Annotated in this window: 41 protein-coding genes and 1 riboswitch (1 of these 42 cut by a window edge); of the genes, 34 read left to right on the top strand and 7 right to left on the bottom strand. The window is 66.7% G+C overall.

Annotated features, from left to right (window positions below):
- Nucleotides 1-894 (top strand): carbon-nitrogen hydrolase family protein (locus tag HF877_RS19355; RefSeq protein ID WP_240952751.1); only part of this gene is annotated, 894 nt, incomplete at its 5' end.
- Between the two features lie 20 nt (nucleotides 895-914).
- Here the strand turns inward: HF877_RS19355 and HF877_RS19350 are convergent.
- Nucleotides 915-2180, bottom strand: a complete 1266-nt coding sequence (locus HF877_RS19350; RefSeq protein WP_169622822.1) for a cytochrome P450 — start codon at nucleotides 2178-2180, stop codon at nucleotides 915-917.
- A 204-nt stretch (nucleotides 2181-2384) separates the two neighbouring features.
- On the opposite strand from HF877_RS19350, the gene HF877_RS19345 reads away from it, so the two are divergent.
- The 10 genes from HF877_RS19345 to HF877_RS19300 all read left to right on the top strand — a co-directional run bounded on the left by HF877_RS19345 (nucleotide 2385) and on the right by HF877_RS19300 (nucleotide 12630).
- A complete protein-coding gene (locus tag HF877_RS19345) occupies nucleotides 2385-3014 on the top strand; it encodes a TetR family transcriptional regulator (protein WP_169622821.1) in 630 nt (209 codons plus the stop codon).
- A gap of 400 nt (nucleotides 3015-3414) precedes the next feature.
- The gene (locus HF877_RS19340) at nucleotides 3415-4248 is read left to right on the top strand and encodes an ABC transporter permease (protein ID WP_169622820.1); all 834 of its coding nucleotides are present in this window, start codon (nucleotides 3415-3417) and stop codon (nucleotides 4246-4248) included.
- Nucleotides 4249-4263: 15 nt separating this feature from the next.
- A complete protein-coding gene (locus tag HF877_RS19335; RefSeq protein WP_296550058.1) occupies nucleotides 4264-5103 on the top strand; it encodes an ABC transporter permease in 840 nt (279 codons plus the stop codon).
- 3 nt (nucleotides 5104-5106) lie between these two features.
- Nucleotides 5107-6411, top strand: a complete 1305-nt coding sequence (locus HF877_RS19330; RefSeq protein ID WP_169622818.1) for an MCE family protein — start codon at nucleotides 5107-5109, stop codon at nucleotides 6409-6411.
- Nucleotides 6408-7445 (top strand): MlaD family protein, encoded by a 1038-nt coding sequence (locus tag HF877_RS19325; protein ID WP_169622817.1) that lies wholly within the window; start codon nucleotides 6408-6410, stop codon nucleotides 7443-7445. The genes HF877_RS19330 and HF877_RS19325 overlap by 4 nt, the downstream gene beginning before the upstream one ends.
- Before the next feature lie 5 nt (nucleotides 7446-7450).
- Nucleotides 7451-8500, top strand: a complete 1050-nt coding sequence (locus tag HF877_RS19320; protein WP_240952750.1) for an MCE family protein — start codon at nucleotides 7451-7453, stop codon at nucleotides 8498-8500.
- Nucleotides 8497-9603 carry an MCE family protein gene (locus HF877_RS19315; protein WP_169622816.1) on the top strand — a complete coding sequence of 369 codons (1107 nt, stop codon included), beginning with the start codon at nucleotides 8497-8499 and terminating at the stop codon, nucleotides 9601-9603. The genes HF877_RS19320 and HF877_RS19315 overlap by 4 nt, the downstream gene beginning before the upstream one ends.
- A gap of 20 nt (nucleotides 9604-9623) precedes the next feature.
- Nucleotides 9624-10703 carry an MlaD family protein gene (locus HF877_RS19310; RefSeq protein ID WP_240952749.1) on the top strand — a complete coding sequence of 360 codons (1080 nt, stop codon included), beginning with the start codon at nucleotides 9624-9626 and terminating at the stop codon, nucleotides 10701-10703.
- Nucleotides 10700-11986 (top strand): MlaD family protein, encoded by a 1287-nt coding sequence (locus HF877_RS19305; protein ID WP_169622815.1) that lies wholly within the window; start codon nucleotides 10700-10702, stop codon nucleotides 11984-11986. The genes HF877_RS19310 and HF877_RS19305 overlap by 4 nt, the downstream gene beginning before the upstream one ends.
- Before the next feature lie 32 nt (nucleotides 11987-12018).
- Nucleotides 12019-12630 carry a hypothetical protein gene (locus HF877_RS19300; protein WP_240952742.1) on the top strand — a complete coding sequence of 204 codons (612 nt, stop codon included), beginning with the start codon at nucleotides 12019-12021 and terminating at the stop codon, nucleotides 12628-12630.
- A 19-nt stretch (nucleotides 12631-12649) separates the two neighbouring features.
- Here the strand turns inward: HF877_RS19300 and HF877_RS19295 are convergent, their stop codons facing one another.
- Together HF877_RS19295 and HF877_RS19290 are read right to left on the bottom strand one after the other, a co-directional pair.
- Nucleotides 12650-13999, bottom strand: coding sequence for a M1 family metallopeptidase (locus tag HF877_RS19295; RefSeq protein WP_296551680.1), 1350 nt, complete (start codon nucleotides 13997-13999; stop codon nucleotides 12650-12652).
- Entirely contained in the window at nucleotides 13996-17901 is a 3906-nt protein-coding gene (locus HF877_RS19290) for a Pls/PosA family non-ribosomal peptide synthetase (RefSeq protein ID WP_169622812.1), read from the bottom strand. Before HF877_RS19290 ends, HF877_RS19295 begins: the two co-directional genes overlap by 4 nt.
- Before the next feature lie 217 nt (nucleotides 17902-18118).
- Nucleotides 18119-18235, top strand: a riboswitch (SAM riboswitch).
- A gap of 69 nt (nucleotides 18236-18304) precedes the next feature.
- On the opposite strand from HF877_RS19290, the gene HF877_RS19285 reads away from it, so the two are divergent.
- Nucleotides 18305-19618 (top strand): aminotransferase class V-fold PLP-dependent enzyme, encoded by a 1314-nt coding sequence (locus tag HF877_RS19285; protein WP_169622811.1) that lies wholly within the window; start codon nucleotides 18305-18307, stop codon nucleotides 19616-19618.
- A gap of 196 nt (nucleotides 19619-19814) precedes the next feature.
- Nucleotides 19815-20408 (top strand): hypothetical protein, encoded by a 594-nt coding sequence (locus HF877_RS19280; RefSeq protein ID WP_169622810.1) that lies wholly within the window; start codon nucleotides 19815-19817, stop codon nucleotides 20406-20408.
- A gap of 56 nt (nucleotides 20409-20464) precedes the next feature.
- On the opposite strand, the gene HF877_RS19275 is transcribed toward HF877_RS19280, so the two are convergent.
- A complete protein-coding gene (locus tag HF877_RS19275) occupies nucleotides 20465-20983 on the bottom strand; it encodes a winged helix-turn-helix domain-containing protein (RefSeq protein WP_169622809.1) in 519 nt (172 codons plus the stop codon).
- 227 nt (nucleotides 20984-21210) lie between these two features.
- Nucleotides 21211-21684: a YbaK/EbsC family protein gene (locus tag HF877_RS19270; protein ID WP_169622808.1), complete on the bottom strand. Its 474-nt coding sequence runs from the start codon at nucleotides 21682-21684 to the stop codon at nucleotides 21211-21213.
- A 103-nt stretch (nucleotides 21685-21787) separates the two neighbouring features.
- Here HF877_RS19270 and HF877_RS19265 point away from each other — a divergent pair, with 103 nt between their 5' ends.
- Nucleotides 21788-22618 (top strand): crotonase/enoyl-CoA hydratase family protein, encoded by an 831-nt coding sequence (locus tag HF877_RS19265; protein WP_169622807.1) that lies wholly within the window; start codon nucleotides 21788-21790, stop codon nucleotides 22616-22618.
- 108 nt (nucleotides 22619-22726) lie between these two features.
- Here the strand turns inward: HF877_RS19265 and HF877_RS19260 are convergent, their stop codons facing one another.
- A complete protein-coding gene (locus HF877_RS19260; RefSeq protein WP_169622806.1) occupies nucleotides 22727-23218 on the bottom strand; it encodes an inorganic diphosphatase in 492 nt (163 codons plus the stop codon).
- Between the two features lie 167 nt (nucleotides 23219-23385).
- Here HF877_RS19260 and dacB point away from each other — a divergent pair, with 167 nt between their 5' ends.
- From dacB to HF877_RS19160, 20 genes are all read left to right on the top strand, one after another.
- Nucleotides 23386-24789 carry a D-alanyl-D-alanine carboxypeptidase/D-alanyl-D-alanine-endopeptidase gene (dacB, locus tag HF877_RS19255; RefSeq protein ID WP_240952739.1) on the top strand — a complete coding sequence of 468 codons (1404 nt, stop codon included), beginning with the start codon at nucleotides 23386-23388 and terminating at the stop codon, nucleotides 24787-24789.
- On the top strand, nucleotides 24774-25817 hold the full coding sequence (locus tag HF877_RS19250) for a zinc-dependent metalloprotease (protein ID WP_169622804.1): 1044 nt from the start codon (nucleotides 24774-24776) through the stop codon (nucleotides 25815-25817). Before dacB ends, HF877_RS19250 begins: the two co-directional genes overlap by 16 nt.
- Entirely contained in the window at nucleotides 25814-26836 is a 1023-nt protein-coding gene (tilS, locus tag HF877_RS19245) for a tRNA lysidine(34) synthetase TilS (protein WP_240952781.1), read from the top strand. Before HF877_RS19250 ends, tilS begins: the two co-directional genes overlap by 4 nt.
- 20 nt (nucleotides 26837-26856) lie before the next feature.
- Nucleotides 26857-27411 carry a hypoxanthine phosphoribosyltransferase gene (gene hpt / locus HF877_RS19240; protein WP_169622803.1) on the top strand — a complete coding sequence of 185 codons (555 nt, stop codon included), beginning with the start codon at nucleotides 26857-26859 and terminating at the stop codon, nucleotides 27409-27411.
- Nucleotides 27412-27668: 257 nt separating this feature from the next.
- A complete protein-coding gene (gene ftsH / locus HF877_RS19235; RefSeq protein WP_169622802.1) occupies nucleotides 27669-30155 on the top strand; it encodes an ATP-dependent zinc metalloprotease FtsH in 2487 nt (828 codons plus the stop codon).
- 74 nt (nucleotides 30156-30229) lie between these two features.
- The gene (gene folE, locus HF877_RS19230) at nucleotides 30230-30847 is read left to right on the top strand and encodes a GTP cyclohydrolase I FolE (RefSeq protein ID WP_206037364.1); all 618 of its coding nucleotides are present in this window, start codon (nucleotides 30230-30232) and stop codon (nucleotides 30845-30847) included.
- The gene (folP, locus tag HF877_RS19225) at nucleotides 30844-31701 is read left to right on the top strand and encodes a dihydropteroate synthase (RefSeq protein ID WP_169622800.1); all 858 of its coding nucleotides are present in this window, start codon (nucleotides 30844-30846) and stop codon (nucleotides 31699-31701) included. The genes folE and folP overlap by 4 nt, the downstream gene beginning before the upstream one ends.
- Nucleotides 31698-32066: a dihydroneopterin aldolase gene (gene folB / locus HF877_RS19220; RefSeq protein ID WP_169622799.1), complete on the top strand. Its 369-nt coding sequence runs from the start codon at nucleotides 31698-31700 to the stop codon at nucleotides 32064-32066. The genes folP and folB overlap by 4 nt, the downstream gene beginning before the upstream one ends.
- Nucleotides 32063-32602, top strand: coding sequence for a 2-amino-4-hydroxy-6-hydroxymethyldihydropteridine diphosphokinase (gene folK, locus HF877_RS19215; protein ID WP_169622798.1), 540 nt, complete (start codon nucleotides 32063-32065; stop codon nucleotides 32600-32602). Before folB ends, folK begins: the two co-directional genes overlap by 4 nt.
- Nucleotides 32599-33072, top strand: coding sequence for a DUF3180 domain-containing protein (locus HF877_RS19210; protein WP_169622797.1), 474 nt, complete (start codon nucleotides 32599-32601; stop codon nucleotides 33070-33072). The genes folK and HF877_RS19210 overlap by 4 nt, the downstream gene beginning before the upstream one ends.
- A 98-nt stretch (nucleotides 33073-33170) precedes the next feature.
- On the top strand, nucleotides 33171-34016 hold the full coding sequence (locus HF877_RS19205) for a DUF6779 domain-containing protein (protein ID WP_206037363.1): 846 nt from the start codon (nucleotides 33171-33173) through the stop codon (nucleotides 34014-34016).
- Nucleotides 34017-34172: 156 nt separating this feature from the next.
- Nucleotides 34173-35108, top strand: a complete 936-nt coding sequence (locus tag HF877_RS19200; RefSeq protein WP_169622796.1) for a DUF2520 domain-containing protein — start codon at nucleotides 34173-34175, stop codon at nucleotides 35106-35108.
- The gene (panC, locus tag HF877_RS19195; protein WP_169622795.1) at nucleotides 35101-36039 is read left to right on the top strand and encodes a pantoate--beta-alanine ligase; all 939 of its coding nucleotides are present in this window, start codon (nucleotides 35101-35103) and stop codon (nucleotides 36037-36039) included. The genes HF877_RS19200 and panC overlap by 8 nt, the downstream gene beginning before the upstream one ends.
- A 37-nt stretch (nucleotides 36040-36076) precedes the next feature.
- Nucleotides 36077-36514: an aspartate 1-decarboxylase gene (gene panD / locus HF877_RS19190; RefSeq protein ID WP_169622794.1), complete on the top strand. Its 438-nt coding sequence runs from the start codon at nucleotides 36077-36079 to the stop codon at nucleotides 36512-36514.
- 2 nt (nucleotides 36515-36516) lie between these two features.
- Complete coding sequence (locus tag HF877_RS19185) at nucleotides 36517-37347, top strand: type III pantothenate kinase (protein WP_169622793.1); 831 nt, start codon at nucleotides 36517-36519, stop codon at nucleotides 37345-37347.
- Between the two features lie 91 nt (nucleotides 37348-37438).
- Entirely contained in the window at nucleotides 37439-37888 is a 450-nt protein-coding gene (locus tag HF877_RS19180) for a rhodanese-like domain-containing protein (RefSeq protein WP_169622792.1), read from the top strand.
- Nucleotides 37889-37954: 66 nt separating this feature from the next.
- Nucleotides 37955-39466 carry a lysine--tRNA ligase gene (lysS, locus tag HF877_RS19175; protein WP_169622791.1) on the top strand — a complete coding sequence of 504 codons (1512 nt, stop codon included), beginning with the start codon at nucleotides 37955-37957 and terminating at the stop codon, nucleotides 39464-39466.
- A 99-nt stretch (nucleotides 39467-39565) separates the two neighbouring features.
- Nucleotides 39566-39925: an Lsr2 family protein gene (locus HF877_RS19170; protein ID WP_169622790.1), complete on the top strand. Its 360-nt coding sequence runs from the start codon at nucleotides 39566-39568 to the stop codon at nucleotides 39923-39925.
- Between the two features lie 152 nt (nucleotides 39926-40077).
- Nucleotides 40078-41508 (top strand): phospholipase D-like domain-containing protein, encoded by a 1431-nt coding sequence (locus HF877_RS19165; protein WP_169622789.1) that lies wholly within the window; start codon nucleotides 40078-40080, stop codon nucleotides 41506-41508.
- A gap of 259 nt (nucleotides 41509-41767) precedes the next feature.
- Nucleotides 41768-44308 (top strand): ATP-dependent Clp protease ATP-binding subunit, encoded by a 2541-nt coding sequence (locus tag HF877_RS19160; protein ID WP_169622788.1) that lies wholly within the window; start codon nucleotides 41768-41770, stop codon nucleotides 44306-44308.
- A 78-nt stretch (nucleotides 44309-44386) separates the two neighbouring features.
- On the opposite strand, the gene HF877_RS19155 is transcribed toward HF877_RS19160, so the two are convergent.
- Nucleotides 44387-44514 carry the 3' portion of a TIGR03086 family metal-binding protein gene (locus HF877_RS19155; protein ID WP_169622787.1) on the bottom strand. The gene runs 478 nt beyond the window's last position, so the window shows 128 of its 606 coding nt (coding positions 479-606); its start codon lies off the right edge, out of view — the gene reads right to left on this strand; the stop codon is at nucleotides 44387-44389.

Below are 44514 nucleotides of genomic sequence, written 5' to 3'. Positions count from 1 at the left end.
AGGGTGTGGGAGAGTAGGACACCGCCGAACACCCGTTTGCTGGAGGCCCCCAACTGTGTTGGGGGCCTTCAGTGTTTTCTGGTGACAAGTGTTTCTCGAATTGTTTTTAACGAAGGGACCCACAAGTGGGTCCCTTTTTCGCATTTATTGATCATTGTCCGGCCATTGGGCAGGATGCACGTTGTGACGACGAAGGCCGAGTTGCTGCGTGTGGCTGTCGGGCAGCCGGCGGTGATCGACGGTGACCACGTTTCGTCGGCACTGGCACATGCGGATCTGATCCGGTCGGCTCGTGCCGACCTCATGGTGTTTCCAGAGATGTCCTTGACCGGGTATCACCTGGACGCTGCGGACGTCGAGGTGGATGGGGACGCCGTGGCGTTGCTTGTCGATGCCTGCCGATCGGCGGATGGTTGCGCGCTGGTCGGTGCACCGGTGACGGAAAATGGTGCGCGTTTCATCGCAATCCTGCGTATCGACGGTAATGGTGTCGAGATCGCCTACCGGAAAACGCATCTGCACGGTGACGAGAACAAGTGGTTCGTACCGGGGCCCGGCGCGTCCGCGATCGAGGTCCTCGGGTGGCGTATCGGTCTGGGTATCTGCAAGGACACCGGCACAGCAGAACACGTCCACGCGACCGCAGCTCTCGATATCGATGTGTACGCGTGCGGGGTGGTGCATCACCGATGGGAGTTGGCGGAACAGCAACGGCGCGCCGCCCATATCAGTGCGGCATGCGGGGCGTATGTAGCGATGGCGAGCTTCGCCGGTGCGACCGGGGAAGGTTTTCGGGCCACGGCAGGACGTTCCGCGATTGTCTCGCCTGGTCAGCGGATGCTGGCAGCGGCCGGTTCCCTGCCCGGCGACTACGTGACAGCGGTGCTCGTATGAGTCGGCCTCCCGGTGCCGAACTAGACGGGTGTGAATTCGAGATGGATCGAAGCCAGCCCGCGGAGGATATACGTCGGCTCATAGGTGAAGTGACGATCGTCGGCCGGCCCGTGCTTCTCCTCGGAGATCTTGATGTCCGCCATGCGGTCGAGGAGGCGTTCGACGGTGACGCGAGCCTCGACCCTGGCGAGAGGCCCGCCGGGGCAGGAATGCACTCCTCGTCCGAAAGCGATGTGTTCGCGGGCATTGGCGCGGTCGAGCTGGAGCTCATGGGGTTCGGGGAATCGCCGGGGATCGCGGTTGCCGGCGGGCAGCGACACCATGACCGGAGTGCCCGCGGGAATGTCGACGCCGCCGAGTGTGGTCGTCTTCTTCGCGAGCCGGAAGTCGCTCTTGACCGGGCCTTCGAGGCGCAGGGCTTCTTCCACGAACTGCGGGATGAGACTGCGGTCTTCGCGAAGTTGCTTCTGGAGATCGGGATTTTCGGCGATCAGCCTGAACGATGCGGTGATCAGTCGGGCGGTGGTGTCCTGCCCCGGACCGAACAGGAACGTGGCGAGGCGTACGAGTTCGACCACGTCGGGGGTCTCGCCGTCGGAGTACGTCGACTCGGCGAGTATCGACAGGACGTCGCCGGCAGGTTCCTCTCGTCGGGACTCGATGTAGCGGGAGAACTTGGAATCGAGAAATTCCAGAGGATTGGCGCCGAGTGCGCCGTCTTCGGCCATCGCGCCCGGAGTTTGGGTGGACAGGTGCGCGACGAATGCGGCGTGATCGGCCTCGGGCACACCGAGGAGATCTGCGATGGTCAACAGCGCGAAGGGTTGCGCGTATTCGTTGAGCAGTTCGACCTTGCCGGCGCCGTGGAACGTGTCGATCAGGCGGTCGGCGAGCCGCCACATGAACTCTTCGTTCTCCTCGAGTCGCCTCGGGCTGAACAGACCACCGAGCAACCTGCGGATCCGGGTGTGCTTCGGCGGGTCCATGGTGACGAGGTGCTCGTTGAGCGGAATCTCGGGCCGGTGCTGCTCGATCTGATCGGTGATGTCATCACCGTCTGCTTCGAAGGGCATACCGGGAAAAGGGCCGGTCGCGGCGTTGATGTTCGAGTACGTCGACGTATCGCGCAGAACCGCAAGGCATTCGTCGAAGCCGGTGACCGCCACAACGCCGCGCGGTTCGATGAACTGCACGGGGCACCTGGACCGGAGATGGTCGAAGTAGGGGTGTGGATCGGGAATGAAGGACGGGTCGGTGAAGAAGTCCTTCGAGTCGAAGTCGTTCAATCGGGTCTCCTGACGTCGTGCGCACGGGAACGTGCACAACTGCGGTAGTACCGATCAACGTCAGCCTCGCCCGATGCTGAGCGCCTGCCTAGCAGTGCTGGATACATGGATAGCATGGGACAGCAGATGTGGTCAAGGACACATGTATTGCGCGGCTACCATGGCCCGAACCGGCGACCCGCCGCGACGAAACGGAGGTGGGGCATGACGTCGTCCAGGCGGATAGGTGCACCGGACGCGAAGAATCGTTCGGTGCTACTCGACGCAGCGGAGCAGCTGATGGTGGAAAGCGGTTACGCCGCAGTCACTTCGCGCCGGGTTGCAGACAAGGCTGCCCTCAAACCGCAGTTGGTCCACTATTACTTCCGCACCATGGACGACCTCTTCATGGAGGTCTTTCGGCGTCGTGCGGAAGAGGGCTTGCAGATCCAGGCAGCGATCCTGGACGCGCCCCACCCTCTGCGGGCGCTGTGGAACTTCAGTACCGACTCGACCGGCGTTGCGGTGACCATGGAGTTCATCGCGCTGGCCCGCCATCGTCCCGCCTTGCGTGCGGAAATCGCGCGTTACTCGGAACTGTTCCGCGTGGGTCAGCTGGCCGCGGCCGAGCAGGTTCTCGCACGCACCGAGTACGACGTATCGAGGATTCCGGCCGTGGTGGTGTCGGTCCTGATGACGAGCATTTCCCGTGTCGTCGTCATGGAGGAGGCATTGGGCGTCACCGCGGGGCATGCCGAAACCATCGAGCTCATCGACTGGTGCCTGGGAGTCCTCGAGAACGAGGCCGCCGACCGGGCGATCGGCAACGTGCGCGGTCGCTCCGACCTGCGATAACGCCGACGGCGCGCCCACCGCCGGCAAGCAATTCGAAAACATCCATTGCATGAATGAGAATTGTCTTCTACCTTGATGAGCGGGAAGATCTCGTCTCGACGTCCGGTCGCCCGCGGGTCGTCGAGCCTGCCCCTGGATGCGCGCCGTCGTGTCGGTGACCCGACGGTTGTCGCCCGAATCGATATGCCCGAGAATTGCTTCGGTTTCCGAGTTTCTCCGATATGCCTACGCGTGCAGCGCTTTTCGATGATGCTTTCGGTGTGCCGGCGAATGCCGCACACGCGCTTTCTCACTGTCGAGGGGGAACGGCCGTGGCACAGACCATTTCGAGATCGGCGTCGCGCTGCCGGTTCCCGCTGAGCTCTGGTCCGGTCGGCGCCGGAACGCAAGGTGAGCGGTGATGGCGACGCCCGCGGTCAACGAGATCGGTGGTTGGGCACGGGGATACCTTCGTCGTCACCCGATTGCCGCACTCGAGACCGTGGGCGGCCAATTCGTCCTGGGTTTCCGCGCTGTCCAGTATCTGTTCATCGATGTCTTCACTCTGCGGTTTCCGTTCGTGGAGTTCGTTCGGCAGGCCGCGTTCATGGCTTCGGCCTCGGCATTGCCGACGATGTTCGTCGCAGTGCCGATCGGCGTGACTCTGTCGATCCAGTTCGGTTTGCTGGCCGGTCAGGTAGGCGCGACCTCTCTTGCCGGTGCGGCGAGCGGCCTGGCAGTCATCAAACAGGGAGCGCCCATGGTCGCGGCCCTGCTCATGGCGTCCGCGGCCGGTTCAGCGGTGTGCGCGGACCTCGGGTCCCGAAAGATCCGAGACGAGATCGACGCAATGGAAGTCATGGGCTTGTCGGTGATCCGCCGACTCGTCGTTCCACGCCTCGTCGCTGCCGTCGTGGTCGGGCTCGCCCTGACCGGGCTGGTGTGCTTCGTAGGATTTCTCTCGGGCTATCTCTTCAACACGTTCGTCATGAACGGCACCCCCGGTAGTTTCGTGTCGACTTTCGCCTCGTTCGCGACCATCGGGGACTTCGTGCTGACGATGATCAAAGCGACAGTGTTCGGCGCCATCGTCGCCATCGTCGCGTGCCAGAAGGGTCTGTCGACCCGGGGCGGGCCCGCGGGAGTGGCCAACTCCGTCAATGCGACCGTCGTTGCCTCGATCCTTCTGCTCATGATCGTGAACGTCGTCTTCACGCAGGTGTATGTGCTGCTGTTCCCGCGGACGGGGTTCTGAGTGGCCTCCCGGTACGTGCCTCGCGGCACGCGCCCGTTCGTCGTCGCAGGCAGGGCACAGGCCAGATCGATTCAGCGTCTCGGGCACATGGTCGTGTTCCTGCTCCGCGCGGTCGCGGCCGTCCCTGTGACGCTGCGTCACTACAGAAAAGAGTTCTTGCGCATCCTGTCCGATGTCACGTGGGGAAACGGATCGCTCGTCGTCGGCGGCGGCACCGCAGGCGTGATCATCGTCCTGGGAGCGTCCGCCGGAGCGATCGTGGCGATCGAAGGCTACAACGCACTGCATCTGCTGGGCCTCGAGCCTGCGACCGGAATGGTGGCGTCGACTGCGACCACCCGGGAACTCGCACCGATCATGGCGTCGCTCGCATTCGCGGCGCAGGCTGGTTGCCGGTTCACCGCGCAATTGGGTGCGATGCGGATCTCGGAGGAGATCGACGCGATGGAATCACTGGCGATCCGCTCGATCCCGTACCTGGTCACCACCCGGCTACTCGCATCGGTCGTGGCGGTCGTTCCGTTGTACCTCGTGTGTCTCACGGTGAACTACGTTGCGGTGCAAGCCGTCATCGGTTTCACCGGAGGTGTCTCGTCGGGGACGTACGAGCACTATTTCGCCTTGGTGCTCAGCGGCACGGACATCTTCTATTCGCTGCTCAAAACGATTGTCTTCGTCATCATCACGACGACGATCCAGTGCTACTACGGGTTCTATGCCTCCGGGGGGCCGCAGGGCGTAGGCACCGCGGCCGGTCGCGCGATGCGCGCCAGTATCTCGGCGATGATCGTGGTCAATCTCCTCATGACGGTCGCGCTGTGGGGCATCGGGTCGGGTGCGAGGCTGGGGGGATAGCGGATGGCGATCATCCTGGAAAGCGATACCGGGCAGATGACCCCCGCCAGGCTGTTCGCTGCCGGCGCCGTCGCGTTGCTCGTCGCTGTGACGCTGGTGGTCCTCGTCGGCGTGAAGGTCGACGGCAGATTCACGGAGACGGTCGACGTCGAGGCGGCATTGTCCGACATCGGGGACGGTCTGCCTGCCCGTTCGGACGTGAAGTTCCGCGGGGTCCTCGTGGGGGAGGTCAGCGACGTTCGCCGGCCCGAGGGAGAGCGTGCCGGGGTCGTACTGATGTCGTTGAAACCCGAGTACGCACAGAGTATTCCGGGCAGTGTGACGGCCCGCGTCGTGCCGAGCAATGTCTTCGCCGTGTCGTCGGTCCAACTTGTCGACAACGGTGCGGCGCCACCGCTGCACGACGGGTCGACGATCCTCCAGGACACCAGCTTGTCGACCGTGCAGTTGCAGACCGCACTGACGAAGCTTCGCGAGATCACAGCCGCGACAGCGAGAGCCGAAATGCAGCACACTCTCGGTGTTCTCGCCGCCGTGGCCGAGGCCACCGACCGGCGTGGAGACGACATCGTCACCGCCGGGGCGCAACTCGACCGAATTGTGTGGGAGGTCGGAGCCGTTCTCACGCCGGACGGAGGACCGTCGACACTGGTTGCCCTGTCGGACGCCGTGCGGGGGCTCAGCGAGTCGGCGCCGGACCTGCTCGACGCCGTCCATCACGCTGTCGTTCCGATGCGCACGATCACCGAGCAGCGGGCCGAACTGGACACCTTCCTCGCTGCCGGCGCCGACACCCTGTCCTCGCTGGCAACGGGCATGGAGAAACACGCGGACACGGTGATGGGGGTTACGGCGGCGTTGACGCCCGTACTGGGCGTAGTGGCGGACGGGTCGTCCGCGTTCACGCCGATCACCGTGAGGATGCGCCGTATCTCCGACAAATGGTTCGAGAGTTTCTGGCCGGAAGGCGAGGAGCGGGGGATGGGCAAGTTCATCTTCCAGTTCACACCGCACCGCATGTACACACGAGCCGACTGTCCTCGCTACGGTGACCTCGCAGGTGCGAGCTGCGCCACCGCACCGGACACGGGAGCGCCGCCGATCTCGTCCCTGGACAGGGAGCCGCCGATCGTCAGCACCGTGCCGGTCGGTGGAAACGTCGGTCCGGTCGGCGGCGAGCAGGAGAAGGACCTCCTCGGCAAGATTCTCGGAGGCGATGCGTCGGCCGCAGCCGAGTTGCTTCTCGGCCCTGTGGCGCGTGGAGCCGTCGTGAGCATCATCCCCGACGCGGACGGAGCGCCGAGATGAGCTACCGCACACCGTTGATAGGCCTGGGCCTGTTCCTGATCGTGTCCATCGCGCTGACCTGGCCGGTGCTCGTTACCCTCCAGCGCGGCGTGAACGGCTCGACGACACCGTACAGCGCGGTCTTCAGCGACGTGTCCGGGCTCAGGGTGGGAGACGACGTGCGGATGGCCGGTGTCCGGGTGGGCCGCATCGATTCGATCGAACTCGACGACACGGTTGCGCGGGTTGCCTTCCGCATCGAGTCGGATCAGGTCGTGTACGACAACACCGAAGCCGCGATCACCTATCAGAACATCATCGGCCAGCGGTATCTCGGTCTGTCGCTCGGCGACGGCGGGTCCGCGACCCCGCTTCCCGCGCACACCGAGATACCGCTCGAGCGAACCGAGCCGTCCTTCGATATCAGTGTGCTGCTCAACGGTTTCGAACCCCTCTTCAGCGTTCTCGATCCGGAGCAGGTGGACGAGATCACCGGAGCGATCATCGCTGCGTTGCAGGGCGACGCCGGATCCGTGACCACGCTCGTGGCCGAAACATCCCGTCTGGCAGAGTCCCTGGCCGAGCCGGACAGGATTCTCGGCGACATCATCGTCGATCTCGACGGAGTGATCAACGATCTGGCGACGCATAGCGGGGACGTCGACTCCGTCATCGGCAGCGCGCGGGCGATCTTGGCGGAACTGTCGGCGAGGCGCACCGAGACGATCGAGTCGATGGACTCGATCGCCACGACCGTCGACCGCCTTGCCACTCTGACTGCGGAGATACAGCCCGATCTGCACGATATGCTTGCCAGGGAGCCTGGATTCACCGAGCACTACATGGACAACCTGGAGGAGTTCGAGTATTTCGGGAGGAACCTGCCGGCGCTGCTCAAGGGCCTCGCCCGGGTGAGCCAGGACGGCAGCTATCTCAGCACGTACCTGTGCAACTTCAACGTCACGCTGATACCCGCTCTGAGCAACGTCATTCCGACGCTCGTCGCGCAGGCCACGCCCGAGGGCCGTGCCACGTACTCCCCGGTGTGCGGGTGATGCGCATGATGCCGGAGAAGACGGCAACCACGCGAGCGCGGAAGCCCACGCTCGAGGACCGAAGTCCGCTCCTGCTGGGCACCCTCACGGTCCTCGCCATCATCGTGGCACTGGCGGCCACCGTGGTCGTCTCCGGTGCCGGGTTCGGCTCGGTGCGGTACGAAGCCGAGTTCGCGCAGGCCGCGCGGATCACACCCGGTGACGGTGTGACGATCGCAGGTATCCAGGTCGGGACGGTCGAAGCCACCCGGCTCGACGGAGAACACGTGCTCGTCGAGATGGACATCGATCGGGGTGTGCATCTGGGCGTCGACACGATCGCCTCGATCAAGCTCACCACACTGCTCGGATCCCGTTACGTGGAACTTCGTCCGGCCGGTGCAACACCCTTACCGGACAACCGGATTCCACTCTCGAACACCGTGGTCCCCTACGACCTGCAGGCCGTCCTGGCCGACGCAACCACGACGTTCGAGCAGGTGGACGCGGAACGGCTGGGCACGACACTCGACACGCTCTCCGCCGAACTCGACGGGGTTCCCGCGCTGTTGCCTCAGGTGATGGCGAATATCGAGAGCCTGTCGGGCACCGTCGCCGATCGACGCGATCAGATCGGGTCGATCCTGGAAGCCACCGCGTCGATGACGAGCATCGTGCGCGCACAGCAACACAGTCTGGGTTCCCTCGTGCGGGACGGTCGGGATCTGATGCACGAACTCGAGTCCCGGCAGAACCTGATCCAGCGGTTGCTGACCTCGACGGCGGAACTGGTCGAGGTCCTTCACTCGGTCGTCGTCGACGACCGTACGGAGATCGACTCGCTCATATCGAGCCTCAGCGGGCTGCTGCACACGTTGAGCAACAACGACGCATTGTTCCGCAACATCCTTCAGATCCTTCCGGTACCGATCAGGAACTTCGCGAACGCGTCGGGGACGGCCAACGAGGTCGATTTCACCGCACCGGCAGGGCCGATGATCGATTCGTGGATGTGCGCTCTGGCCGGTCACACCGGCGACCCCAGCCTGACCGCCTACCTCGGGGAGTGCGAATGAGATCGAGGACCGTTCTGGTCACAGTCGCGATCGCCGCGATGGTCGTCGCCGTAGCTGCTGTCGTTGCCGGCCGCGTATCGGCCGAACCGGACTCGATCACCGTCACCGCGCGCTTCGACAGTGCAGCAGGACTCTACGAGGGAAATGAGGTCGCGGTACTCGGCATTGCGGTCGGCCGGGTCACCACCGTCGAGGCCCGGGGTACTCACGTGGCCGTCACGATGGAGATCGACGGCGGTACCGACATCCCGGCGGACGTCCAGGCGGTCGCCGTGTCCACCTCGGTGCTGACAGACCGGCATGTCGAACTCACGCCCGTCTACGCGGGCGGGGAAGTGCTGCAGGACAACGACACCATCGAACTCGACCGCACCCGGACTCCCATCGAGTTCGACAGACTGCTGGCGATGGCCGACACGATGGCGTTGGAACTCGAGGGTGACGGTGAGGGCAACGGTCCGGTATCGAGTTTGCTCGACCTCGGCGTCGGCATGACCGCGGGGAACGGAGTCGGGATCAGAAGTGCACTCGGGAGGCTGTCCGAAGCGATGAAGCTGAGTTCGGACCAGGGTGCCGCAACCGGAAACCAACTGACCGCGATCGTCGACAACCTCTCCGTCCTGAGCAGCACCGCCGCCGCGAACGACGCGGATATCCGAGAGTTCGGAGAGGCGACCCGAAGGCTGAGCGAGGTGCTTGCCGAGTCGAATCTCGGGTGGGGGGATACCGGCACGCACATCAACGAGGTTCTCGCGCAGGCGACCTCTCTGTTGCAGGACAACCGTGAACCCATTCGCTCCACGATGACGAATGCGGAGACCGTCACCCGTGCGCTCGCCGAGTACCGCAACGAGGTCGGCGAGTTTCTCGATCTTGCGCCGCTGCTGATGGACAACGCGTACAACGCGATCGATCAGGAGACCGGGGCCGCCCGGGTACACGCGCAGCTCGAGAAGGTCTTTTTCGACGGAGAACTCGTGTCCCAGGTATGCACTCTTCTCGAGATGCGCGAGCTCGGGTGCAGCACAGGCACCCTGAAGGACTTCGGTCCGGGATTCGGGATCGCCTCGATGCTCGAGGGAATCGCGGGGCTTCCGAGATGATGTGCTCGTGGTGGCGCCGGATGGCGGTCGTGGGTACGGGGGCGGCGGTGCTCGCCACGACGGCATGCTCCGTCGGATTGGAAGATCTTCCGCTGCCCGAACCGGGAGTGGGCGGCGAGTCGTATTCGCTGCACGCGACTTTCGAGAACGCGTTGAACCTGCCGACGAAGGCAAAGGTGAAGTTGTCGGGAGCCGACATCGGTGAAGTCGCGTCGATGGTGGTGCAGGATTACGCAGCGGTGGTCACCATGCGCATCGCGAGCGGCGTGACCGTCGAGGCAGGTACGACCGCCGAACTTCGTTCGGCCACCCCCCTCGGCGATGTGTTCGTGGCCTTGCGGCCGCCGCCCGAGGCCACCGGCGCCACGCCACTCCGGGAAGGCGACACCATTCCGCTGTCTTCGACCTCGGCGGCAGCGACCATCGAGGAATTGCTCTCCACTGCATCGGTTCTCGTCAACGGCGGTGCCCTCCGCAATTTCACGAAGATCGTCAACGGTCTGGGGGAGGCGGTCGGGGGACGTGGCGACAACCTCGCGAATCTCGTGAACGAATCGACGCGACTGCTCGGACTGATCGCACGACGTACCGACGAGATCGAGGAGACGCTCGTCCGTACGGACCAACTGATCACGACGATCTCGGAGCGCCGGTCGACGATCGACGACGTCGTACTCGCGGCGCGGCCCGCACTGGACGTGGTGGCCGCCGAGACGTCGCAGGTGCTCGATCTGGTCTCGCAAGTCGACCGCATCAGCCAGCAGATCCAGCGATTTCCGGCGGTGCAGGACACCGATACCCGCAGCATGATCGCAGACATCAACCGCATTGCGGCAGAGCTGAATGCGGCGGCGACCGATCCGGAGGCCGAGCTCTCCGCCGTCAACAGATTGCTGGCACCGATCATGAAAGTCACGAGCAGCACGGCGGCGAACACCGACGCGGACCTCGAGCAGTTGGTGATCGGATCCGAGCCGATTCCGGGGCACCCGGGCGATCCGGGAAGCCGGTTGCCCGACGACACGGATTGGCAAGCCTTCGTGGGAACGCTGACGTACACACTGACACGTCTGCAAGGCCGGCTGGAGGCGGGAGGATGACCCACCGGCCAGGAGTGCGGCGAGTACCGGACGTGGTTGCAGGCGGGGTGGTGTCCGGGGTCCGCATCGGAAACGCCCATCGGTTGGGGTTGTCGCTCGCGGCACTCGTGATGACCGGAGTCCTGGGTGTCGGCTATCTGGTGTTCGGTGTCTTCGAAATGGGGCTGTCGGGCGGAACGATCCGCGTACGAGTCCATTTCGACGATTCCGGCGGCATCCTTCCGGGGCGCGACGTGGCCCTCCGTGGTGTACCCGTCGGACGTGTGACCTCCGTGGACCTGACCGGCGACGGCGTTGTCGTGCTGGCCGAGATCGATTCCCGGACCCGGATTCCGATCGGTGGTGAGGTGCGGGTGGCGGGACTGTCGCTCGCGGGCGAACAGTATCTCGACTTCCGGCCCGCTACCGATGACGGTCCGTATCTCGAAGACGGAGCGGAGATCTCGTCGGACGACACCACCACACCTGTCCCGTTGTCGGCGCTCATGCACGACATGGACGGCATGCTCGCGCAAATCGATCCGGCGTCGTTGCAGACCATCGTGGACGAACTCGGTGTCGGACCGGAAGGACCCCGGAAACTGTCCGACATCGTCGACGGCGGCACGTTTCTCATTTCGGCACTCGACGGAGTGCTGCCGCAGACGGGCACGCTCCTGCGCACCGGGAAGGTCGTGCTCGGGACGCTTGCCGACGCCGCGCCCGGCCTGCAGGCCGTGTCGGCAGAAATGGAGCACACGCTCGGTGGAATCGAATCGATGGATGAGGGATTCCGGTCGTTCGTGCAGACGGCTCCCGACACGATGGCGGCGGCCGACGCGATCATCGCCGAGAATTCGCCCACGATGGTGCAGCTGCTGGGCAATCTCACCACCGTCGCGCAGATGGCGTACGTGAGGGTGCCCGCGCTCGAAGAGTTCTTCTTCCCGAGCGAGCGGGACGGGTCCACGCTGGAGGCGCTCATGACGGCGTTCCGTGACGACGGCGTCTGGGCTCTCGTCAACATCTACCCTCGATATTCGTGCGACTACGACCTGCCGCGTGAGTCGCCGACGATTCCGAGTTTCCCCGAGCCGTTTCTGTACACGTACTGCAACAACCCCGATCCGTCGACTCTCGTTCGGGGCGCGCGCAATGCGCCGCGCCCTGTGGGAGAGGAAGGTGCGGCCGGATTGCCGCCGGGTGCAGATCCGCTTCGGCGCGCAGATCCGACTCCCATCGGGCCTCGGACGGTTCCGCTCGAATACGGCGGTCCGACCATGCACTGGGAAAGCGTCAACTGAGCGGTTACCGAAAAGCCCGAATGGAGAACGCAATGAGTACCGAGAGCGCGACAGTCGGAGAAGACGCGGTCGACACCGAAAAGGCCGCCGCCAAAGAAACACCGGATACGCAGGCGGACGGCACGACACCGGCGAACCCCGCTGGGGGAGGGCGGCCGTCGGTATCCCGGACGTTCCGCCGGGCCGGGTTTGCGGTGCTGGTGGTTCTGGCACTCGGAGCAACGGCGACAGCCGCGGTGTTCGGTCTGCAATTGCGCGACGCGAAGGCCGTCGAGAGCGCAGCCCGTGAGGCCTCCGACGTCGCACGGCAGTACGCCGTCACCCTCACCTCGGTCGGTGCCGACCTCGAGAGTGATTTCGCCGCAGTCCTCGACGGGGCAACCGGCGAGTTCGAGAAGATGTACGCGGAGTCGAGTGAGCAACTCCGGCAGTTGCTGATCGACAATCAGGCGCAGGCCGAGGGTGTCGTCGTGGAGTCGGGTATCAAGTCCGCGACACCGACGAAGGTCGAGGTGCTGTTGTTCATCGACCAGTCCGTGACCAATGCACTCGTTCCCGAGCCGCGGCTCGACCGCAGCCGCGTCGTGATGACCATGGAACTGGTCGACGGTCGCTGGCTCGCGTCGCAGGCCGATCTGCCCTGAGCCGTCCCGTCGCCGCCGATCAGATTCTCGGGGGTGCCGGGAGTTCTTTCTGGCCCAGCCACGCATCCCAGAGGGGGCGCAGCGAGGTGTCGGAGAAGCGAGCAGCGAGATCTTTGAATTGTGTCGTCGTGACGTTGGAATGGCGATGCTCCGACGTCCATGTCCGGAGAAGCGTGAAAAACGAGTCGTCGCCCAGAGTCAGGCGCAACGCATGCAGGGTGAGCGCTCCGCGCTTGTAGATCCGGTCGTCGAACATGTCCTTCGCGCCGGGATCCTCGAGGAGGATGTCCTGGGGCTTGCGGGAAAGGCCGCGATACGCGTCGGCCGCGAGGGCCTGGGCAGACGGCCCACCGGAGTTCTCGGACCACAGCCACTCGGCGTAACACGCGAAACCTTCGTGGAGCCAGATGTCGCACCAGCGAGACAGAGTCAGGCTGTTGCCGAACCACTGGTGAGCCAATTCGTGTGCCACGAGCCGTTCTTCGGTCCTGTGCCCGTCGCAGAAATTGGCCCCGAACGTGGACAGACCCTGCGCCTCGATGGGGATCTCGAGGTCGTCGTCGGTCACCAGGGCCGTGTAGTGCGCGAAGGGGTACGGGCCGAACAGGCGCGTGAACAACTCGAGCATCTCCTGTTGCCGCCCGAAGTCCTTGTCGAACGCGTCGCGCAGGCGTGACGGGTGTACCGCGTACTGCGGCACCGGCGACGACGCGATCGCGCGCATCTCGTAGTGCCCGATCTGCACGGTCGCCAGGTACGTCGCCATCGGCTCGGGTTGCTCGTAGACCCACGTGGTCCGGCTGGATTTGGTCGTCTTGTGGACGAGCGTTCCGTTCGCGATCGCCTGGAACGGCGCGTCCGTGGTGATCGAGATGCGGTAGGTCGCTTTCGATCCGGGATGGTCGTCGCACGGAAACCACGACGGAGCGCCGTTGGGCTGGCTCGCGACGAGCGAGCCCTCCTCGAGTTCCTCCCACCCGACATCACCCCACATGGTGTGGAGCGGTGTGGGGGTGCCGGCGTACTGGACGGAGAGGGTCAGCACCGCGCCCGCGGGGATGGCGTCCGCGGGGGTGACGGTGAGCTTGCCGCCGCGGTGCACGAACTTGGCGGGTCGTCGCCCGTTGACCGTCACCTTGGACACGCGCATCGACGGTGCGAGGTCGAGTGCGAACTTTCCCCGCACATCGGTGGTCGTCGCGATGATGACGGCCCGGCCCTCCAACCGGTTCGCCATGATCTTGTAGGCGAGATCGAGTTCGTACCGCGACACGCGGTAGCCGCGGTTGCCGCTGGTCGGAAGGTACGGGTCGAGGGGACGGTCGGCGGTCACGGGCGGCACCGGCTTCGCGGCCTTGATCGGTTTCACCGCGGTGACCAGTCGCCCGAGGACGTCCACGCCGAGATCGGGTTGCCCTGCCAGCGGGTCGACGGTGGCACGACGTCGCCGCGCATCACCAGAGATGCGGGTCCGACAGTGGCGCCGTCACCGATCCCCGATGCGGGTAGCGCGACGCACTGGGGGCCGAGGGTCGCGCCGGCGCCGAGAGTCACGGTGTCCATGGCCATGATCCGATCATGGAACAAGTGTGTCTGTACAACGCACCCGCGTTCCACTGTCGCGCCGTCGCCCAGCGTCACGAGGTCCGCTTCGGGCAGCCAGTAGCTTTCGCACCACACTCCGCGTCCGATCGTGGAACCGAGTGCGCGCAGCCACAGGTTCGTGGCCGCGGTGCCCGTCGCCGCGCGGGCGAACCACGGCGCGGCGACGGTCTCGACGAAGGTGTCCGATACTTCGTTGCGCCACACGAATGAACTCCACAGCGGATGTTCTTCTCGGCCGATGCGCCCCACGATCAGCCATTTCGCCGCGATCGTCACCAGGCACGCGACCGCGCCGGCGGCCATCAGCACCACACCGCCGAGCAGGACGGCGATCCGGTACCCGAAGTGCGACGCGAGCGTGTTGAGCGTGAAGAGGACTCCCAGCCCGATCCCGAACGTGACGATCATCGGAACGAGCCGGCAGGTCTCCACGAGACCGCGGGCGATCCGCAGCTTCGGCGACGGTGCGAAGGTGCGGCTCGCATCGCTGTCACCCGCAGCGCGGCGCAGTCGCACCGGGGGACTGCCGAGCCAGGACGACCCCGATTTCGCTTTCTGGGGCGCGGCCGAGAGGACCGCGACGAGACCGTGCTTCGGGACACGACGGCCGGGCGCCGCCATACCGGAATTACCGAGGAACGCCCGCTTTCCGACTTTGGCGTGCGAGATGTAGAGCCAGCCGCCCCCGAGTTCGTACGACGCGACCATCGTGTCGTCGGCCAGGAAGGCTCCGTCGGCGACCTTCGTGAACTTGGGCACCATGAGCACCGTCGACGCCTCGACGTCCTTGCCGATGTCTGCGCCGAGGAGCCGGAGCCAGCCCGGCGTGAGCATCGACGCGTACAGCGGGAAGAGGAAGGTGCGCGACGAATCCATCAGACGCTCGGTGGCCCACACCTGCCAGCCGATGCGGCTCCGGACCGGATGCCAGCCCTCCGTCATACGAATCGACAACAGTCGCACGGCGATCAGCGTGGTGAGTGCGAAGACGAACATGGTCAGCAACGCCGCGACCGGAAGCATCGCCAGGGACCGGGGAACGGCGTCTGCGACGGTCGCGGTGTCGCGCACCCACCACACGAGTAACGCGACACCTGCCGCGATCGACGCGATCGGCAGGCCGCCGAGGAGGACGGAGGTCAAGGCGTAGACGGGAATCCAGCGGGCTCCGCGGGGTGGTGCCTCCGAGGGCCAGGGACGGTCGGCCTTGCCGATCTTCTTGGCCGGCGACCCAGCCCAGTGCTGCCCGGACTTCACGCGCCCGAACACCGCGGAGCCGGCCTCGACTTCGGCATTCTTGCCGATGCGCGCACCGGGGGCGAGGAACGAGCGGGCACCGACGGCCGCGCCGGCACCCACCCGGATGGTGCCGATGTGGACGAGGTCGCCGTCGACCCAGTGACCCGACAGATCGACCTCGGGTTCGATCGAGCAGCCGTCGCCGAGTTCGAGGAGCCCGGTGATCGGGGGAAGGCTGTGGAGGTCGACATCTCGTCCCACCTTCGCTCCCAGGGCACGAGCGTAGTTCCGCATCCACGGGGCGCCCGAAATGTTGGTTGCTCCGACGGCGTCGGACAGGCGTAGCGCCGTCCACAGTCGCAGGTGCACCGAGCCGCCCCGCGGGTAACTTCCGGGAACCACATCGCGGAGCAGCAGCCGCGCTCCCACGACGGCAAGCGCCATGCGCCCGGGAGGGGTAAGGAACAGGGCGGCACCGAACGCGGTCCACCACCACGACAGGGTAACCGTCCACGGCACGTCGACGACCAGGCTGACGACGTTGTTGAGGATCGCGAGCCAGACGACCCACTGCAGTCCGGTGAGCGTCATGAGCGGCACGGTCGCGACGATCTGCGCGAACTGTGCGCGACGGGACACCGGAGCGACCACGCGGTGCGTGGCAGCGGTCGTCGGAGCCAGTTCGTCCAGGTAGACGGCGAGGGACCCGAGGCGTGGCCGGTCGTACAGCTGTGCGACGGTCATTTCCGGGTAGCGGGCACGAATGGCGGTGACGAGCTGGGCGGCTGCGAGCGAACCCCCGCCGAGTTCGAAGAAATCGTCGTCCAGGCCGTCGATGGGAGCGCCGAGGATGTCCGTCCACAACCCCGCCAGCCACGCGGCGGTGGGGTCGAGACCGAGGGCGTCGATCGAGTCGGCGTCTGCGCCGGGGAGCGGCCACGGCAAGGCGTTGCGGTCCACTTTCCCCGAGGTTCGGGTGGGGAGTTCGTCGACCCGGGCGAGCCGGGGCACGAGGGCGGCAGGAAGCTGCTCGGACAGGAGGTCGTGCGCGGCCGCCAGATCGAAGTCGGGGTCCGTCGAGGCGAGGTAGCCGACGAGAACCGAGTGTCCCGTCGCCGTCGTACGGACGGCGCAGGCGGCGCCGGCGACGCCCGGCAGGTTCTGCAAGGCATTGTCGACCTCACCGAGTTCGATGCGGCGTCCGCCGATCTTCACCTGATCGTCGGCACGCCCCTGGAACAGCAGTCCTTGCCGGTCGAGCACGACGAGGTCACCGCTGCGGTAGGCGCGCGACCATCCGAGACTCGGCATGGGCGCGTACTTTTCGGCGTCTTTCGCCGGGTCGAGGTATCGCGCCAGTCCCACGCCGCCGATGACGAGTTCACCGGCTTCTCCCTCGGCGACGGGGTTGCCCTCGGCGTCGACGACAGCGAGATCCCAGCCGTCGAGGGGCAGCCCGATGCGGACCGGCCCGGAGCCGTCCATGAGTGAGGCGCACGCGACGACGGTGGCTTCCGTCGGACCGTAGGTGTTCCACAACTCTCGTCCCGGAACGGCAAGCCGTTCGACGAGGTCCGGCGGGCAGGACTCGCCGCCGAAAATGAGCAGCCGCACCGCTTCGAGAGATTCGGCCGGCCACATCGCGGCGAGGGTCGGCACGGTGGAGACGACACTGATGTCACGCGAGATCAGCCACGGGCCGAGGTCCATGCCGGACCGGACCAATGAGCGCGGAGCGGGCACCAGGCACGCGCCGTGGCGCCACGCGAGCCACATCTCCTCACACGAGGCGTCGAATGCGACCGACAAGCCGGCCAGTACCCGGTCTCCCGGCCCGATCGGAGCGTCTCGGCAGAACAATCGCGCTTCGGCGTCGACGAACGCGGCGGCGTTGAGGTGGGTCACCGCCACACCCTTCGGAGTGCCGGTCGACCCCGACGTGAAGATGATCCACGCATCGTCCTCGAGCCGTGGACCGCGCAGCGGCGGGTCGGCCCGTACGGGAGCGGTACCGGGACCGATGCCGTCGTCGGTGACGACGGCGGTCACCCGGGCCTCGGAGAACACCAGGTCGGCGCGTTCGTCCGGGTCGTCGGCGTCCACGGGAACGTAGGCCGCGCCCGCGGCCAGGATCGCCAGGATGGTCACATACAGTTCGGCTCTGCCCGAGGTCATCCGAACCCCGACCCGATCGCCCGCACCGACCCCGGCGTCGAGGAGGGCGTACGCGCCTACCCGGACTTTCTCGAGCAGTTCCGCGTAGCCGATGACGCCGGTGCCGTCGTCGATCGCCGGTGCGTCGGGATGCGCCTCGGCGGTCGCGCGCAGGATGTCGACGAGGGTGCGGGCCGGCGGTGCGTGTGACGCGCGAAGAAACTCTGCGGGGATCACAGAGCTGCGGGGTTCAGCGGGGAGTGGGGCAGGCAAGTCCGCGGCGTCCTTCTACTCGATGGTGCTCCGGTTATCTCACGTTCAAGTGGACACGAGGTGAACGTCGGGGCACATCGCAGGGCCCGGGTGTGTCGCGCCCCGGCCGACTCGGAGGCGGTATTTCGGCAGGTCCGCGGCGTTCGTCCGCACTGTCGCGGTCGGCGCACCACATCCGGTTTGACACGGGACCGCCCGACTGCAATCCTCTTCGGCAGGTCATGAGTACCAGCATCGAGCCCCGGCTTGCTGGTCGGCAACCCTCCTCCGCGGTGGGGTGCTCCGGGTGACGACCTGGCTGTGATTCCAATACCGGACACGGCAAGCGCGGACTCCGCCGGCGATCGTTTCCCTTCGTCGTGGCGATTACCGACGGGTCCCTGGATCGACGAGGGATTTGGTCATGACTGCTGCATCTGCCACCGCCTGCATCGCGCCGTTCGCACACGTCTCCGGATGTGATGTGCAGGTGCCGCTCGTGCAGGGCGGCACCTGCACCTACGCCAACTTCGATTACGCGGCGAGTGCGCCCGCTCTCGCCACAGTCACCGAACGCATCGCCGAGTTGCTGCCGTACTACGCGAGCGTCCATCGCGGCGCCGGATACGCCTCGCGGGTGAGCACCGCGAGTTACGAGGATTCGCGAGAGTCGGTGGCGCGCTTCGTCGGTGCCGACACCGATCAGGTCGTCGTTTTCACCCGCAACACGACCGATTCGCTGAACCTGCTGGCGGGTGCGGTGCCCGGTGACGTCGTGGTGCTCGATATCGAGCATCACGCGAATCTCCTCCCGTGGAAGAACTCCCGGGTTGTCGTGGCGGCCGACTCGATCGCGGAGACCGTGCAGCGTATCGCCGAGGAGCTGAACCGGGCGCCGGCCGCGCTGCTCGCCGTCACGGGTGCCTCCAACGTGACCGGTGAAGTGCTGCCGATCTCCGAGCTCGCCGCCCTCGCTCATTCGTGCGGTGCGCGGATTCTCGTCGACGGTGCGCAGTTGGTGCCCCACCGCAGCGTGGATCTCACCGCCGACGGAATCGATTACCTCGCCTTCTCCGGTCACAAGCTCTACGCCCCGTTCGGCGCCGGAGTGCTCGTGGGACGCCGCGACTGGCTCGACACCGCCGAGCCGTACCTCGCCGGTGGCGGCGCGGTGCGCGAGGTGACTCTCGACGGTGCCGAATGGGCTTGTGCCCCTGCGCGACACGAGGCCGGAACACCGAACGTACTCGGGGTTGCCGCCCTGGCCGCGGCATGCGACACCCTCGGCGGTTTCGACACCGAGGCCGCGGCGCGGCACGAGGAAGAACTGTGCCGCCTGCTCGTCGACGGATTGAGCGGCATCGAGGGCGTCGAGATCCTGAAGTTGTGGGACGACTCGCAAGACTGCGTCGGCATCGTGACCTTCACCGTGGATGGATACGAACCGGGTGAGGTGGCGTCGTACCTTTCGGCCGAGCACGGAATCGGAGTGCGCGACGGGCGTTTCTGCGCGCACCCGCTGCTCGCACGCGTGGGACGCCCGGGTGGGGCGGTGCGCGCGTCGCTGGGGCTGGGCAGCTCGTCGGCAGACGTGGACCGGTTGCTCGCCGCGCTGCGCACTCTGGTCGCGCAAGGACCTGCGTGGACGCACGCGAAGACCGGCGGCGTGTGGAGCCCGGCACCGGAAACCCGGCCCGGACTCGCGCAGTCGGGAGAGGGTGCGTCGCAATGCATCTGAGTGTGAGTGTTGTGGTCGACAATTCCCCATGGGGTAGGTAGGGTTCTCGCCATGACCTCGGAGGCGACTGCAACGGCGCACTGGTGCCGCCGGCATGTCGATCTGTGCCGCACCGCCTCCGGTACCTGTCCGGACTGAGTTCTCTCCGCACGCTTTTCAGCTGCTGCCGCATCGCGGCTCATTCGAGAGGTTACTCATGTCCGATACCGATTCCACGTACCGGGACCGGACGCGGCGGTTGCTGCGCGTCGCGGTCGAACTCTCCGGGCAATCCGGACCCGACTACTGGGCTGATCTCACCGTCGGCCGTCCCGCCGATCCTCCGCTCGACCCTGCCGCGCCGTCCGGCAACGTAATCCGGGTTCGCGCCGCCGACCTGCGGGAAACAGCGAAGATTCGCGACCGGATCCGTACCGAGGCCGTCGCGGAGGGCCGCGACCCCGATGCGGTGACGGTGCTCGTCGACCTCGAGGTGGTCGTCGATCCCGATGCACGTGCCGCGCGGATCCGCCACGCTCGGACCGACGGGATTGCCCGTCGGGGTCCGAGCACGTTGTCCTATGTGGGAACGCCGCACGGGCTCGCGAGCCTGATCGCCGACATCCATTCCGTCGGGGTGGCAGACGGCGTCACGCTGATTCCGTCGACGGCGCCGTTCACGGTGGAACATCTCGTCGACGGCACCCTCCCGTGGCTCGAGGCCCGCGGACTGCTGACGGTGTCACCGACTGTTGTGGAGGTTCTGCGACGGTTCGGTGAAGGGGCAGGTCCCGCGGCACGCGCGTCGTAGGCCGAACTGGGACGAGCGAAGGGGCAGGAGATTTCTCCTGCCCCTTCGCTTGTGCTCTAGGCGCTTCGTCGGTGGAGAGGGGTGACGACGTGGACGCGCGCGTCGGGGTCGAAGCGGTAGCCGGCGCCTCGGACAGTGGTGACGATGTCGCCGAACCTGCCGAGTTTCGACCGGATACGGGAGACGTGCACATCGACGCCCCGGTTGCCGCGTTCGGGATCGATGTAGCCGGCACCGAGGGTACGCAGAGTCGATCGGGGAACCGCTGTGTGAGGGCGATCGACGAGATACGAAAAAATCTCGAATTCGGTGTGGCTCAGCTCTACTCGGCTGCCGTCGAGCACCAGGCCGCGAGCGGGCAGGTCCACCACGAGCGGTGCGGGCCCCGGGCTGAGGAGCGTGTGGGTGCGTGCGCCGGGAAGAAGGCCGGTCGCTGTTTCGCGGAGCGCGTCGGCGAGTGCCGCGAGGTCGCCGGGGTGGACAGCGCCCGTGTCCGAAACTTGGACGATGAGAACGAGTTCCGGCTCATCGACTGAGGAGGTGCCGGTTGCGCGTTCGAGGTGGTCGGTGGTCATTCGAAGACTCCGCTCGGAGAATGGACATCGGCGCGCCGCATGACGCATATGCCGCGGGTGACTATCGCGGTTGCCGGGAAAGGAGAAGGGCTGGTGCGTATCTCAGCGCGCACACAGGCTCGAGCGGGTGCGGCACAGGTCGACGTGCCTGCGGCTCCACGCTCGGTCGGTCATGAGTCGAAGTGTACCGCGCGTGGCACTTCGGGTGGTAGCCGAGCGGTACCCCTTCAGTCCACGTCCACGTCGATTCCCGCCGTGACGCGCATCAGTTCGCGGTACGTGGTTCGAAACAGCGTGTTGGCGCATCCACCCGCCGCCCACAGTTCCGCGTGGTCCTTCAGTGACCGATCGATGTAGGTCGGGAGGTTGGTGGGGTGTCCGAGCGGGGCGACACCACCGACAGGCTGGCCGGTGACCTCGACGACCACCGAGCGGGGTGCCGGCGCCAGGGTGCCGCCGAGGCGCTCGCCGGTGCGGTCGAGTGCGACCCGGTGTGCGCCCGACACCAGGAGCAGGATCGGTTCGTCGTCGAGAAGGAACACCAGGGACTTCACGATGGAGCCCACGTCGGCTCCCACCGCCGCCGCGGCCTGTTCCGCGGTGGTCACGGAGTCGGGTTGCCTGGTGATGAGCCCGTGGTGTCCACGAGCGATGAGCGTGTCGGCGACACGGGCCACGTTCGGGTGCCAGAACCTGCTCATGAGTCAAGAGTAGGACCTGCTCATCGGGGACGAATACGCGAAACGCCCGAGGAGTTTCGGGGCGGTGGCAGTGCTCGCCGACGAGGGACATTACTCTCGAGTAATGACCGATCACACCAGTTGGAAAGCGTTCACCGTCGAGCACAAGGACCACGTCGCCCAGGTGACGCTCATCGGTCCCGGCAAAGGCAACGCGATGGGCCCGGACCTGTGGTCCGAGCTGCCCGTCCTGTTCGCCCAACTCGACGCAGATCCGGACGTGCGTGCCGTCGTGCTGGCCGGCGCCGGCAAACACTTCACGTTCGGCCTCGACCTCGTCGCGATGGGTGGTGACCTCGCGGCGGTCCTCGCAGACGGTGCCCGCGCGAAGGCGCGCACCGAGTTCCACGGGATGGTCAAGCGTATGCAGGCAGCCATCACGGCCGTCGCCGACTGCCGCAAGCCGGTCGTCGCGGCGATCCAGGGCTGGTGCATCGGCGGCGGTGTCGACCTCATCACCGCGGCCGACATCCGCTACGCGAGCGCCGACGCCAAGTTCAGCGTCCGCGAAGTGAAGGTGGGCATGGTCGCGGATGTCGGCACCCTCGCGCGCCTGCCGTACATCATCGGTGACGGGCACGTCCGGGAACTCGCCCTCACCGGCAAGGACATCGACGCTGCGCGCGCCGAGAAGATCGGTCTCGTCAACGACGTCTTCGCCGACGCCGACGACGTCCTCGCCGCGGCCCACCGGACCGCTGCGGAAATCGCGGCGAACCCGCCGCTGGTCGTGCACGGGATCAAGGACGTCCTCGACCACAGCCGCTCGGCGCAGGTCGACGACAGCCTTCGCTACGTCGCGGCATGGAATGCGGCGTTCCTGCCCTCGGAGGATCTCGGCGAGGCGATCAAGGCGATCTTCGAGAAGCGCCCGCCCGAGTTCAAGGGACAGTGACGACGGCCGGTACCCCGGCACACCCCCGACACGACGAATCTCCCGGCCGATCCGTGGATCATCCGGGAGATTCGTCGTTGCAGGACACTCAGGTGTTCTGCGGCAGGCTCAGTGGCCGCCGTTGTCCTTCAAGCGCGCGATGGAGGCAGTGACCTCGGCCTCTGCGTCGGCGCGGCCCGTCCAGTCCGCGGCTTCGACGTGCTTGCCCGGCTCGAGATCCTTGTAGTGCACGAAGAAGTGCTTGATCGCGTCGAGTTCGAACTGCGGCACGTCGCCGATGTCCTGGATGTGATCCCACCGCGGGTCACCTGCGGGGACCGCGAGAACCTTGTCGTCGCCACCGGCCTCGTCGACCATCTTGAACATGCCGACCGGACGGGCATCGACGATGACGCCGGGGTACACCGACTCGGGGAGCAGTACGAGGCAGTCGAGCGGATCGCCGTCTTCACCGAGAGTGTTCTCGATGTACCCGTAGTCGGCGGGGTACCCGAACGCGGTGTAGAGGTAGCGGTCGAGCTTGACGCGGCCGGTCTCGTGATCGACCTCGTACTTGTTCCGCTGCCCCTTGGGGATCTCGATGGTGACCTCGAACTCCACGCGCTTGCCTCACTTCGTCGGTGTTTTCGCTCGCCGATACGACATCCGTATCTGCGGTGATGGTCCGGAGAAAGGATAACGGGCGCGGCGCTAGTCTGGACGACGCAGGTACCGGACCACGAAGGCGGCCACCAGGGCGCGAGTGTGCAGGACACAGCGGAGGCGTGTTGGCGGGGCAGGAAAAGATCAAGAAGCAGGGTTCGTTGGTCACACGTCGGCGCCGGAACATCCGGATCCTGTTCGGTATCTGGGCCGCCGGTTTTCTCGCACTCGTCGTGGGCGGCGCATTTGCCGTCTACGACGTGCGCACCACTGCCAGCGCGACGATCGCGCCCGCTCCCGCACCGGTCGTCGCGGACCCCGCGGTCGCGCCGGTGGCGGACGATGCCCCGGCTCCGGTCCCCGCGGCCCTGGCCGCCGCGCTCGACGCAGCCGTGAAGAACCCGGCGCTCGGATCGTTCACCGGATCGGTCACCGATGCGGCCACCGGGACCGTCCTGTGGTCCCAGGACCCGGACCGGCCGATGACACCCGCATCCACGACGAAGATCCTCACCACCGCGGCCGCGTTGCTCGGCCTGCCCAGCGATCACCGCATCACGACGCGGGTGGTCGAGGGCTCCCGTCCCGGCGAGATCGTCCTCGTCGCGGGTGGCGACCCCACCCTCACCGCTCAGCCCGTCGGCGAAGACGGTTTCTACCCCGGTGGTCCCCGCATCGCCGATCTCGCGCAGCAAATCCAGCGCAGCGGAGCCGTCGTCGACACCGTGGTCGTCGATGTCGGGATCTTCAGCGGAGACCCGCTCGCGGTCGGATGGGACGCCACCGATGTCGGGGACGGGTTCGTCGCACCCATCGAACCGGTGATGCTCGACGGGGGACGCCTGCGGCCGCTCGAAGACGAGTCGCCGCGTTCGGCTACTCCTGCGCTCGACGCCGGGCGAGCGCTCGCCGCCGCACTCGGCGCCGATCCCGAGAAGGTCACGATCGGGACGGCCTCACCGGGTACAGCGCCCATGGCATCGGTTCAGTCCGCACCGCTGCGGACACGACTGGAACAAATGGTGCAGCATTCCGACAACGTGCTCGCCGAAACCATCGGACGGGAAATCGCGATCTCGTCGGGTAGCGCGCCCACGTTCACCGGTGCCGTCGAAGCTGTGACCCGCACTCTTCAGGGCGCCGGGATCGACACCTCCGGAGTCACGCTTCAGGACCTCAGCGGCCTGTCCCTCGACAACCGCATCCCGGCGCGGGTCCTCGACTCGATCGTCGCGCGCGCCGCCGGCCCGGACGCTCCGGCCCTGCGTCCGATGCTCGATTACCTGCCGGTCGCGGGTGCCACCGGCACGCTCAGCGACCGCTACGGCACCACTGCCCGTGCCGGAGCCGGGTGGGTCCGCGCGAAAACAGGCACACTGAGTCTTGTGAGCGGGCTTACGGGATACGTCGTGGACGTCGATGGCCGGGTACTGACGTTCGCACTCATGTCGAACGATCGGTTCCCCAACGAAGCACGACCCGCGCTGGACGACGTCGCGGCCGTACTCCGGGGATGCGGCTGCCGATGAGCGAACAGGAGCGGGGCATCGGCGACGCGATCGACTGGGAGTTCGCGGCGGGTGTCGGTGCCCGGCTCACGCGCTCCGGCCCCGCGATGTCGGGGTACACCCGTGACGCCGCCATCGAGGAGCTGTACGCGGCGGCGGAGCGCGCCGAAGGCCCGGTGCGTGAGCAGACCGGGATGGGCGACGGGACGGTGCCGCCGCCCGCGCGCGTCGTGGATCGCCCCGACTGGGTGCGGGCCGCGGCGGAGTCGATGGCGGACCTCACCGGGTCCGACCGGAGCGGGAGCTGGCTCGGTAAGCCCGCGGGCGCGCAGGCAGGCGCGATGCTCGCGTACCTCGCGTCGGCCGTCCTCGGTCAGTACGACCCGTTCTCGCGCACGCTGCTGCTCGTCGCACCCAACGTCGTCGCCGTCGAGCGCGCACTGAAGGTGCCGACCTCGGACTTCCGCCTGTGGGTGTGTCTGCACGAGGTCACCCACCGCGTGCAGTTCGAGCAGGCTCCCTGGATGGCGGACATCATGCGCGAGTCCACCGCCGAACTCACGGCAGCGGTCGACGAGCCGATGGGTGAGGTCGTGAGCAGGTTCGTGGCCGCCGCCCGCGATCTGCGCACTCCGGGCGAGAAGCCGATGTCGCAACGCGGCATGGTCGGACTGCTGCGTGCCACGCAGGCGGAACCGCAACGCGAATCGCTCGACCGGATGCTGGCGCTCGGAACGCTGCTCGAAGGCCACGCCGATCACGTCATGGACGGGGTGGGGCCGTCCGTCGTTCCGTCGGTGGCACGGATCCGCCGTGCGTTCGACAGCCGGCGTCGCCGCAACGGAAACCCGATCCACCGCGTGATCCGCGTCGTTCTCGGCGTGGACGCGAAGATGGCGCAGTACGTGCACGGCAAGAGGTTCGTCGACGCCGTCGTCGCGAAGGCCGGCATGGCGCAGTTCAACGCGGTGTGGTCCGGCCCCGACGCGCTCCCGACCCTCACGGAGATCGATCACCCGGACGCCTGGATCGCACGGGTGCTGGGCTGACCGTGCCGCCCGCTCCGCGACTGCCCGAACTGCCCGCAATCCACGAGGTCCGGCTGGCGGTGCGCGCCTGGCTGTCCACGCACGACGTGCGCGCGGTGGCCGTCGCGCTGTCCGGTGGCGCCGACTCCGCAGCGCTGATAGCGGCGGCCGTGGCCGAGGCCGACGAGGTGCACGCCGTCGTCGTCGACCATCGTCTGCAGGAGGGCTCGTCGGACGTCGCCGCGCGCGCCGCCGATTTCGCGCGTGCGCGTGGGTGCGCCTCCGTCCGGGTGGTGGCCGTGGACGTTACCGGCCCCGGAGGGCTGGAGGCGGCTGCTCGTACCGCCCGGTACAGGGCCCTCGACGAGGCGCGCGGCGGAATGCCGGTCCTGCTCGGCCACACTCTCGACGACCAAGCCGAGACGGTCCTCCTCGGTCTCGGCCGCGGTTCGGGGCTTCGCTCGATCTGCGGAATGGCGCCGTTCGACGCCCCGTGGGGGAGACCCCTGCTCGGCGTACGGAGAAGCGTCACCCGGCGCGCATGCGGCGAACTCGGTTACCTCCCGTACGAGGATCCCCACAACGCGGACCCGCGATTCACTCGCGTCCGATTGCGGACCGAGGCCCTCCCGATGCTCGAGGAGATCCTCGGTGGCGGAGTCGCCGCGGCGCTCGCTCGCACCGCCGCGCAACTTCGGGACGACGGGGAGGCGCTCGACGAAGCGGCTGCCGGCCTGCTGGCCCGTGCCGCGACCCCGCGCGAGCCCGCGGCCGACTGCTCACTCGATGTGACGGTGCTCACCGATGCACCCGCCGCGGTCCGCCGCCGGGCGGTTCGCTTGTGGCTGCTCGGACGCGGTGCACCCGCGCCGAACGACAAGTCGCTGCGCGCAATCGACGATCTGGTGGTGCTCTGGCACGGGCAGGGGCCCGTCGCGGTGGGCCGGGGTCCGGGAGCGGGGACCAGGTTGGTGGTGCTGCGTCGGCGTGGCAGGCTGAGTATGGAGTTCGTCGACCAGCAGCGGTGCGCGGACGACTGACGGAAGGTGGGTAGAACCCGGTGTACGAAGGTGACATTGCCTCGGTGCTGATCTCCGAGGAGCAGATCGCAGAGCGGACGGCCGAACTGGCAGCCTCGATTGCGGAGCGATACCCCGAGGGCGCCCCGGAGGGTGATCTCCTGCTCATCGGTGTGCTCAAAGGCGCGATCTTCTTCATGACCGACTTCGCCCGAGCTCTGCCGATCCCGGCCCAGATGGAATTCATGGCGGTGAGCTCGTACGGTTCCTCGACCTCGTCCTCCGGTGTGGTCCGGATTCTCAAGGACCTCGACAAGGACATCGCCGGCCGCAACGTCCTGATCGTCGAGGACATCATCGACTCGGGTCTGACGCTGTCCTGGCTGATCCGCAACCTGTCGACGCGCAACCCGGCGTCGCTCGAGGTCGTCACCCTGCTGCGCAAGCCCGACGCCCAGAAGATCGACGTCGAGGTCAAGGACGTCGGCTTCGACATCCCCAACGAGTTCGTCGTCGGGTACGGACTCGACTACGACGAGCGGTACCGGGACCTGCCCTACATCGGCACTCTCCACCCGAAGGTCTACAGCAGCTGACACCTGCGCGGTGGGAGTGCAGACGCCGCAGATGAACCGTCCGCAGCCTCGCTGTGGGTGGGAACAAGGGACACCGCCGGTTCGTTGTCTGTTCGAACGACCTGCTGCGACTCCGCGGCGGTTCGTCGTCACGCGGTAACCTTGCGGTGCCTGGTTGGTCACTGCTCGCGAAACCGCGACCGCACCGGGTGTAGCGCCCTCGACACGACACCGATGACGTCACTATCGAAAGGACCGGCCGGCCGGGCCGAACCTGTATGAACCGCAAGACAGTGTTCCGTAATCTGGCGATTGTCGCCGGCATCCTGTTGGTCATCTACGCCTTCAGCTACTTCGGCGACGACACGCGCGGCTTCACGAAGGTGGACACGTCTGTCGCGATCTCCCAGCTCGAGGCGAAAAACGTCAGCGAGGCGCGCATCGACGACCGTGAGCAGCAGCTCCGGTTGTGGCTGAACAACGGCGACGATGCGACCGAGGGCAGTACCGAGATCATCGCGAAGTACCCCGCGTCGGCATCGGAGCAGATCTTCGATCTGGTCGGTGATTCCGGCGTGCCGAAGTACAACACGCAGGTCACCCAGGAGAGCTGGCTGACGTCGATCCTGCTGTTCGTGGTGCCGATGGCCATCCTGCTGGTGGTGTTCTTCCTCGTCATGAGCCGTATGCAGGGCGGTGGCCGCGGCGGGATGATGGGCTTCGGCAAGTCTCGTGCCAAGCAGCTGACCAAGGACATGCCCAAGACGACGTTCAACGACGTCGCGGGTGCGAACGAGGCCGTCGAAGAGCTGTACGAGATCAAGGACTTCCTGCAGAACCCGAGCCGGTACCAGGCGCTCGGCGCCAAGATTCCGAAGGGCGTGCTGCTGTACGGCCCTCCCGGCACGGGTAAGACGCTGCTCGCGCGCGCTGTCGCAGGCGAGGCCGGCGTGCCGTTCTTCACGATCTCCGGTTCGGACTTCGTCGAGATGTTCGTCGGCGTCGGTGCCTCCCGCGTGCGCGACCTGTTCGAGCAGGCCAAGCAGAACGCGCCCTGCATCATCTTCGTCGACGAGATCGACGCCGTCGGCCGTCAGCGTGGTGCGGGCCTCGGCGGTGGCCACGACGAGCGCGAACAGACTCTCAACCAGCTGCTCGTCGAGATGGACGGCTTCGGTGACCGCTCCGGCATCATCGTCATGGCCGCCACCAACCGGCCCGACATCCTCGACCCCGCGTTGCTGCGCCCAGGTCGTTTCGACCGTCAGATCCCGGTGAGCAATCCGGATCTCGCCGGTCGCCGCGCGATCCTCGCGGTGCATTCCAAGGGCAAGCCGATCGACCCGAACGCCGACCTCGGCGGTCTCGCCAAGCGCACCGTGGGCATGTCCGGTGCCGACCTGGCGAACGTCGTGAACGAAGCAGCCCTGCTCACCGCCCGCGAGAACGGCACGGTCATCACCGAGGCGACGCTCGAAGAGGCCGTGGACCGCGTGATCGGCGGGCCGCGCCGCAAGAGCCGCATCATCAGCGAATACGAGAAGAAGATCACCGCGTACCACGAGGGCGGTCACACGCTCGCCGCGTGGGCGATGCCCGACATCGAGCCGGTGTACAAGGTCACGATTCTGGCCCGTGGGCGCACGGGCGGGCACGCCATGACGGTGCCCGAGGACGACAAGGGCCTGATGACCCGGTCCGAGATGATCGCGCGCCTGGTCATGGCGATGGGTGGCCGCGCCGCCGAAGAGCTGATCTTCCGCGAGCCCACCACCGGTGCTTCGTCGGACATCGATCAGGCGACGAAGATCGCCCGCGCGATGGTCACCGAGTACGGCATGAGCGCGAAGCTCGGCGCCGTCCATTACGGCCAGGAGCAGGGCGACCCGTTCCTCGGACGGTCGATGGGGAACCAGACCGACTACTCGCACGAGGTGGCCCGCGAGATCGACGAAGAGGTCCGCAACCTCATCGAGGCTGCGCACACCGAGGCATGGTCGATTCTCAACGAGTACCGCGACGTCCTCGACGTGCTCGCGGGCGAGTTGCTCGAGCACGAGACGCTCACCCGCAAGGACCTCGAGCGGATTCTCGCCGATGTCCACAAGCGCCCGCGCATCACCGCGTTCAACGATTTCGGTGACCGTATCCCGTCCGACAAGCCGCCGATCAAGACGCCGCGCGAACTCGCAGAAGAGCGTGGCGAGCCGTGGCCGGCGGAGCCGCCGAGCCTGACGAAGCCGCCGCAGCCGCAGCCGCAGCACCAGCAGCCGCAGCACCAGCCGGACCCGCACGGCTCCAACGGTCGGCCGCAGCACGGCGACGACCGGCAGCCGCAGTACCCGGGTGCGCCCCAGCCGGCGCAGCCGCAGTCGGCGCAGCCCCAATACCCGGGTGCCCAGCCGCAGTACCCCGGCGCCGCGCCCGCGGAGCCGCAGTACCAGCCGTCGGCTCCCGGAAACGGGTACGGCCGGCCTCAGCCTCAGCCGATCCCGGCGTCCGAGCCGCTACCCGGATTCCCGCCGGCGCCGTACCCGGGTGGACCCCGGCACGCGACCCGGCCCGACTACGGCGCCCCCGCCGGCTGGTCGGCACCGGGCTGGCCGCCGGAGGAACAGCAGGACGAGCGCGGAACCTTCCGGGGCGGTTACCCCGATTGGACCCGCACGGGATCCGACAACTCCGATGAACAACGGGACGAGGGACATCCGACCCCCGAACCGCCACCCACGCAGCCGTGGGAAGGGCCGTCCGGCCAGCGTTGAGACGACGAGCAACTTCAAGAGTGGAGGACTGGCGGGTGTCGGTTGATCACGTGGGTACCGCAGCGGGTTCCGGTATGGACGACGATGACGTGGTGTCGCAGACGCTGAGTGTGGAGGCGGGGCGAGTTTTCGACCAGCCACGCGCCGAGGCGGCCGTGCGGGAACTGCTCATCGCCGTGGGCGAGGATCCTGAACGGGAAGGTCTGCGCGACACCCCGGCGCGCGTTGCACGGGCATATCGCGAGGTGTTCGCGGGCCTGTTCACCAACCCCGACGAGGTTCTCAACACCACTTTCGACGAGGGACACCGGGAACTCGTGCTGGTGCGCGACATCCCGATGTACTCGACGTGTGAACACCACCTGGTGTCCTTCCACGGCGTCGCGCACGTCGGCTACATTCCCGGCCCGACCGGTCGCGTCACGGGTCTGTCGAAGCTCGCACGCGTGGTCGACCTCTACGCGAAGCGCCCGCAGGTGCAGGAGCGCCTCACCAGCCAGATCGCCGACGCACTGGTGCGCAAGCTCGAGCCGCGCGGAGTGATCGTCGTCGTGGAGGCCGAACATCTCTGCATGGCGATGCGCGGCATCCGGAAGCCCGGGGCGAGCACGACCACGTCGGCTGTACGTGGATTGCTCCAGACGAGTTCGGCGTCGCGCGCCGAGGCCCTGGACCTCATCCTGCGCCGGTGAGCGTGTTCGAGGCCGAGCAGCGGCCGATCGTGATGGGCGTACTCAACGTGACCAGCGATTCGTTTTCGGACGGCGGGCGCTATCTCGACCGCGAGTCGGCCATCGCACGCGGACTCGAACTCCGTGACCTCGGCGTCGACATCGTCGACGTCGGAGGCGAATCGACACGTCCCGGCGCGATGCGCATCGATCCCCAGGTCGAGGCGGATCGAGTCACGCCGGTCATCGAAGTTCTCACGGCGGAAGGCATCCGTACGAGTGTCGACACGATGCGCGCGTCGGTCGCCGAGGCCGCGATCACCGCGGGTGTGACGATCGTCAACGATGTGTCCGGCGGGCGCGCCGACAGCGACATGGCGTCGGTGGTGGCGTCCGCGGGCGTGCCGTGGATCCTCATGCACTGGCGTCCCACCGGTGGGTTCGTCCACGCGGGTGGGTCCGCGCATTACGACGACGTGGTGACCGAGGTGCGCGACGAGCTGCTCACCCAGGTCGACGTCGCCGTCGCCGCGGGCGTCGACCCGTCGAAGATCGTTCTCGACCCCGGACTCGGATTCGTGAAGCAACCGGACCACAACTGGCAACTCCTCCACGGCCTGCCGGAGTTGAACGCGCTCGGTTTTCCCGTGCTGATCGGTGCCTCCCGCAAGCGCTTCCTCGGATCCTTGCTCGCGTCACCCGACGGCGCAGTGCGTCCGCCCGCGGGTCGTGAAGTCGCGACGGCCGTGGTGTCGGCGCTCGCCGCGACCCACGGCGCGTGGGGAGTGCGCGTGCACGACGTGCAGGCTTCGCGTGACGCGCTCGCGGTGGTTCGGGCATGGCAGCACGGCGGTGCGGAGAGGATGCACGTATGAGCGACCGGATCGAACTGCGGGGACTACGGGTCCGCGGCACCCACGGAGTGTTCGACCACGAGAAGCGTGACGGACAGGATTTCCTCGTCGACATCGTGGCATGGCTCGACCTCGCTCCGGCTGCGGCGAGCGACGATCTCGCCGACACGCTGCACTACGGCGAACTCGCCGAAGCCGCCGCCGCCGTCATCGCCGGCCCGGGACGCGACCTCATCGAGACAGTGGCCGGGGAAATCGCCGACGGCGTGCTCGCCGACCCACGGGTGTCGCGCGTAGAAGTCACGCTCCACAAGCCGTCGGCGCCGATACCGCTGACGTTCTCGGACGTCGCCGTGGTGGTCGATCGGACCCGGAGCGTGTCGTGAGCCGGGCCGTGCTGTCGATCGGGTCCAACATCGGCGACCACGAGGCGCATCTGCGCTCGGTCGTCGAGGCACTGGGACGGCGTGCCGTGGCCGTCTCCGCGGTGTATTCGACGGCGCCCTGGGGCGGCGTCGAGCAACAGGACTTTCTCAACGCGGTGATCGTCGCGGAGGACGCCGCTTTCGCACCGGACGACTGGTTGCGGTTCGGCCGCGAATGCGAAGCGGCGGCCGAGCGGGTACGCGTCGAGCGGTGGGGTCCGCGCAGCCTCGACGTCGACGTCGTGTCGTGCGACGCGGGCGACGGAGAGGTGCTCAGCGACGATCCCGAGTTGACGCTCCCACACCCGCGGGCACACCAGAGGGCCTTCGTGCTCGTGCCGTGGCTCGACGTGGAACCCGACGCGGTACTCACCGCGGAAGGGGAAACCCGCCGTATCGACGACTGGCTCGACGGACTCGAGGCGGCGGAGCGTGACGGCGTGCACCGCACCGATCTGAACCTGACCGGCACCGGTGTGGGGGGGCAGGCACGATGAAACCGACCCGGGTTCGCGATCTGCTCGCGCTGGCCGTGCTCGCGGCGGTCATCACCTGGTTGCTCGTGCGCACGCTGTACGGCTCTCTTCCGGCCATCCCGGTATATGCCGGAGCGTCGCTGTACGTGGCAGCGGTGATCGAGGTGGTCCTCGCGTTCGTCATCCGCTCGCGGGTCGGTAAGCACGAGATCGGGGAAGGCCCCGGCCGCATCCACCCGATCACGGTTGCTCGTTCCGTCGCCCTGGCGAAGGCGTCCGCGCTCGTCGGGGCGGCCAGTACGGGCGTATGGGCCGGGTTCCTGCTCTTCCTTCTGCCGGAGCGCGCCGAGGTCCGCGCCGCCATGGAAGACACGTCCGGCGCAGTCGTCGGGGCAGTTGCCGGTGTGGCTCTTGTGGCTGCTGCGCTGTGGCTCGAATACTGTTGCAAGGCACCGGAGGACCCCGACGAGCCGAGCCGGCCCGCGACCTGACGACCGCTGCGGCGGGACCTTCCGTGCCGCCGAACGGATTTCGCCGAGACGGGCGGGCATCGCTGGTCCGACCTGGGAAGACACGTAGTCTGGTAAGTATGGTTTCCCCGGGACGAGAGAACAGAAATCGTCGTCCGTGGCGCAGTACCGGCTCCATGATCGTCGCCGGTTTGCTTGCCTTGGCCATGGTCGCGTCCCTGCTGTTGGTTGTCAGCGACAGCGTGCAGATCCTGCGTATCGCGGTGGTCGTGGCACTGTGGGCGGCCACCGTCGGCGCGATCGCGATGACCAAGTACCGCCGCGAGTCGGCGCTGGAAAAGGCCAAGGTCGACGACCTCAAGACGGTGTACGACCTTCAGCTCGAACGCGAGATCTCCGCGCGCCGCGAGTACGAACTGACGGTCGAGGAAAAGGTTCGGTCGGACCTGCGCATCGACGCCGAAGAAATGGCAGCGCTGCGTCATGAGCTCGCGACACTTCGCCGCAATCTCGAAGTGCTGTTCGACGGTCGGCTTCCCGACGAGAACGTGGCACTCGGAGGGCAGGCGGATCGTCGGCGCGAACTCGACGCCACGACACGTGTCACGGCGCCGCGACCGTCCGGACCGGCGTTTGCGTCGCCCGACGACGAGCCGCTCACAGCGGAGACGATCACGGTGGGCTCGCAGGAGGAGCGCGCCGAGACACCGCCTGCCGGGACACCGCCTGCCGAGACACTGCCTGCCGAGACACTGCCTGCCGAGACACTGCCCACCCAGGCACCGCCCGCCGAGACGCCGCCCACCCAGGCACCGCCCACCGGGGTGCGCCCGCAGCCTGCCGATGTGCACACCGCAGCGGCCGAGCCCCCGACCGGCCGACGCGGCCGCCGCCGTGCGGAGGGTGCCCATTCCGAGGGCCGGAGCGTCGCGGAAATTCTCGCCGCACTCTCGTCCGAACGCTGATCTGCGCGCCACGTCGCGCGACGGTACCGGCTGGTCACAGCCGGGTGAGGCGCAGATCACTCCTTTCCGTCGTGGCGGGCGCCGAGCGCAGCGCGCTATTGTCGGGCGAACGTCCGGTACCCGCTGAGCGGGACTGGAACGAATGAGAGGACTCCCGTGAATTCCTTCGGGATCACCAACGCGCCTGCGCCTGCCCGCCTATCGGTCGGTGTCGTTTCCGCAGGTCGCGTGGGCACCGCACTGGGCGCGGCGCTCGAGCGCGTCGGCCACGTGGTCGTGGCCTGTTCGGCGGTGTCCGACGTCTCGAAGCATCGTGCGAGTGTTCGCCTTCCAGACTCCGAGATACTGCCGGTCGACGAGGTCGCCGGCCGCTGCAATCTGCTTCTCCTCGCCGTTCCGGACACCGAACTCGAATCGCTGGTGGCCGGACTGGCCGCCACCTCCGTCGTCAAGCCGGGCACGATCGTCCTGCACGTATCCGGTGCTCACGGCATCGGTATTCTCGCGCCGCTCGCGGAGCAGGGCGCAGTGCCCCTCGCGGTTCACCCCGCGATGACGTTCACCGGGCACGACGAAGACACCGCCCGCCTCGCGTCCACCTGTTTCGGCATCACCGCAGCCGACGAGATCGGCTACGCGATCGCGCAGGCACTCGTCCTCGAGATCGGTGGCGAACCGGTCCGGGTCTCCGAGCAGATGCGGCCGCTCTATCACGCAGCGCTTGCCCACGGCAGCAACCACCTGGTCACGCTTGTCGCCGATGCAGTCGAAGCGCTGCGAGTCGCGCTCGCCGGTGACGAGTTGCTCGGTCAGCAGATCGTGGACGGTGCACCGGGCGGAGTCGCCGAACGAGTCCTTCAACCTCTGCTCACCGCCGCGTTGGACAACGTGCTGCGGCGAGGACCGTCTGCTCTCACGGGTCCGGTGGCCCGCGGCGACGCGGACACGGTCGCTACACACCTGCAGGTACTCGACGATGCCGACCCGCAGATCGCGGCGGGGTACCGCGCTATGTCGCTGCGGTCGGCGCAGCGCACCGGCTCGAAGCCGGAACTGATGGAAATTCTCGAAAGGGCTGATCACGGTGAGTGAAGCGCGACAGGGCGGTTACGTGCGTGGAGAAACCACCGTGCACCACAATCCCGAGGACCTGAGAAAGGTCACCAAGGCGTTGCGCAGTGTGGGCCGGACGGTCGCGCTCGTACCCACGATGGGTGCGCTGCACTCCGGGCACCTGGAACTGGTGAAGCAGGCGAAGCTCACGGGCGCGGTGGTCGTCGTGTCGATCTTCGTCAACCCCCTTCAGTTCGGTCCCGGCGAGGATCTCGATGCCTACCCCCGCACGCTCGACGCAGACCTCGAACTGCTCCGGGATGCCGGCGTGGAACTCGTGTTCGCTCCCACGGCTACGGCGATGTACCCGAACGGACCGCGCACCACGATCCACCCGGGCCCGCTCGGTTCGGAACTCGAAGGTGCTTCGCGGCCCGGCCATTTCGCCGGCATGCTCACCGTTGTCGCCAAACTGCTGCAGATCGTCGCGCCCAACTCCGCGTACTTCGGGGAGAAGGACTACCAGCAACTGGCGTTGATCCGGCAGATGGTGACAGACCTGAACTTCGACGTTCGGATCGTGGGTGTGCCCACCGTCCGTGAGGCCGACGGGCTCGCCCTGTCCTCGCGCAACCGCTACCTCTCCGAGCAGCAGCGCGAGATCGCAACCACGCTGTCGGCTGCGCTCGTCGCCGGCGCACACGCGGCTGCCGGTGGACCGGACGCCATCCTGGCGGCAGCGCGAGACGTACTCGCGTCCGCTCCCGAGATCGAGGTGGACTACCTCGAGGTGCGTGGCGCCGATCTCGGACCCGCCCCCGAACGAGGCGACGGCCGGTTGCTCGTCGCCGCACGACTCGGTACCACCCGGCTGATCGACAACGTCGGTGTCGCTGTCGGTACCGGGTTTCTCGAACGCGCGGTCGGGCAGGTAGATCCCACCGTCGCCGACGACCTGTTGACCCGCTGACCGAGTTCGCGAAACCAGAAGGAAGCCGAGGACGAACATGTTCCGCACCATGATGAAGTCGAAGATCCACCGCGCCACGGTGACCCATGCGGACCTGCATTACGTCGGTTCGGTGACCGTCGATCAGGACCTGATGGACGCCGCGGACCTGCTCGAGGGAGAGCAGGTGTGCATCGTCGACATCGACAACGGCAACCGTCTCGAGACGTACGTGATCGCGGGGGAGCGCGGGTCGGGCGTCATCGGAATCAACGGTGCCGCGGCGCGTCTGGTCAGTCCCGGTGATCTGGTCATTCTCATCGCCTACGGCGTGATGAACGAGCAGGAATGCAAGGACTACAACCCGAGCGTCGTGTTCGTCGATGCCGACAATCGTCCGGTGGAACTCGGCAACGATCCGGCGCACGCACCCGAGGGATCCGGTCTCATCACCCCCCGGATGCTGTCCACACTCGACGCACCGTCCCTGGTGTAGACATGCTCCTCGCCGTCGACGTCCGGAACACCAACATCGTTCTGGGCGTCTTCACGGGCAGCGGGACGCATTCGAAACTGCTGTGCGACCGGCGCGTGCGCACGGACCCGAAGATGACAGCCGACGAACTGGCTCTGCTCTTCCGGGGACTGCTCGGTGACGACGTCGACCGGATCACCGGCGTCGCCGCGTTGTCCACCGTGCCGTCGGTGCTGCGCGAGTTGCGGATCATGCTGGGGCGCTACTGGTCGCAGGTGCCGCATGTGGTCGTCGAGCCGGGCGTCCGGACCGGAGTGCCGTTGCTCGTCGACAACCCCAAAGAGGTCGGCGCCGACCGCATCGTCAACAGCCTTGCGGCCCATCACTTCTACGGCTCTCCGTGTGTCATCGTGGACTTCGGTACATCCACGTGTGTCGACGTCGTGTCCGCCAAGGGCGAGTTCCTCGGTGGCGCCATCGCGCCCGGCGTGGAGATCGCGATGGACGCCCTCGCATCTCAGTCCGCGGCGCTCCGGAAGGTCGAGTTGGTCCGGCCCCGCGGCGTTCTCGGGAAGAACACCGTCGAGTGCATGCAGTCCGGCGCGGTCTTCGGTTTCGCCGGCATGGTCGACGGTCTCGTGCGTCGGGTGTGCGCGGAGGTGCCCGGATTCGGAGCCGACGACGTCGCGGTGATCGGGACAGGAGACAGCGCGCCGTTGATCATGCCCGAATCGCGGACGCTCGAGCACCACGAGCCCGATCTCACCCTCGAAGGGCTGCGCCTGGTCTTCGAACGTAATCAGGTGAGACGCGCTACACGTGCCACGGGTTCCACCGGACGCGGTTCTGTGTAAAGATGCTTCCGTGATCCGTTGCATGAGCGCCCAGGAGTGTTGTCGAGGCTGACGCCTGCCTCGACTGTCGACACTTCCTGGGAGATTTCTCATGCGCGCTGCGCTGCTCGATTCTGCTTCTCTTTCTTCTGCCCCCATCGCTCTGTTTCCGCTGGCGGTCGAACGCACCTATCCGACCGAACTCGCCGCGGCCGTCGCGCGCGGCGCTGTCGTCGTGGACATCCGCCGGCATTCCGAACGGGCCGCCCAGGGCACATTGCCCGGTGCGCTGGCGATCGACGCGGCACTCGTGCCGGAGCGGCTCGACCCCGCCCACCCGAATCACCTCGCAATGGCCACCGGCTACGACAAGGAGTGGATCCTTGTCTCCGCATACGGTGCCGACACCGACCGTGTCGTGCTCGACCTGCGCCGACGCGGGCTGCGGGGTGCAACCGCGCTCGTGGGCGGTTACGCCGCCGTCAAATCGGCGAATCTCGTCGACGCGGTCACCGTGGCCCGGCATGTCGCCGAAGACGTGGCGCGCGTCACCGCACACTGACTCTGCCGCACGCGGTGCGGTAGCTGCGGGATAAAAGCCCAGGGCTTTCGGATAGTCTGGTTACCCGTGAGTGATGCCAGTGTTCAGCAGCCCGACGATACCCCCGAGCAGATCCGGGTCCGCCGCGACAAGCGCGAACGACTCTTGGCGGAGGGTAAGGACGCCTATCCGGTCGTCGTGCCCCGGACACACACCCTGGCGCAGATCCGCGCCGCGTATCCCGACCTCGAACCCGACGCCACAACCGGCGAACAGGTGGGCGTGGTCGGACGCATCATCTTCCTCCGCAACACCGGCAAGCTCTGCTTCGCCACCTTGCAGGAGGGCGACGGCACTCAGCTTCAGGTCATGATCAGTCTCGCCGGTGTGGGAGAAGACGCTCTCGCGGCATGGAAGGCAGAGACCGACCTCGGCGACTTCGTGTTCGTCCACGGTGAGGTCATCAGCTCGCGCCGCGGCGAACTCAGCGTCATGGCCGACTCCTGGAGCATGGCGTCGAAGGCGCTGCGCCCGCTGCCGGTCGCGCACAAGGAGATGAACGAGGAGACACGCGTTCGTCAGCGTTACGTCGACCTCATCGTCCGCCCCGACGCCCGCCGGAACGCGCGGATGCGGGTCGCGGTGGTGCGCGAACTGCGCAATGCGCTCGAGCGCCGGGATTTCCTCGAGGTCGAGACGCCGATGCTCCAGACGTTGCACGGTGGTGCCGCCGCGCGGCCGTTCGTCACCCATTCGAACGCACTCGACATGGACTTGTTCCTGCGCATCGCTCCCGAGTTGTTCCTCAAGCGCTGCGTCGTCGGTGGGATCGAGAAGGTCTTCGAGATAAACCGGAATTTCCGCAACGAGGGTGCGGACTCCACCCACTCACCCGAATTCTCGATGCTGGAAACCTACGAGGCGTACGGCACCTACGACGATTCGGCGAAGATGATCCGCGAGGTCATCCAGGAAGTCGCGATGGCGGCGTTCGGCAGCCATGTGGTCACCCTGGCCGACGGCACCGAATACGACTTCGGCGGTGAATGGAAGACCCTCGAAATGTACCCCTCTCTGTCGCAGGCGATCGGCTCCGAGGTGACTCCGGAAACCACGGTCGACGAATTGAAGGCCCTTGCGGGACGTGTCGGTCTCGAGGTTCCGGAGGGCAAGGGCTGGGGCCACGGCAAGCTCGTCGAGGAACTCTGGGAGCACATGTGCGGCGACCAGTTGTACACACCGACTTTCGTGCGTGATTTCCCGGTGGAGACATCGCCTCTCACGCGCGATCACCGCTCGGTGAAGGGCGTCACCGAGAAATGGGATCTCTATGTTCGCGGTTTCGAACTCGCCACGGGGTACTCGGAACTCGTGGATCCGGTGATCCAGCGTGAGCGTTTCGTCGATCAGGCGCGGCTCGCATCGGCCGGCGACGACGAGGCGATGGTTCTCGACGAAGATTTCCTCTCGGCCATGGAACAGGGAATGCCGCCGACGACGGGGACGGGAATGGGAATCGACCGTCTGCTGATGGCGCTGACCGGCCTGGGAATCCGGGAAACAATCCTGTTTCCGATTGTTCGTCCGACCACGCGTTAATTCCACCCACCGAGTTTCGTATTGCCATGGGTTAATTCCGGGGTATCGTGGTCCTGTCCCGGGGGGACCGCTTTCTTCATTCGAGAGGATTCTCAACACATGGCAAAGAAGGTCACCGTCACTCTGATCGACGATGTGGACCAGGAAACGGCCGCAGATGAATCGGTGGAGTTCGGACTCGATGGAGTTACCTACGAGATCGACCTGTCCGAAGAGAATGCTGCCAAGTTGCGCGACCAGTTGGAATTCTGGATCGAGCACGCACGAAAGGTGGGGGGCCGCAAGCGCGGCAAGGTCGGTCCGTCGACCACTCCCACCACGCGCAAGCCCGCACGGGCCGGCTCGGATCGTGAACAGACTGCCGCAATTCGTGAATGGGCGCGGAACAACGATTGGCCGGTCTCCGCGCGCGGCCGCATCTCCGCCGAAATCGTGGAAGCTTACAACCAGGCCCACTAGGAATTCCGACGCAGGAGTGATCCCGCGGGGGCGTCGTCACCTGGTGGCGGCGCCTCTGTGCACGTCAGGGCTCGGACCCGGCGGTGTGGGGTCCTCTGTTTTGCACAACACATTTCTGGGGGACCTAACCGTGCCGGAGTAGGATTCGCAGGATGGTTGACAGAGTGCTCGAGCCGGGAAAAACGTGTTGGCGTACCGCACGTGCGGCCAATCTTACTTCGATCGTCGACGCCGCCACCTATTTCCATCACGTGAAATCCGCGATGCTCAGCGCGAAAAAACGGATCATACTCATCGGCTGGGATTTCGACACCCGGATCCAATTCGAACCGGGCGGCAAGACCCTCGAGGGCCCGAACAGGCTCGGCGCTTTTCTGAAGTGGCTGCCGCGCCACCGTCCCGACCTCGAGGTCTATCTGCTGAAGTGGAATATCGGGGCCTTCAGTGCCCTCGGCCGTGGGATGACGCCTGTGTTCGTACTCGACTGGTTCACCGACTCACGGCTACACCTCGAGATCGACGGTGCGCACCCGGTGGGTGCCGCACACCACCAGAAGATCATCGTCGTCGACGACGAAATCGCGTTCTGCGGTGGAATCGACATGACCGTCGATCGGTGGGACACCTCCGACCACGCGGACCGGAGCCGATACCGCCGGGAACCGACCGGCAAGCGCTACGGCCCGTGGCACGACGTCACCACTGCGGTGGACGGCGAGGCCGCGCGAGCGCTGGGCGAACTGGCCCGAGCGCGCTGGAAGGCCGCTACCGGCGAAGAACTCGGACCCGTCGAAGGAACCGAACCGATCTGGCCCGAGGGACTCGAGCCGACCGTGCGCGACGTCGACGTCTCGATCGCGCGTACGTTGCCGACGTACGGCGATCAGGAGGGCGTCCACGAGATCGAAGCGCTGTACCTCGCCATCATCGAGAACACACGCAGCACCCTGTATCTGGAGAGCCAGTACCTGGCATCGCGCACCCTCGCGGAGGCGCTCGCGGCGCGACTGCAGGAACCGGACGGCCCCGAAATCGTGCTCGTACTTCCGCGCAACGCCGACGGCTGGCTCGAACAGAAGGCGATGGACGGCGCCCGGCGTGCTCTTCTCCACCTGCTGTGGGACGCCGACGTGCACGGCCGCTTCGGCGCGTACTACCCGGTGACCGAGGGCGGCAACCCGATCTACGTCCATGCGAAGGTCGTCGTGATGGACGAGAGCGTCTTACGAATCGGTTCGTCGAACCTCAACAACCGTTCCATGGGATTCGACACCGAGTGTGATCTCGCGATCGAAGCAGCAGAACCCGGGGACCGGGTGGGCAGGGCCGCGGTCGACCTGCGCAACACGCTGCTCGCCGAGCACCTCGGCGTGGACGTCGGAAAAATCGAGGAAGCCACGGCGGACGGGGGCTCGCTGCTCGCGGCGGTCGAGCGCTTCCGCGGGCCGGGCCGTTCGCTGCGTCCCTTCGAACCCGCTACCGTGGATGGGGAGGACAGCGTGCTCGCCGAGAGCAGCCTCGCGGACCCGGAGCGTGCCCCGCGCAGCCTCGGAAGGCGTCTACAGCGCGTCCTCGCAGGCTGACGGCCTGTTCGCTTCTGGCGTACAGCTTGCGGAAACGTATCTGCCACGTGCAGCGTTACAACCTGTAGCCGGGTTTTTCCCCAACCTCCGAAGGGTAGAGGGAGAGCGGGTCGATACCACGCCAACTAGAGTGTGCAGTGGGAACGTGGAACCTTCACCGGTTCCGATGAACGACTCGAGTGCCGGAGCTAAGAGCGGCAGCAGAGATCCGGGACGATCGCGTATCGGATTCTGCGGCCGGAGAGTGTGAGGGAGTGCGATGTTCGAAAGGTTCACCGATCGCGCGCGGCGCGTCGTTGTCCTGGCTCAAGAAGAGGCCAGGATGCTCAACCACAACTACATCGGCACGGAGCACATCCTCCTCGGCCTCATCCACGAGGGTGAGGGTGTGGCGGCGAAGTCTCTCGAGTCGTTGGGGATCTCCCTCGAAGGTGTCCGGAGCCAGGTCGAAGAGATCATCGGCCAGGGTCAGCAGGCACCGTCCGGGCATATTCCTTTCACTCCGCGTGCCAAGAAGGTCCTCGAGCTGAGCCTGCGCGAAGCGCTGCAGCTCGGCCACAACTACATCGGTACCGAGCACATCCTGCTCGGGCTGATCCGCGAGGGTGAAGGCGTGGCCGCTCAGGTCCTCGTCAAGCTCGGCGCCGACCTCAACCGGGTCCGGCAGCAGGTCATCCAGCTGCTCTCCGGTTACCAGGGCAAGGAACCCGCGGAATCCGGCACGAGCCGCGGCGAGTCCGGCACCCCGTCGACATCCCTCGTCCTCGATCAGTTCGGCCGCAACCTCACGCAGGCCGCGCTCGAAGGCAAGCTCGATCCGGTCATCGGCCGGGCCAAGGAAATCGAGCGGGTCATGCAGGTGCTCTCGCGCCGCACCAAGAACAACCCGGTGCTGATCGGTGAGCCCGGTGTCGGTAAGACCGCCGTCGTCGAAGGCCTCGCGCAGGCCATCGTGAACGGTGAGGTCCCCGAGACCCTCAAGGACAAGCAGCTCTACACGCTCGACCTGGGCTCGCTCGTCGCCGGCAGCCGTTACCGCGGTGACTTCGAGGAACGCCTCAAGAAGGTGCTCAAGGAGATCAACAGCCGCGGCGACATCATCCTGTTCATCGACGAGCTGCACACGCTCGTCGGCGCAGGTGCCGCCGAAGGCGCGATCGACGCCGCGTCGATCCTGAAGCCGAAGCTCGCCCGTGGTGAGCTGCAGACCATCGGTGCGACCACCCTCGACGAGTACCGCAAGTACATCGAGAAGGATGCCGCCCTCGAGCGTCGCTTCCAGCCGGTCCAGGTCGGCGAGCCGACGGTCGAGCACACCATCGAGATCCTCAAGGGACTCCGGGACCGGTACGAGGCGCACCACCGCGTCTCGATCACCGACAAGGCGCTCGTCGCATCCGCGACGCTCGCCGACCGGTACATCAACGACCGCTTCCTGCCGGACAAGGCGATCGACCTCATCGACGAGGCGGGCGCGCGCATGCGCATCCGCCGGATGACCGCACCGCCGGACCTGCGCGAGTTCGACGACCGGATCGCCGACGCCCGTCGCGAGAAGGAATCGGCGATCGACGCGCAGGACTTCGAAAAGGCTGCAAGCCTGCGCGACAAGGAGAAGCAGCTCGTCGCGCAGCGTGCCGAGCGTGAGAAGCAGTGGCGTGCGGGCGACCTCGACGTGATCGCAGAGGTCGACGAGGAGCAGATCGCAGAGGTTCTCGCGAACTGGACCGGTATCCCCGTGTTCAAGCTCACCGAGGAGGAGACCACCCGTCTGCTCCGCATGGAAGACGAGCTGCACAAGCGGATCATCGGCCAGGAGGACGCGGTCAAGGCTGTCGCGAAGGCGATCCGGCGTACGCGTGCCGGGCTCAAGGACCCGAAGCGTCCGTCCGGTTCGTTCATCTTCGCCGGTCCGTCCGGTGTCGGTAAGACCGAGCTCTCCAAGGCGCTGGCGAACTTCCTCTTCGGTGAGGACGACGCGCTCATCCAGATCGACATGGGTGAGTTCCACGACCGGTTCACCGCGTCGCGTCTGTTCGGTGCGCCCCCCGGCTACGTCGGATACGAAGAGGGCGGCCAGCTCACCGAGAAGGTGCGCCGCAAGCCGTTCTCGGTGGTGCTCTTCGACGAGATCGAGAAGGCCCACCAGGAGATCTACAACACGCTCCTGCAGGTCCTCGAAGACGGTCGTCTCACCGACGGTCAGGGACGCACGGTGGACTTCAAGAACACGGTGCTGATCTTCACGTCGAACCTCGGTACGTCGGACATCTCGAAGGCTGTCGGCCTGGGCTTCACCCACGGCAGCGACAGCGGGTCCAACTACGAGCGGATGAAGAACAAGGTCAACGACGAGCTCAAGAAGCACTTCCGGCCCGAATTCCTCAACCGTATCGACGACATCATCGTCTTCCACCAGCTGACGAAGGATCAGATCATCCAGATGGTCGATCTGATGATCGGACGCGTGGAGAAGCAGCTGAAGAACAAGGACATGGGCATCGAGCTCACCGAGAAGGCGAAGTCGCTGCTCGCGAAGCGCGGATTCGACCCGGTCCTGGGAGCCCGTCCGCTCCGCCGCACCATCCAGCGCGAGATCGAGGATCAGCTCTCCGAGAAGATCCTGTTCGGCGAGATCGGCTCCGGCCATATCGTCCTCGTCGACGTCGAGAACTGGGACGGCGAAGGCGCCGGCGAGAACGCGAAGTTCACGTTCACGCCGAGCGAGAAGCCGGCCGAGGTGCCCGACACCCCGGCGGTCGTCATGGCGAAGACCCCCGAAGGGGAGCCGGAAGCCTGACATCGCGGTTCCGATAGACACGCCGAGGGGCGGTACCCGTACGGGTACCGCCCCTCGGCGTCGACGGGGTAGCGGCCGTCAGGCGTCGCCCGGTCGCATCCACGGGGCGGTCACGCGGCCGCACCAGTTGGCGAGTCGCTCGGTCGGGCCGGCATCCGGAGTCGAGTCGACGACGGGACCGAACGGCACCTCCCCACCGCGGGGAG

Source organism: Rhodococcus sp. BL-253-APC-6A1W (assembly GCF_012843405.1).
Lineage (GTDB): Bacteria > Actinomycetota > Actinomycetes > Mycobacteriales > Mycobacteriaceae > Rhodococcus.
This window is presented reverse-complemented; position numbering and strand designations above follow the sequence as displayed.

Excerpts from the sequence above, each read along its gene's own strand:
- HF877_RS19345 (WP_169622821.1), top strand. The coding sequence starts at position 2,385 with ATGACGTCGTCCAGGCGGATAGGTGCACCGGACGCGAAGAATCGTTCG.
- HF877_RS19340 (WP_169622820.1), top strand. The coding sequence starts at position 3,415 with ATGGCGACGCCCGCGGTCAACGAGATCGGTGGTTGGGCACGGGGATAC.
- HF877_RS19330 (WP_169622818.1), top strand. The coding sequence starts at position 5,107 with ATGGCGATCATCCTGGAAAGCGATACCGGGCAGATGACCCCCGCCAGG.
- HF877_RS19325 (WP_169622817.1), top strand. The coding sequence starts at position 6,408 with ATGAGCTACCGCACACCGTTGATAGGCCTGGGCCTGTTCCTGATCGTG.
- HF877_RS19320 (WP_240952750.1), top strand. The coding sequence starts at position 7,451 with ATGATGCCGGAGAAGACGGCAACCACGCGAGCGCGGAAGCCCACGCTC.
- HF877_RS19315 (WP_169622816.1), top strand. The coding sequence starts at position 8,497 with ATGAGATCGAGGACCGTTCTGGTCACAGTCGCGATCGCCGCGATGGTC.
- HF877_RS19310 (WP_240952749.1), top strand. The coding sequence starts at position 9,624 with ATGGCGGTCGTGGGTACGGGGGCGGCGGTGCTCGCCACGACGGCATGC.
- HF877_RS19305 (WP_169622815.1), top strand. The coding sequence starts at position 10,700 with ATGACCCACCGGCCAGGAGTGCGGCGAGTACCGGACGTGGTTGCAGGC.
- HF877_RS19300 (WP_240952742.1), top strand. The coding sequence starts at position 12,019 with ATGAGTACCGAGAGCGCGACAGTCGGAGAAGACGCGGTCGACACCGAA.
- HF877_RS19285 (WP_169622811.1), top strand. The coding sequence starts at position 18,305 with ATGACTGCTGCATCTGCCACCGCCTGCATCGCGCCGTTCGCACACGTC.
- HF877_RS19280 (WP_169622810.1), top strand. The coding sequence starts at position 19,815 with ATGTCCGATACCGATTCCACGTACCGGGACCGGACGCGGCGGTTGCTG.
- HF877_RS19275 (WP_169622809.1), bottom strand. The coding sequence starts at position 20,983 with ATGACCACCGACCACCTCGAACGCGCAACCGGCACCTCCTCAGTCGAT.
- HF877_RS19270 (WP_169622808.1), bottom strand. The coding sequence starts at position 21,684 with ATGAGCAGGTTCTGGCACCCGAACGTGGCCCGTGTCGCCGACACGCTC.
- HF877_RS19265 (WP_169622807.1), top strand. The coding sequence starts at position 21,788 with ATGACCGATCACACCAGTTGGAAAGCGTTCACCGTCGAGCACAAGGAC.
- HF877_RS19250 (WP_169622804.1), top strand. The coding sequence starts at position 24,774 with ATGCGGCTGCCGATGAGCGAACAGGAGCGGGGCATCGGCGACGCGATC.
- ftsH (WP_169622802.1), top strand. The coding sequence starts at position 27,669 with ATGAACCGCAAGACAGTGTTCCGTAATCTGGCGATTGTCGCCGGCATC.
- folE (WP_206037364.1), top strand. The coding sequence starts at position 30,230 with ATGGACGACGATGACGTGGTGTCGCAGACGCTGAGTGTGGAGGCGGGG.
- folB (WP_169622799.1), top strand. The coding sequence starts at position 31,698 with ATGAGCGACCGGATCGAACTGCGGGGACTACGGGTCCGCGGCACCCAC.
- HF877_RS19210 (WP_169622797.1), top strand. The coding sequence starts at position 32,599 with ATGAAACCGACCCGGGTTCGCGATCTGCTCGCGCTGGCCGTGCTCGCG.
- HF877_RS19205 (WP_206037363.1), top strand. The coding sequence starts at position 33,171 with ATGGTTTCCCCGGGACGAGAGAACAGAAATCGTCGTCCGTGGCGCAGT.
- panD (WP_169622794.1), top strand. The coding sequence starts at position 36,077 with ATGTTCCGCACCATGATGAAGTCGAAGATCCACCGCGCCACGGTGACC.
- HF877_RS19185 (WP_169622793.1), top strand. The coding sequence starts at position 36,517 with ATGCTCCTCGCCGTCGACGTCCGGAACACCAACATCGTTCTGGGCGTC.
- HF877_RS19180 (WP_169622792.1), top strand. The coding sequence starts at position 37,439 with ATGCGCGCTGCGCTGCTCGATTCTGCTTCTCTTTCTTCTGCCCCCATC.
- HF877_RS19170 (WP_169622790.1), top strand. The coding sequence starts at position 39,566 with ATGGCAAAGAAGGTCACCGTCACTCTGATCGACGATGTGGACCAGGAA.
- HF877_RS19165 (WP_169622789.1), top strand. The coding sequence starts at position 40,078 with ATGGTTGACAGAGTGCTCGAGCCGGGAAAAACGTGTTGGCGTACCGCA.
- HF877_RS19160 (WP_169622788.1), top strand. The coding sequence starts at position 41,768 with ATGTTCGAAAGGTTCACCGATCGCGCGCGGCGCGTCGTTGTCCTGGCT.